General features: G+C 51.4%; 52 protein-coding genes and 1 tRNA gene (2 of these 53 only partly in view). 4 read left to right on the top strand and 49 right to left on the bottom strand.

Translation table 11 applies throughout. The features are described from left to right. A protein-coding gene (locus CCUR_RS02655; protein ID WP_012802944.1) for a YbaN family protein crosses the window boundary here: on the top strand, window positions 1-355 show its 3' portion. 41 nt of this gene lie to the left of the window's left edge; the window shows 355 of its 396 coding nt (coding positions 42-396); its start codon lies beyond the left edge, outside the window; its stop codon occupies window positions 353-355. Window positions 356-642: 287 nt separating this feature from the next. Continuing rightward, window positions 643-1,557, top strand: coding sequence for a cysteine synthase A (gene cysK / locus CCUR_RS02650; protein ID WP_012802943.1), 915 nt, complete (start codon window positions 643-645; stop codon window positions 1,555-1,557). 28 nt (window positions 1,558-1,585) lie between these two features. Here cysK and CCUR_RS02645 read toward each other — a convergent pair whose 3' ends face one another. The 12 genes from CCUR_RS02645 to accB form a co-directional block, all read right to left on the bottom strand. Beyond that, on the bottom strand, window positions 1,586-3,073 hold the full coding sequence (locus CCUR_RS02645; RefSeq protein WP_012802942.1) for a B12-binding domain-containing radical SAM protein: 1,488 nt from the start codon (window positions 3,071-3,073) through the stop codon (window positions 1,586-1,588). A gap of 51 nt (window positions 3,074-3,124) precedes the next feature. After that, window positions 3,125-5,251, bottom strand: coding sequence for an excinuclease ABC subunit UvrB (gene uvrB, locus CCUR_RS02640; protein WP_012802941.1), 2,127 nt, complete (start codon window positions 5,249-5,251; stop codon window positions 3,125-3,127). A gap of 103 nt (window positions 5,252-5,354) precedes the next feature. After that, the gene (gene coaE, locus CCUR_RS02635) at window positions 5,355-5,957 is read right to left on the bottom strand and encodes a dephospho-CoA kinase (protein ID WP_012802940.1); all 603 of its coding nucleotides are present in this window, start codon (window positions 5,955-5,957) and stop codon (window positions 5,355-5,357) included. Between the two features lie 177 nt (window positions 5,958-6,134). Next, a complete protein-coding gene (gene rpsA / locus CCUR_RS02630; RefSeq protein ID WP_012802939.1) occupies window positions 6,135-7,346 on the bottom strand; it encodes a 30S ribosomal protein S1 in 1,212 nt (403 codons plus the stop codon). A 265-nt stretch (window positions 7,347-7,611) separates the two neighbouring features. Next, on the bottom strand, window positions 7,612-8,583 hold the full coding sequence (locus tag CCUR_RS02625) for an A24 family peptidase (RefSeq protein WP_012802938.1): 972 nt from the start codon (window positions 8,581-8,583) through the stop codon (window positions 7,612-7,614). Between the two features lie 584 nt (window positions 8,584-9,167). After that, entirely contained in the window at window positions 9,168-10,451 is a 1,284-nt protein-coding gene (locus CCUR_RS02620; RefSeq protein ID WP_012802937.1) for an ArsB/NhaD family transporter, read from the bottom strand. 149 nt (window positions 10,452-10,600) lie between these two features. Continuing rightward, on the bottom strand, window positions 10,601-12,490 hold the full coding sequence (gene dxs, locus CCUR_RS02615; RefSeq protein ID WP_012802936.1) for a 1-deoxy-D-xylulose-5-phosphate synthase: 1,890 nt from the start codon (window positions 12,488-12,490) through the stop codon (window positions 10,601-10,603). 97 nt (window positions 12,491-12,587) lie between these two features. Then, complete coding sequence (locus CCUR_RS07220; protein ID WP_012802935.1) at window positions 12,588-12,926, bottom strand: exodeoxyribonuclease VII small subunit; 339 nt, start codon at window positions 12,924-12,926, stop codon at window positions 12,588-12,590. Beyond that, a complete protein-coding gene (gene nusB, locus CCUR_RS02605) occupies window positions 12,923-13,411 on the bottom strand; it encodes a transcription antitermination factor NusB (protein WP_012802934.1) in 489 nt (162 codons plus the stop codon). The genes CCUR_RS07220 and nusB overlap by 4 nt, the downstream gene beginning before the upstream one ends. Window positions 13,412-13,420: 9 nt before the next feature. Then, window positions 13,421-13,768 carry an Asp23/Gls24 family envelope stress response protein gene (locus CCUR_RS02600; protein WP_012802933.1) on the bottom strand — a complete coding sequence of 116 codons (348 nt, stop codon included), beginning with the start codon at window positions 13,766-13,768 and terminating at the stop codon, window positions 13,421-13,423. A 3-nt stretch (window positions 13,769-13,771) separates the two neighbouring features. After that, a complete protein-coding gene (accC, locus tag CCUR_RS02595; RefSeq protein ID WP_012802932.1) occupies window positions 13,772-15,124 on the bottom strand; it encodes an acetyl-CoA carboxylase biotin carboxylase subunit in 1,353 nt (450 codons plus the stop codon). Beyond that, window positions 15,124-17,028: an acetyl-CoA carboxylase biotin carboxyl carrier protein gene (gene accB / locus CCUR_RS02590; protein WP_012802931.1), complete on the bottom strand. Its 1,905-nt coding sequence runs from the start codon at window positions 17,026-17,028 to the stop codon at window positions 15,124-15,126. The genes accC and accB overlap by 1 nt, the downstream gene beginning before the upstream one ends. A gap of 244 nt (window positions 17,029-17,272) precedes the next feature. Between accB and sstT the strand changes: the two genes are divergently transcribed. Further along, a complete protein-coding gene (gene sstT, locus CCUR_RS02585) occupies window positions 17,273-18,520 on the top strand; it encodes a serine/threonine transporter SstT (RefSeq protein WP_012802930.1) in 1,248 nt (415 codons plus the stop codon). Window positions 18,521-18,655: 135 nt separating this feature from the next. Here sstT and CCUR_RS02580 read toward each other — a convergent pair whose 3' ends face one another. Next, complete coding sequence (locus CCUR_RS02580) at window positions 18,656-19,654, bottom strand: FAD:protein FMN transferase (RefSeq protein ID WP_012802929.1); 999 nt, start codon at window positions 19,652-19,654, stop codon at window positions 18,656-18,658. A gap of 264 nt (window positions 19,655-19,918) precedes the next feature. On the opposite strand from CCUR_RS02580, the gene CCUR_RS02575 reads away from it, so the two are divergent. After that, window positions 19,919-21,205, top strand: a complete 1,287-nt coding sequence (locus CCUR_RS02575) for an N-acetylmuramoyl-L-alanine amidase family protein (protein WP_041225200.1) — start codon at window positions 19,919-19,921, stop codon at window positions 21,203-21,205. Window positions 21,206-21,519: 314 nt separating this feature from the next. On the opposite strand, the gene efp is transcribed toward CCUR_RS02575, so the two are convergent. From efp to CCUR_RS02405, 36 genes are all read right to left on the bottom strand, one after another. Then, the gene (efp, locus tag CCUR_RS02570) at window positions 21,520-22,080 is read right to left on the bottom strand and encodes an elongation factor P (RefSeq protein ID WP_012802927.1); all 561 of its coding nucleotides are present in this window, start codon (window positions 22,078-22,080) and stop codon (window positions 21,520-21,522) included. Between the two features lie 129 nt (window positions 22,081-22,209). Next, window positions 22,210-23,349 carry a M24 family metallopeptidase gene (locus tag CCUR_RS02565; protein ID WP_012802926.1) on the bottom strand — a complete coding sequence of 380 codons (1,140 nt, stop codon included), beginning with the start codon at window positions 23,347-23,349 and terminating at the stop codon, window positions 22,210-22,212. 331 nt (window positions 23,350-23,680) lie between these two features. Then, on the bottom strand, window positions 23,681-24,787 hold the full coding sequence (aroB, locus tag CCUR_RS02560) for a 3-dehydroquinate synthase (RefSeq protein WP_012802925.1): 1,107 nt from the start codon (window positions 24,785-24,787) through the stop codon (window positions 23,681-23,683). Between the two features lie 13 nt (window positions 24,788-24,800). After that, entirely contained in the window at window positions 24,801-25,973 is a 1,173-nt protein-coding gene (aroC, locus tag CCUR_RS02555; protein ID WP_012802924.1) for a chorismate synthase, read from the bottom strand. Window positions 25,974-26,012: 39 nt separating this feature from the next. Beyond that, window positions 26,013-27,107, bottom strand: coding sequence for a hypothetical protein (locus CCUR_RS02550; protein ID WP_012802923.1), 1,095 nt, complete (start codon window positions 27,105-27,107; stop codon window positions 26,013-26,015). Then, window positions 27,104-27,694, bottom strand: a complete 591-nt coding sequence (locus tag CCUR_RS02545) for a YqeG family HAD IIIA-type phosphatase (protein ID WP_012802922.1) — start codon at window positions 27,692-27,694, stop codon at window positions 27,104-27,106. The genes CCUR_RS02550 and CCUR_RS02545 overlap by 4 nt, the downstream gene beginning before the upstream one ends. Window positions 27,695-27,716: 22 nt before the next feature. Further along, window positions 27,717-28,928: an endolytic transglycosylase MltG gene (gene mltG, locus CCUR_RS02540; protein ID WP_012802921.1), complete on the bottom strand. Its 1,212-nt coding sequence runs from the start codon at window positions 28,926-28,928 to the stop codon at window positions 27,717-27,719. 14 nt (window positions 28,929-28,942) lie between these two features. Then, on the bottom strand, window positions 28,943-29,365 hold the full coding sequence (gene ruvX / locus CCUR_RS02535) for a Holliday junction resolvase RuvX (RefSeq protein WP_012802920.1): 423 nt from the start codon (window positions 29,363-29,365) through the stop codon (window positions 28,943-28,945). Between the two features lie 9 nt (window positions 29,366-29,374). Next, entirely contained in the window at window positions 29,375-32,020 is a 2,646-nt protein-coding gene (gene alaS / locus CCUR_RS02530; RefSeq protein WP_041225198.1) for an alanine--tRNA ligase, read from the bottom strand. A 244-nt stretch (window positions 32,021-32,264) separates the two neighbouring features. Then, window positions 32,265-33,482: an AI-2E family transporter gene (locus tag CCUR_RS02525; RefSeq protein ID WP_012802918.1), complete on the bottom strand. Its 1,218-nt coding sequence runs from the start codon at window positions 33,480-33,482 to the stop codon at window positions 32,265-32,267. 4 nt (window positions 33,483-33,486) lie between these two features. Continuing rightward, window positions 33,487-34,164 carry a DUF948 domain-containing protein gene (locus CCUR_RS02520; protein WP_012802917.1) on the bottom strand — a complete coding sequence of 226 codons (678 nt, stop codon included), beginning with the start codon at window positions 34,162-34,164 and terminating at the stop codon, window positions 33,487-33,489. A 77-nt stretch (window positions 34,165-34,241) separates the two neighbouring features. Beyond that, window positions 34,242-35,549 carry a replication-associated recombination protein A gene (locus tag CCUR_RS02515; protein ID WP_012802916.1) on the bottom strand — a complete coding sequence of 436 codons (1,308 nt, stop codon included), beginning with the start codon at window positions 35,547-35,549 and terminating at the stop codon, window positions 34,242-34,244. Between the two features lie 722 nt (window positions 35,550-36,271). Continuing rightward, on the bottom strand, window positions 36,272-36,538 hold the full coding sequence (locus CCUR_RS02510) for a hypothetical protein (RefSeq protein WP_012802915.1): 267 nt from the start codon (window positions 36,536-36,538) through the stop codon (window positions 36,272-36,274). 5 nt (window positions 36,539-36,543) lie between these two features. Further along, the gene (locus tag CCUR_RS02505) at window positions 36,544-37,440 is read right to left on the bottom strand and encodes a homocysteine S-methyltransferase family protein (RefSeq protein ID WP_012802914.1); all 897 of its coding nucleotides are present in this window, start codon (window positions 37,438-37,440) and stop codon (window positions 36,544-36,546) included. A gap of 367 nt (window positions 37,441-37,807) precedes the next feature. Further along, window positions 37,808-38,635, bottom strand: a complete 828-nt coding sequence (locus CCUR_RS02500) for a UTP--glucose-1-phosphate uridylyltransferase (RefSeq protein ID WP_012802913.1) — start codon at window positions 38,633-38,635, stop codon at window positions 37,808-37,810. Between the two features lie 3 nt (window positions 38,636-38,638). After that, the gene (locus CCUR_RS02495) at window positions 38,639-38,857 is read right to left on the bottom strand and encodes a CcmD family protein (RefSeq protein ID WP_012802912.1); all 219 of its coding nucleotides are present in this window, start codon (window positions 38,855-38,857) and stop codon (window positions 38,639-38,641) included. Window positions 38,858-38,860: 3 nt separating this feature from the next. Next, entirely contained in the window at window positions 38,861-39,667 is an 807-nt protein-coding gene (gene ccsA, locus CCUR_RS02490; protein WP_245526106.1) for a cytochrome c biogenesis protein, read from the bottom strand. Beyond that, window positions 39,664-39,849, bottom strand: a complete 186-nt coding sequence (locus tag CCUR_RS07460) for a hypothetical protein (protein ID WP_143711804.1) — start codon at window positions 39,847-39,849, stop codon at window positions 39,664-39,666. The genes ccsA and CCUR_RS07460 overlap by 4 nt, the downstream gene beginning before the upstream one ends. After that, window positions 39,846-40,559 carry a heme exporter protein CcmB gene (locus tag CCUR_RS02485; RefSeq protein ID WP_012802910.1) on the bottom strand — a complete coding sequence of 238 codons (714 nt, stop codon included), beginning with the start codon at window positions 40,557-40,559 and terminating at the stop codon, window positions 39,846-39,848. The genes CCUR_RS07460 and CCUR_RS02485 overlap by 4 nt, the downstream gene beginning before the upstream one ends. Further along, window positions 40,559-41,281 (bottom strand): ABC transporter ATP-binding protein, encoded by a 723-nt coding sequence (locus tag CCUR_RS02480; protein WP_041225491.1) that lies wholly within the window; start codon window positions 41,279-41,281, stop codon window positions 40,559-40,561. Before CCUR_RS02480 ends, CCUR_RS02485 begins: the two co-directional genes overlap by 1 nt. 61 nt (window positions 41,282-41,342) lie before the next feature. Next, the gene (locus tag CCUR_RS02475) at window positions 41,343-43,475 is read right to left on the bottom strand and encodes a heme lyase CcmF/NrfE family subunit (protein WP_012802908.1); all 2,133 of its coding nucleotides are present in this window, start codon (window positions 43,473-43,475) and stop codon (window positions 41,343-41,345) included. Between the two features lie 31 nt (window positions 43,476-43,506). Further along, window positions 43,507-44,178, bottom strand: a complete 672-nt coding sequence (locus CCUR_RS02470; protein ID WP_012802907.1) for a cytochrome c maturation protein CcmE domain-containing protein — start codon at window positions 44,176-44,178, stop codon at window positions 43,507-43,509. A gap of 237 nt (window positions 44,179-44,415) precedes the next feature. Further along, window positions 44,416-45,138 carry a cytochrome c3 family protein gene (locus tag CCUR_RS02465; protein WP_012802905.1) on the bottom strand — a complete coding sequence of 241 codons (723 nt, stop codon included), beginning with the start codon at window positions 45,136-45,138 and terminating at the stop codon, window positions 44,416-44,418. A gap of 412 nt (window positions 45,139-45,550) precedes the next feature. After that, window positions 45,551-46,390, bottom strand: coding sequence for a TrmH family RNA methyltransferase (locus tag CCUR_RS02460; protein WP_041225490.1), 840 nt, complete (start codon window positions 46,388-46,390; stop codon window positions 45,551-45,553). A gap of 285 nt (window positions 46,391-46,675) precedes the next feature. Next, window positions 46,676-46,751, bottom strand: a tRNA-Ala gene (locus CCUR_RS02455). Window positions 46,752-46,856: 105 nt separating this feature from the next. Beyond that, entirely contained in the window at window positions 46,857-47,192 is a 336-nt protein-coding gene (locus CCUR_RS02450) for a Veg family protein (protein WP_012802903.1), read from the bottom strand. Between the two features lie 392 nt (window positions 47,193-47,584). Beyond that, window positions 47,585-48,475 (bottom strand): 16S rRNA (adenine(1518)-N(6)/adenine(1519)-N(6))-dimethyltransferase RsmA, encoded by an 891-nt coding sequence (gene rsmA / locus CCUR_RS02445; RefSeq protein ID WP_012802902.1) that lies wholly within the window; start codon window positions 48,473-48,475, stop codon window positions 47,585-47,587. Beyond that, on the bottom strand, window positions 48,465-49,055 hold the full coding sequence (locus CCUR_RS02440) for a flavodoxin family protein (protein WP_041225197.1): 591 nt from the start codon (window positions 49,053-49,055) through the stop codon (window positions 48,465-48,467). Before CCUR_RS02440 ends, rsmA begins: the two co-directional genes overlap by 11 nt. Then, window positions 49,034-49,999 carry a TatD family hydrolase gene (locus CCUR_RS02435; protein WP_012802900.1) on the bottom strand — a complete coding sequence of 322 codons (966 nt, stop codon included), beginning with the start codon at window positions 49,997-49,999 and terminating at the stop codon, window positions 49,034-49,036. The genes CCUR_RS02440 and CCUR_RS02435 overlap by 22 nt, the downstream gene beginning before the upstream one ends. Before the next feature lie 13 nt (window positions 50,000-50,012). After that, window positions 50,013-51,593 (bottom strand): methionine--tRNA ligase, encoded by a 1,581-nt coding sequence (metG, locus tag CCUR_RS02430; protein WP_012802899.1) that lies wholly within the window; start codon window positions 51,591-51,593, stop codon window positions 50,013-50,015. Between the two features lie 160 nt (window positions 51,594-51,753). After that, on the bottom strand, window positions 51,754-52,836 hold the full coding sequence (locus CCUR_RS02425; RefSeq protein ID WP_012802898.1) for a coiled-coil domain-containing protein: 1,083 nt from the start codon (window positions 52,834-52,836) through the stop codon (window positions 51,754-51,756). A 184-nt stretch (window positions 52,837-53,020) separates the two neighbouring features. After that, on the bottom strand, window positions 53,021-53,158 hold the full coding sequence (locus tag CCUR_RS07540) for a hypothetical protein (protein ID WP_169302063.1): 138 nt from the start codon (window positions 53,156-53,158) through the stop codon (window positions 53,021-53,023). Window positions 53,159-53,176: 18 nt separating this feature from the next. Next, complete coding sequence (locus CCUR_RS02420) at window positions 53,177-54,301, bottom strand: cation diffusion facilitator family transporter (protein ID WP_012802897.1); 1,125 nt, start codon at window positions 54,299-54,301, stop codon at window positions 53,177-53,179. 206 nt (window positions 54,302-54,507) lie between these two features. Next, window positions 54,508-55,062, bottom strand: coding sequence for a M48 family metallopeptidase (locus tag CCUR_RS02415; protein WP_012802896.1), 555 nt, complete (start codon window positions 55,060-55,062; stop codon window positions 54,508-54,510). Between the two features lie 120 nt (window positions 55,063-55,182). Next, on the bottom strand, window positions 55,183-56,082 hold the full coding sequence (gene rsmI / locus CCUR_RS02410) for a 16S rRNA (cytidine(1402)-2'-O)-methyltransferase (RefSeq protein WP_012802895.1): 900 nt from the start codon (window positions 56,080-56,082) through the stop codon (window positions 55,183-55,185). Between the two features lie 2 nt (window positions 56,083-56,084). Then, window positions 56,085-57,671: the final stretch of a 2-hydroxyacyl-CoA dehydratase gene (locus tag CCUR_RS02405; protein ID WP_012802894.1), read on the bottom strand. It continues 3,399 nt past the right edge of the window; 1,587 of the gene's 4,986 nt are visible here — the last part of the coding sequence; its start codon lies beyond the right edge, outside the window — the gene reads right to left on this strand; its stop codon occupies window positions 56,085-56,087.

The raw sequence follows: 57,671 nt of genomic DNA, 5'->3' as shown, positions 1-57,671 counted from the left end.
CGGACTTGGGCTCGGTGCCGTTGGTGCTGTTATTCCTCTACTGCCCTCGGTTCCCTTTTTACTTGTCGCCGCCTATTGTTTTGCGCGAAGCTCAGAGCGCCTGAACACCTGGTTTACGCATACAAAGCTCTACCAGGACAACCTAGCTGACTACGTAGCCCATCGTGGCATGACCCGAAAAACTAAAATTCGCATCATGTCAGTTGTCACATTGCTAATGGGTATTGGCGCTGTCTTAATGGGACGAAAAGGCATCGTAGTTGGTTGTCTGGTACTGCTATGCGTCTGGATAATCCATATCATCTATTTCACCTTTGGGGTTAAGACAATTCCCGCAAACCAGGAAGCGGAATAGCCTAGACCTGGTTTAACAAAACGAAGATCACTCACTTGTTAGGTGAAGACCAGTCTCATTGAATGGCCCCTGTAAAGCAAACGATCAGCGCAAGAATACGCTTTATGACGTGTCGCACAATAGCAACAGAACAATAAACAACGTAATACATGGTGGATACATGGGTATTCGCGTATCCTCGCATGCTTTTGCTTGACGACGTCTCCCCCTCATTCTATGGTAGGCATTGTTATATTAAGTCTAGTAACTTAGTAGGATTTGTTACTAGGAGAAGAAAGAAGACGGTCATGACAGTAAAGGCAGTGCAGAGCATTGACGAACTTGTGGGGAATACTCCCCTTGTCACCCTCAAGGTAAGTGACAACGCAAATGTCTACGGAAAACTCGAATCACAGAACCCAGGCGGCAGCGTAAAAGACCGCATCGCAAAGGCTATTATTGATGATGCCTTTGAGCGCGGCCTTATTAACAAAGACTCGGTACTTATCGAATCCACTTCAGGTAACACCGGTGTTGGATTGGCTATGGTTGCCGCTGCACGTGGCTTGAAACTTATTGTAACCATGCCTGAAACCATGAGCGTCGAGCGCCGCAATCTTATCAAGGCCTACGGTGCCGAACTGGTTTTGACGCCCGGTGCCGATGGTGTACCCGGTGCCGACGCACGTGCTAAGGAATTACTGGCCAGCACACCAAATAGCTTTGCTCCAAGCCAATTTACTAACCCGGTTAATCCGCAGATTCACTACCGCACTACCGGTCCTGAAATCTGGAAGGATACTGAAGGCACGATCGATATCTTTATTGCTGGTGTTGGCACGGGTGGCACCCTGTCGGGTGCAGGCAAGTATCTGCGCGAGCAGAACCCCAACATCAAAATCTTCGCACTCGAACCAGAAGAATCTCCCATTCTTGCTGGTGGTGCACCGGGCAAGCATAAGATCCAGGGTCTTGCCCCTGGATTCATTGCTGAGACGATGGATATGAATATCTTTGACGAACTGCTGCATGTAACGAGTGAAACAGCGCTCGCCTATCAACGTAAACTTTCGCAAGAACAGGGTATCCTGGTAGGCATTTCATCTGGCGCGGCGGCCGCTGCTGCCGCTGAAGTTGCGGCACGCCCTGAATCGGCTGGAAAGACTATTGTCGCCATCTTACCTGACACCGGAGAGCGTTATCTTTCGATGATCAGCGAATAAATCGCTCTTTACTTAATGCCCGCAAAACCTACAGCGTCGATGAGGTCCCTATGCCAAGACACTGTAGGTTGTGTGGTTTATGATGAGCCACCTGCTCTTGTCTATCCTTTTCGCGCAAATACGATAAATCGCGCCGCAGGTCAGCACGCACAAAAACGTACCATAGCCATTCGCCAAGAAATAGCGTGCGATTAATGCCGCGCTTGCACAACAAGGCCTGAACAAGGCGCTTAAATGAATAAATACGTTTTGTCGCATGAATCATTTCACACTGCAGCTGAACGGCTGTCATATGCTGTGGGTAATGCACCACCTTACCCATGTTGCGACTCCAATTGCTGGTGTCGAACAACTGGTCTTGATGCGTTTTATACACTGGTGTACCGGGAATAAAATACATCGATTGCACGAGGACACCGTCGATGTCGTGGCTGATGACAAAATCGGCCAGTCGATCACCAACACCAACCTCATGATTGTCGGCACCGACAATAAACAATCCGCGCACCCGCAATCCATGTCGTTTGATATTCGCTACAGACTGCTCTATCTGTGAATAGGTGGATGTCTTATGGTAGAGTTCAAACGCCTCATCTTCTAGAAATTCGATACCCATTGCTATCTCAATAAACCCTGCCCGCGCCAAAAGGTCAAGCATTTCATCGTCGAAACCCACTTCATAACGCGCCTGAATAGTGAAGGTGTAATTGATATCGCTTTCGATAAGGGCCTGCAGTACTGAAATTGCCCAGGAGCGATTGGCAAAAAAGTTATCGTCGGTAATCCACAACATACGCGCCAGGCGATGGTGTCCCGTATCGAAGAAATCAATAGCCTGACGAATATCCTCGACAACGGTTTCAGGAGCACGACATCGGACACCAGATCCAAATGCCGCCACAAGCGAACAGTAATCACAATGATAAGGGCAACCACGCGAAGCATGTACCTGCGCCCATATGGTGGAATGACCCGCCATTTCTTTAAAACGATACAGCAATGTACGGTCAGGAATAGTTTCGATGTCATGCGGCAGCACCGCTGGTGTGTCACACGTAGGCCGCCCTGCACGCCAGTAGTACACACCGGGAATACCATCGGTCACGGTATGTGTCTCAAGGGCCGCAACAAGCCGTGGCAGGCTTTCATCGCCTTCGCCAGTAAGAACATAATCAGCATGGGCTAATGCTTCTTCAGCGCAAAGCGTTGCATGAAGCCCACCAATAATGATTACCGCCGAACTATGCTGGCGGATATAGTCAGCTAACTCATAGCCCCTATTCGCGCTGAAGGTAAAAATAGATAGGCATATCACATCGGCGTCAAGCACATCGTCCCAAACGATCCGCGAGATGGATTCGCTGTAACAATAGACATCTTCATAGCGACGGTGCAGGATAGTTGCCAGAATAAGCATGCCATTCGATGGCGTACGGATAGTACGGTCGTACACAAACCAATTGAGCGGTGATGGTCTATAGGGCGGGTTTCCCGGCTCCAAAAAGCGGATCTTCATTCGAATCGCCCCCTTGCCTGCTATGTATTCCATTTTATCGCATTGCCAGCACTAAGCACGTTTGCGGCGACCGAAATCACTCCCCTTTCGCGCTGTCTTCTTCAAGCCAGCCAAGACATCTTCTTCGCTTTGTCCCTCAACTTGAGATTTCAAACGAACAATCTGATCGCGCAGTGAAGCAGCCCGATCGAAGTCAAGGTCAGCCGAAGCCTGGCGCATGTCTTCTTCCATTGCGGCCACCACGCGCATAACTTCGCCCCGCGATAGGCTTGCAAGCTCTTGGTTGATCTGCTCAGCTGAAACATCCCCTGCTTCCTGCTGGACATAATCCATGATGTCATTGATGTCTTTTTTGATTGTCTGGGGAGTAATCCCATGTTTTTCGTTATAGGCCATCTGAAGGGCACGTCGGCGTTGCGTTTCCGTGATAGCCAAGTCCATGGAATCAGTGCGCTTATCGGCATACATAATTACCTGACCATGGGCATTTCGCGCCGCACGACCAATGGTCTGAATGAGCGATCGATAATGGCGCAAGAAACCTTCTTTGTCGGCATCAAGAATGGCCACCAGCGACACCTCGGGTAAGTCAAGCCCTTCACGCAGTAGATTGATACCAACAAGAACATCGAATTTTCCTTGGCGCAGCTCGCGTAAGATATCCACACGTTCAAGCGTACCAATATCGGAATGCATATAGCGCGCCTTGATACTCTGATCAAGTAGATGATCAGTTAGATCTTCTGCCATTTTCTTCGTTAACGTAGTAATCAGCGTGCGTTCATGATTTTGCGCACGTGCACGGGCCTCGTCGATAATATCATCGATCTGACTTGCAGTTGGTCGCACGATAATCTCAGGATCAAGCAGGCCGGTTGGACGAATAATCTGTTCAACTGTTTTCTGGCTTACGCGATTCTCATAGTCACCAGGAGTAGCCGACACATAGATAAACTGACCGACGCGTTGCTCAAATTCGTCAAAACGCAAGGGACGGTTATCCAAACAGCTCGGCAGACGAAAACCGTGCTCAGCCAAGGTAACCTTACGGCTGCGGTCACCTTCGTGCATGCCGCGAACCTGCGGCACTGTTACGTGACTTTCGTCGACGATGCAAATGAAATCGCGCGGAAAGTAATCAAGTAACGTATACGGCGGCTCACCAGGAGAACGACCATCTAGATGACGCGAATAATTTTCGATGCCGCTGCAGAAACCCATTGTTTCCATCATCTCGAGATCGTACGAAACACGCATCTCAAGGCGTTGTGCTTCCAGCAGTTTGCCCTCTTCTTTGAACTGCGCCAGACGCTCACGCAATTCTTCGCGGATCGTCTTAATAGCATGATCCATCTTGGGTTTAGCGGTAACATAATGCGAGGCTGGCCAGATAGGAAGCGCTTCGTAGCTATTGAGCACTTCACCAGTTACGTTATCGATTTCCGTAATTGACTCAATCTCATCACCCCAAAATTCAAGACGAATCGGGTTGTCTGCATACGGAGGAAATACATCGAGTGCATCACCCCGCACCCGAAACGTACCGCGCGTCAATTCGTAATCGTTGCGGTCGTACTGAATGTCAATAAGTCCATGGATCATTTGATCACGGTCAATCGGCTTATCTTTGTCGGCAAACACCGCCATGCCCGCATAATCCATCGGACTGCCAATGCCATAGATGCAGCTGACTGATGCAACAACAATCACATCGCGGCGTGACAGTAAGGCACTTGTCGCAGCATGACGCAGCTTTTCCACCTCTTCATTAATGGAAGCGTCTTTTTCAATAAAGGTATCAGTGGATGGAACGTATGCTTCGGGCTGGTAATAGTCGTAGTACGAAACAAAATAAACAACTGCGTTATCGGGGAAAAACTCGCGCAACTCAGCAGCAACCTGAGCTGCGAGGGTTTTATTTGGTTCAAGCACGAGCGTTGGACGCTGGAGGCTTTCAATGGTCTTAGCCATCGTGAACGTCTTGCCACTGCCCGTCACACCAAGGAGTGTTTGATAGCGCAATCCATCCTGAACACCCTGCGCAAGTGCACGGATGGCAGCCGGCTGATCGCCCGAGGGCTCAAAAGGTGCCACCACTCGAAACGGCTGTCCCGCTAAACGTACGTCGGGAAGCTTTCCTTCCATTGTTGACCCATCAATATTTGAAAGATGCGGCATGTAACCACCTTTGCTTAAAGAAAAGCCGCTGCGATGCAATAGCGGCAACGGCTCTCAGTATAGGGGGGGTAACTATAAAAAATGATGCGGAAGAAAGCTGTGTTTAAGCGGTTATCTTTTTCCAGATAGCATCCACATGTGCCTGCAGGTCGGCCAGCGTTCCTTTATTGCTGATAACAAAATCAGCCCATAATGCTCGCTGCGCATCGCTTACCTGCCGCGCAATGCGGTTGCGTACGTCTTGTTCCGAATATCCCTTGCCAATTGCCCGCTCGATACGCAGACGCTTGGGTGCCGTGACTGATATCACCGCATCATCGGTGCGGAACAAGGGAGCAAACGTGCCATCTGGCCCATCGTAGGCCGATATCTCGACAAAGGCGATCGCGCAGCCATCCGCTTCGAGGTCATCAAGGCGCTTCTGTGCGATACGTAAAAGACGCGGCTGAGTGATAGCATTCAAACGAACCGTTGCCTGTGGTGTCGCAAATGCCTTCTGCGCCAGTGCCGCATGATCAATCTGCCCTTGTGCATCAAGGATGTCCTCGCCAAAGGTTTCAGTCAGCATTGAAATAACGGTTGGATTAAGTAAAACTTCGTGTCCGCAATCATCCAAATCGACACATGCAGCGCCATGTTCTTGCAGCATGCGAGATACCGTGGACTTACCAGAACCGATACCACCGATCAGAACGCACCTCTTCATGCGTGATCATCCTCCTGTTGCAAACCAAGAAAGCGGGACGCTGCTATCGTACCATCCATTGCAGCTATTATTGATACAAAAACAAGGCCGCCTGCATGCTGCGAGCGACCTTGTTTGTAATAGAAGTCTGCGCTTCTGAAGCATTATTTCAAGAAGCGTTATCTATCTCAACGCGATTTAATCTTCTTGCTCTTCTTCTTCGGCTTCCCGCGCGGCACGCTTGGCCTGACGAGCAGCTTTTTCTTCCAGAGCAGCCGGATCGGGCTCGGCAACAGCAATCTCAATACCAAGATCCTCAGCAGCAGCCTTCATAGACAGGCTAATGCGACGGCGCTCGGTATTGATCTCCATGACCTTGACCTTCACTTCATCGCCCGCATGCACAACTTGCGTGGGGGCTTCAATGTGCTTGTTAGCCATCTCAGAGATATGCACGAGGCCTTCAACGTTGGGGCCAAGTTCGACAAAGGCGCCAAATGGAACCGTCTTGGTAACCTTACCATCAATAATGCTTCCAACTGGATAGCTTTCTACCAGCTTAACCCACGGATCTTCAGTCGTCTGCTTGAGACCCAGCGAAATGCGCTCACGCTGCAAGTCGACGTCGAGAACCTGAACCTCTACTTCGTCACCAACTTTGACGACCTCGGAAGGATGGTTGACGTGGCTCCAAGAGAGTTCGGAAATGTGAACCAGACCATCGATGCCACCCAGATCCACGAAGGCACCGAAATCGACGATCGAGGACACAGTACCCTTCAGGCGCATGCCCTTGGTTAGACGTGAAAGAATTTCGGCGCGCTCGTTCTTGCGACCTTCTTCCAGAAGGACACGACGAGAAAGCACCACGTTGTTGCGGTTGCGATCCATTTCGATAACGCGTGCTTCAAGGGGAGTGCCCAGATACATATCAAGATCTTTTACGCGACGCAAGTCAACAAGGGAAGCGGGCAGAAAGCCGCGCAGGCCGATATCGAGAATCAGGCCACCCTTGACAACTTCGATAACCTCACCAGAAACGATTTCGCCAGCCTTGAACTTCTCTTCAACAGAAATCCAAGCACGCTCGTATTCAGCACGCTTCTTGGACAGAATCAGACGGCCGTCTTTATCTTCCTTCTGCAGCACCAGCGCTTCAATAGAATCGCCCAGATTCACAATGTCAGATGGATCGGCATCTTTGCGAATAGACAGCTCGCGAGCGGGAATAACACCCTCGCTTTTGAATCCGATGTCAACCAGCACTTCGTCGCGCTCAATCTTGACAACTGTGCCGTCGACGAGATCGCCCTCATCAAATTCGGTCAACGTACCATCGATCATCGCGTTCATCTGATCGTCGGGAACGTCCTCGTAATCGATCACGGACGGGTTCTTGATTTCGGTCAAAATGGACCCCTTTCAAAACAACGGGGACCCTTCGTCATGAATGCGTGCTGGTTAAACCATGTTCACGGCGCCCAAGGGCGTTTTCAAACATGTCTCGGGGGCCAACAATACCTGCCCATCTAGCCCTCCGCCAGACAGACCAAGCCATTGTAGCACAGACACCAGGTCGCCACGCGATTAATCCTTGAGCATCTTACGCCTCGCCACTGCTGCCCTACACGCTGCTAAAAAGCATCTCAGTCCAACCGATTTTGTGTTTAACCCGCTAAAGCGAGACTACCCAGAACGCCACAGCAATTGAGGGGACAAACGGGAATGTTGCATGGGACAACAAACGAGGATATACAGAGAACGGCTTGCGGTTCTTTGCAGCATGCAAGCGGCTATATAGCTGTCGCAAAATTGCACTGGCTAACGCAAGCAGACAGGCAACGCCGACAAGAGAAAGCGTGCTCCACCATCCACAGCAAAAAGTGATACAGGCAATCAGCTTGATATCTCCCCCGCCAATTGGTGCAGCACTAAGGGTGCTGTTATCAGAAGAGCGCCGAGTAAGTTCGCTCGGAGCCGCCGGCACTACGGGTGTGGTAGCCACTGCGGACGTTCTGGATGATATGGCACAGATAGATTCAACAGGACTACGCCGAGAGTCTATAGGTGCTCTAAGTAGCAATCGAGAGGACAATGTTTTGTCAGTCGAACGGTAGCCACGCGACTTGTAGCAGCAGAGTGCAGCAACAGCAAGTAACGCCACCATACCGAATGCGTTTAAAACGGCATGAAAAACCGCGGATGGGATAGCGCTTTGTGTACCAGCATACAGATGAGCACCTATCAGAAGGATTAGATGTAAGCCAGCGCCCCCATACGACAACGCATCAGGAATTAATCGACAGGTTCCATCTGACCAAGCAGCGGCCATCAAAATACCTGCCACCAGACTCCTATCACACGCATCAATAACTGAGGATGGGTGTGCGGCAGTAACAACGATGCACAGTGCCATGCAGAAAAGACAGAGCAAGAAAGGTTGCCATCGAGGCGGCTTCACCCCGACATGCATCAAGAAATGCCACACAAAGATGCTACTTGCCGCTGAGGAAACAGCCCCTACGACCCCAGCAACAAGCACGGCGATAACAGCTTCCGAGCTGATCTCAACTGAGAGAACAGCCTCAATAATTCCCGAGAAAAGCAGCGACATGATAGGCAGACTTGGTATGACAGATCCACCCACGTCTCACACCTGCTCATTTTGCCCGAGCTTGACAAAAAGAACCCCGTATAACTGGTAGCCAGGTTCACCCACATCCAACACCCACACTCACGAGCTATTACATTCATTTAGATGTTCGCGGTTCATTGGTGCTCCCCTTTAGTAAGTTCACACTCACGCGCGATTGCTTCATGTGAACTGCCAATCGAGATACCACCGGCAGCACCCCATACTGCCGCAACCTTCAAACGCATCCCAGCAGATACGTTTCAGAACAGGCAGTTTAGGCTGATCATACGGTTTAGTACGCGAGAATAAAAGGGCGCAAAAGGACGATGGCTTTTACGTAATCTACCAGGTAATAGAGATGACCTGGAGTGCCAGAAATTGGCATATTCAAAGCCATGTATGTGATTGTTTATGGCTATCTGCCTGCCAGCACAACGCCAACAGGCAGGCATAAGACGATGGAGACCGATCAAGCCATTCAGGGAACCAGAGGGATAACAGCTTCAGCATAGATAAGCGGTGCAATGCCTCTTGCGTCATTGGCAGACCCATGTGGGCGCGTGCAACCTCGTTTTTTATCCCTTTTGCAGTACCGACTACATCATGGGCAAGCCATAGCGGATAAGACAGTAAACCGTCGCCACCGCTACCGTAAGTATCATGACGGGGAAGCCAACCTTCGTGAAGTCCATGAAGGAAATGGGATACCCTTCCTTCGTCGAAATAGACGATAACACCACATTGGCGCTTGCTCCGATAAGCGTACCGTTGCCACCTAAGCACGCGCCAAGCGAAAGAGCCCACCACAGGGGAACGACATCCACACCGGTCATCCCAATGGCAGTGATGACAGGAATCATTGTGGCGACAAACGGAATGTTGTCGAGCACCGCGCTAATAATGGCGCTCGCCCAGAGAATCACGATCATCATGGCAAGCGGATTATCGTTTGTGATGTCCATAATCCATTCAGCCAGCATGGTAATAACACCGGTTTCAGATAGGGCACCAACAACCATAAAGAGGGCACAGAAGAAGCCAATGGTTGTCCACTCCACGTTGAACACAGACAATTCCAAATCGGCGCGACCAATAAGCATCATGATGCAGGCGGCAGACAGCGCAATGACACTGGATTCAAGACCAAGCTGTCCATGAACCATAAAGAAGACCACCACAAGGGCAATCATGACGAGGCTCTTTCGGAAAAGACTTAAGTCACGAATCTTCTCTTTAGGATTGAGTTTCATAATGGCAGCGCGATGCGTCTCGTCAACGCCCATGTTGCGCCCATACATAAAACGGAATGCCAGAATAACAACAGCAAGAATAACAACAACCGCCGGTGCATCATTGGCAACGAAATCGAAAAAAGTCAGGTTTGCTGCCGAGCCGATCATGATGTTAGGCGGATCGCCGATAAGCGTTGCTGTACCACCAATGTTACTCGCCATAATTTCAGTAAGGAAAAACGGTATCGGATTAATTTCAAGCATCCGACAGACAACAAGAGTCATAGGACCGACCAGCAACACGGTGGTCACGTTATCGAGCAGTGCTGAAAGCATGGCAGTTATCAGTATAAACGCCACCATAATACGCCATGGATCACCCTTGGCAATCTGCGCAGCTTTCAGTGCCGTATATTCAAACAGACCCGATTCTTTTATCACCGAGACAAAAAGCATCATGCCCAGTAAAACACCGATAGTGTTGAAATCGATATGGGAGATTCCCGTATCGAAACTAATAACACCCGTCACAACAAGAATGAGCGCGCCGGCAAGAGCTGCCAAACAACGGTGCACCTTTTCGGTGGCGACAAGCGTCATAACGCCGACAAATACGACGATGGCTATGATTTGCGGTTGAGTAAACATAATGCTATCCAGTCCAATCAATACTCAAACGTAAGACGATATCTTACGTGATACGCACAAGAAAAGGAACTTATTGGCAAGGAAATACTTCCCTCGCAAAGAATATACGAACTTATCTCACATACTGCCTCACAGGGCTCATGCAACGATCAGCTTTTATCGCGCAGCGCTTGTTCTATGCGACGTGCCATTCCTGCTGCATCAAGACCCAAACGCTTAAAGAGCGCCGGTATCTTCCCCTGCTCAACAAAACGATCGGGAATGCCTAAAAGAAGCGAGGGACAGGCAAGGTTTCGCTGCGCAAGAACACCGAGAACCCCTTCACCAGCACCCCCGGCAATAACACCCTCTTCTGCCGTCACAATAAGACGAGTGGTAGCAGCTTGAGCAATCGCTTCTTCATCAAGCGGCTTGCACCACCGCATATCAACGACCCGTGCTTCTATACCCGCTTTGGCAAGGAGATCGGCGGCACCAAGCGCTTCATTCACAAGACGCCCAAAGGCAAGAATCGCTACATCGTCGCCTACACGACGGACAAGTGACTGTCCCGGCTTCCACGTCTCGGGACCATTCGGATTGATAGCACCCTCGGCTTCGCCGCGTGGATACCGCAACGCAACAGGACCTGACGTATCGGCTAATGCCGTATGCAGAGCGCTCGCCAGTTCGACTTCATTAGAAGGAGCCATGATCTTCATATGAGGAATCATGCGCAGATAGGCAATATCAAAAACGCCGTTGTGCGTGGGACCGTCATCACCCACCAACCCCGCTCGATCAATAGCAAGAACCGTATGCTGATGTGGCAAGGCATTATCAATAATAACCTGGTCAATTGCACGTTGTAGAAACGTGGAATAGATTGCAACAACCGGTTTTTTACCGCCTGCAGCTAGTCCACTAGCTAAACCAAGCGCATGTTCTTCGGTAATTCCCGTATCGATGAAACGCTCTGGGTACGTCGCTGCAAAATCCGCCAAACCGGTACCCGACTTCATAGCTGCTGTAATAGCAACAATGTCAGGATCGACCTTTGCTTCAGCCATAAGCGCCGAAGCAAAAGCACTCGTATAGGTAGGGGCAGTAGCTGGCTTTTTCTTTGTGAGACCTGTCTTAATGTCGAAGGCGGAAATGCCGTGAAACTTTTCGGGGCTTGCCTCTGCAGGAGCGTACCCTGCTCCCTTGCGCGTAACCACATGCACGAGCACGGGAGCATCAGCTGCCAGCGCTACTGAAAACATCTCACGCAGAAGACCAACATCGTGACCATCAACCGGTGCGGTACAGGTAATGCCGAGCTGTTCAAAGACCATCGCATGAGGAATCACAAACTGCTTCATGGATTCCTTCATATTCCGACCTAAATCGAGTAACCCTTGCGTTAAGGGACCGCGGTCTTCCATCGCTTCTTGAAGCGCATCGCGCGTATGCCGGTACTGACTGCTCGCCCGCAGATTTCCCAAATGACGAACGAGCGCACCGATCGGTCGCGAAATAGACATTCCGTTGTCGTTGAGTACGATAACCATTGGTGTCTGTTCTTGACCAATATGATTGAGCGCTTCAAAAGCCATACCGCCAGAAAGTGCAGCGTCTCCAACGAGTGCAACGATCTTGTTTGATGTACCTGATAAATCGCGTGCCTTCGCAAGCCCCATAGCAATCGATAAGCTATCGGAAGCATGCCCAGAAGGGTGAACGTCATAGGGACTTTCATCCGGATTTGGAAACCCGGTAATACCATCAAGCTGCCGCAAGGTAGAAAAGCGAGAGCGACGACCGGTCAGAAGTTTGTGCGCATAGGCCTGATGACCCACATCGAAAACAATTTTATCGTCGGGGCAATCAAGCAACGAATGAAGAGCCACGATAGTTTCTACCGCACCAAGACTCGATGCAAGGTGCCCGCCATTCTGGGAAGTAACTTTGACCATTTCCGTGCGTAATTCATTGCACAGGGTGGTAAGATCAGACACACTCATACCTTTGAGGTCTTGAGGACTCTCGATACTGTCTAGTATGCGCTTATGATTCACTTATCATGCCTCCTTTCGTTGTCGCTGCACGTTTCATGCTTCTGCGGCATACATTCTTCTGCGGCACGTCACATCCGCAAAATAATCCAAGTACCTGTTATTCAGCAGGTGAACTGAAGTTAGAGGTAGTGCTAACAGGGTTATACGCAATACCAACAGGGTCAACAGGGTTAGGCTTAATGCCAGTAGGATTAGACGCGATGCCAGCCCCGTCACTTTCATGCAATGCGCTATCTTTATCTGGCGATTCTTGCACAATACCTTCTTCAAGTAGCGAAGATGCCTGCATGCCTAGGTCTATGGCTTCTTCAAAGAGATCAAGCGCCTCTTCCAGCGAAATGTCATCGTTGGAGACCGCATCAACAATCTCCGTCAGACGGTCGTTGACACCCTCAAAGGTAAGATCATCGGCTTGATCAGCGCCTGTGCCGTTCATGCTTTCTCTCCTGCCGTATCAGATTCATCAACAGCGTCAGACATGTCCGACAACTCAGGTAGTTCGGCGTCTTCATTATCCTGACGGGCAATACGCCCTAAAATGCCATTGACAAAGCGCGCCGAATCATCAGCACCGCCAAATTCCTTTGCAAGTTCAACCGCCTCGTTAATAGAAACCGAAAGCGGTACATCGTCGCAATGGGTCATCTCAAATACCGCCAGCCGCATAATGGCACGATCAACAAGCGGCATACGACCAACCGACCAGTTTTCGGAAGCGGCTGCGATTTTGTTATCAATTGCAACTCGATGAGCGCAGACACCTTCAACAAGCGAGACTGCATACGCAGGCAGCGCACCCCCATCGGGTACCGCATCGGGTCGAAGCACTATCTCAGAAGCAAGGGTATCAGTAATCTCGCCCTCATAGAGGACCTGCACTGCCATGCGTCGCGCAAGGGTACGCTCATGCCGTTTCGCCACGTTGGTCCCCTACTCGAAGCGAATACCGTCAATATAGACGTCTACCGAGGAAACATGCGCTCCCACCTGGGTAAGAACAGCATTGGCAACCGCAGTGCGCACTGCTTGGGCAACCTCGGGCAGCACCTGGCCAAACACAACCTCGATGCGCACAGAAACAGCAATGCCATCATCCTCGTCGGTTGAAACCTCAATACCGCGGGTGACCGGTTTTGCTTTGCGCGACGAGAACAATCCACCAGCCGCAGACGCCCCACCTACGCGAGCAACGCCTTCTACTTCTTGCACTGCAATTGAGATAATGGTTTCAAGCACCCCGTCTGCAAGTGCCATTCCTTCTACGTTTAGATCGGACATAACCTATTCTCCCATCTCCGTTTCGATGAAATCAGTACAAGCATTGCCTGCCTTAAACGTTTCAATATCAAGCACGCGCTGATGAAACGGAATCGTTGTCTTGATGCCAGGACCCTCAATAACGAATTCCGAAAGAGCGCGCCTGCCTCGTGCAATGGCTTCATCGCGATCGGACCCCCACACGATGAGCTTTGCAATCAACGAATCGTAATAGGGGCTGATGTGGCTACCTTGCTCAAGATAACTCTCGATACGCACACCAGGCCCACCCGGCACCACAAGTCGCTCAATTGTACCAGGACACGGTCGAAATTCCTGGTCAGGATCTTCTGCATTGATACGAAACTCAATCGCGTGGCCATTCGGTACAAAGCGCTCACGAGAAGCTGAAAGCATCTTTTCACCTGCGGCAATGCGAAGCTGCTCCTTAATGATATCAACACCAGTAATCATTTCGGTTACTGGATGCTCCACCTGCACACGCGTGTTCATTTCCATGAAGTAAAACTTGTTATCAGAATCAAGAAGAAACTCGATTGTGCCCGCCGAACGGTAACCCACCGCTTCAACAGCACGACGAGCTGCCTCGCACATAGCGGTGCGGGTGACTTCATCCAGCGCGGGGCTGGGCGCTTCTTCCAGAAGTTTTTGATGACGACGCTGGATAGAACAGTCGCGTTCACAGAGGGCCGCAAAGTTGCCAAAAGCATCGGCCAGCACCTGTATTTCCACATGACGTGGACGCAACACAAGCTTTTCAAGATACACATCATCATTGCCAAAAGCAGCCTGCGCCTCAGTCTTCGCAGCAGTAAACTGTGCCTCAAGATCGGCAGGGTCATGCACTTCACGCATACCTTTGCCGCCACCACCAGCACTTGCTTTAATAAGCACCGGCCAACCCACCGATTCAGCGAACGCACGCGCTTCTTCGACCGACTCGATAGTGCCATCCGATCCGGGAACCGTTGGCACGCCACATGCTTTCATCGTGTCACGTGCCCGACTCTTATCGCCCATACGCTCGATGCACTCAGGAGCTGGCCCGATCCACACCAGATCGTTGTCGGCGCAAGCGCGTGCAAACTCTGCATTCTCGGACAAAAATCCATAGCCAGGATGAATCGCCTGCGCGCCGGTGGTCTTTGCCGCAGCAATAACATTCGACATGACCAGATAACTCTTGCCTGCCGGCGCAGGACCAATACAAACCGCCTCGTCGGCATAGCGCACGGGCAGCGTATCGGCATCGGCGGTGGAATAGACAGCAACCGTTTTGATGCCCATCTCGCGACAGGCGCGCATAACGCGCAGTGCTACTTCCCCGCGATTGGCGATGAGTACCTTATCAAACATTAGGCACTCTCCGGACCGGTTGCTTCCGCCGTGTTATGCGGCTCAAGATAAAACAGGACGGTGCCAAACTCGACCGGTTGAGCATCCTCGATGCAAACCTCTCGAATGGTACCCATTTCATCGGCACCAATTTCGTTCATCAACTTCATAGCCTCGATGATAGCCAGTGTTTGACCAGCGGTTACTTCATCTCCCACCGATACAAATGCGGGTTCACCTGGCGCCGGAGCGGCATAGAAGGTGCCCACCATCGGTGCACATACTGGCTTCCAAGAAGCAGGACGCGTATTTGCAGCATCGGCAACAGGCGCCGCAGGTGCTGCCGCGGGAACAGAGGCACTAGCCGCAACAGGCGCTGCTCCATTTGCCGCCGGTACTGCAGCCGGAGCTACCGACATCATGCCTGGCATACGTACGGCAATACGCGCACCCTCTTCTTCGACAACGATCTCACCAACGCCGCTTTCCTCGGCGACACGAACAAGCTCGCGAATTTGGTTGATATCCACGTAATCGTCCTCCTTGGTTCCGCTCGACTCCCCCTCCATAAGGAAATCGACCTTTTCAGATGTGCGGTGTTTACTTAAATAGGTACGTGCTTCGTTCGGGAATAAGGCGTACATCAGCACGTCTTCTTCGGTCTTCGCCAAATCCCCGATTTCGTCTGCCACGCTTTCGTAGGTGGTGGTCACAAGACTGCTTGGCGCGACATCAGGTGGCAGAATTGCCGAATCGCCAACGACCTTTTTCACGATTTCGGCATCCATAGGTCCCGGTGCCTTGCCATAATAGCCACAGATGTAGTCTTTCATTTCCTTGGAGACTACTCCCCAGCGTTTGCCGGTAATCACATTGAACACTGCTTGCGTACCCACAATTTGACTCATCGGCGTTACGAGAGGTGGATACCCCACTTCGGCGCGCACCTTAGGAATCTCGCGCATAACATCGTCGATACGATCGGCGGCATTTTGAACTTCCAGTTGAGCCATAAGATTGCTCATCATGCCACCGGGAACCTGGTGACTATACACTTTCATGTGGGTCAGGCTCGACACACCGCGTTTATGATGAGTCCGTCGACGAACTTCTTCCCAATATTCAGCAATTTCAAACAGAAGATCGAGGTCATAACCCGTTGAAAAGGCACTTTCTTGCAGAGCCGCTACGATCATTTCCACCGCTGGCTGGCTGTTACCAAACGCCAGCGGAGCACTTGCTGTATCGGCAATAGCAGCTCCTGCTTCGGCTGCCTTAAGGATGTTAGCTGGCGCCATGCCACCAACGTAATGGCAGTGCACATGCACCGGCAAGCCGATTTCATCGTTCAGTGCACGCACCATACGTTCAGTACGATAGGGCGTGAGCATGCCCGCCATATCTTTAATGGCAATGGAATCAGCGCCCAATTCCTTGAGCTGCTGTGCATATTCAAGATAGCTGTCAAGCGTATGAACAGGGCTGATAGTGTAACTTATTGCCCCTTCAAACCAGCCGCCCGCTTCTTTTACCGCCTCAGCTGAATCGGTAACGTTGCGAATATCATTCAATGCGTCGAACACACGGAAGACATCAACACCATTGCGCTGAGCTGCCTTCAAAAAGCGATTGACGATATCGCGCGAATAATGCTTGTATCCCACTAAATTCTGCCCGCGTGTAAGCATCGCAAGTCGCGTGTTGGGTGTTTTAGCTTTAATCTGGCGCAAGCGTTCCCACGGGTTTTCATCGAGGAAGCGCAGGCAGGTATCAAATGTAGCCCCACCCCAGGCCTCAATGGCCCAATAGCCAACTTTGTCCATCGCGGGCAAGATCGGCAACATGTCACCAACGGGCATGCGCGTCGCCCACAGACTTTGCTGGCCATCACGGATGGTGGTATCCATAAGTTGCAATTTTGGCATACTCATCCTTCGTGCCTATCCGAATATCCGAACACCATATTATAGAGAAAGCAGCCGCCAGCCCGCCGTGGGAGCGGCAATCTCATCGACAGGTACACAACTCTGCCGACGCTTGGTCACGCCGCCCAACCCCGCAAGGCGCCCATCGACCGCTGAAGCGCACGGGCTTTACGGAAAACGCTTGCCTTCGACCTGCGGTGAATTGAAAATAGGTCGGTATACACGCAAACTGGCAGGAGGAATTATGGTAAGACGAATTTGGAATCAATGGAATGAATGGAGCCTCATCGGCCGCATTGTTTGCGGATTGATTATCGGCACCATTTTGGCAATTTTAATGCCAGGCTCCGAAGCTATCGTACTCTTGGGGACTCTGTTTGTTTCAGCCTTAAAGGCCGTTGCGCCAATCCTCGTGTTCTTCCTTATTTTGGCGGCACTGGCAAACGCCAGCAAAGTAGGGAACATGAAACGAGTGGTTATCCTCTATGTCATCAGCACGTTTATTGCTGGCATCATTTCCGTATTTGCTTGCTACTTGTTCCCACTGCATCTTACCCTTGTTGAAGCAGCCGAAAAATCGGCCCCTTCAGGCATTGCTGAAGTTATCTCAAACCTGCTCGTAAGCGTTGTAGCTAATCCGGTCGATGCTCTTTCGAAAGCGAACTTCTTGGGTATTCTTACCTGGGCTATCCTTGTTGGTATTGCTCTACGCACCGCAAGCGAAGGCACCAAGCAAGTCTTTGATAGCATTGCAGAAGCTATTCAAAAAGTCGTCCGCTGGGTTATCGCGTTTGCTCCCTTCGGTGTGCTGGGTCTGGTGTACAACGCAGTATCAACAAGTGGACTTGGTATCTTCACGGAATACGGCGCGCTTATCCTCGTGCTTGTTGGCTGCATGCTGGTGATTGCCTTTATCACCAACCCGCTTATGATATGGGTCAATATCAAGAAGAATCCCTATCCACTGGTGCTGCGCTGTCTGCGTGATTCAGCGATTACTGCCTTCTTTACTCGTTCTTCAGCTGCAAATATTCCCATCAACCTTGAACTTTGCCGCAAGCTGGGTCTCAACGAAGACAACTATTCGGTATCTATTCCGCTTGGTGCGACAATCAATATGGCTGGTGCCTGCGTCACCATTACGGTGATGGCTATGGCGGCCGCACAGACTATGGGTGTACAAGTTGACTTTATTACCGCTGTTATCCTGTGCGTGCTTGCTGCTGTATCTGCAGCGGGTGCTTCAGGTGTTGCAGGCGGCAGCCTGTTGCTGATTCCAGTCGCCTGCTCGCTGTTGGGATTGCCTAATGACATTGCCATGCAGGTTGTCGGCATTGGCTTTATCATCGGCGTTATTCAAGACTCCTGCGAGACCGCACTCAATTCTTCATCCGACGCGCTCTTCACCGCTACAGCTGAGTACGCAGAATGGACAAAAAAAGGTATCGATTATACCCCGGGTGCCGATCGTGAGACCGCCCCTGTCGCCTAAGCTCAGTTGAAGTTACCTAAACCCAAAATTCTCTTGAGTAAATGAAAGAGCTAGAGGTAAAGAGGTAGGAATACATAGATACCTAGAGGGACTGCGGTACCAAACGCCTCGACCATATGCTCAACTACCTTTGGTTTACGAGCAAAAAACGGGCTCCCATACAGGATGGGATTCATCACCAAGCGGCGCAGATATCTGCGCCGCTTTCATGTGGCGCAACCCACTCGTTGCAATTGGCGCACCCTTTTCCCTAAAAAACAATGCCTCGATTCCATCGTGAGCCTCTACGAACTCGTAAGCACGGCGCAAACCCATAATGAGCAGTGCCGTCGAGTATCCATCACCATCAAGCGCATCACGGGCAATAACGCTAACAGCTACGAGATCGCTTTGTGCTGGATAGCCAGTACGCGGATCAACAATATGATGAAAGCGCTTCCCTGCTTCTTCAAAGAAACGCTCATACACGTCACTCGTAATGACAGCAGCATCACACACGAGCACAAAAGCAGCGTTACCTGCAACGATACGCGGATCGGCAACAGGCACTTCCCAGGGTTTTCCATCCGGACGAGCTCCAAGTACCGCAATATCACCGCCAAGATCTATTGCCGCCGAACGGATACCGGCTGCACGAAGCGCATCACGCAATTTATCGGCAATGTAACCCTTTGCAATGCCACCAAGCACCACTCGCGCAGCAGCGTCATCAATACAGACCACCTGACCATTCACATGCACTTGGCGAAAATCGGTATGCGAGTGTGCACGGCGAATATCATCAGAAGTCGGCATTTGAGCCCGATGAAAATTCCAAAGATGCGCCAACTCACCCGCCGTAATATCGAACAGCCCTTCGGTTGCCGCGCAATAATCCAGTGCAAGCCGTAAAAGATCGGCAAGCTGAGGATCAACCGACACGGGCATGCCAAGCGCCCCATTCAGACGGCTTAATTCGGAAGTTGACCGTGTATGACTAAAGATCTCTTCAAAACGTTGGCATTCTGCCACACATGAGTCAAGCGCTTCTTCAACGCCCGAAAATGCTGCAACGGTCAGGGAACACGGAACGTCGAACGCAAAAAATAAGCTTTCGCTGTATGTAACCGAAGGCTCCAGCGAAGCAGTATCCATCCTTGACTTCCAACGGGCACATCCGAATACGCGTGTTTCGCTCAACATCAGCCCTGATGGAAGCGGCATGCATGCTCAACTTATTTACGACACCATTTACGTTAACGGCACCCCTGCCGCCGCTGGAACATACCAGGTAAGGCTACCGTAACCGACGGAGCACGAAGCGCAACCTCCAATTCCGTCGACCTTCGCATCTATGAGAACAACAAGAATCTCTCCGAGCGCTTGGCTGATTTACCAGCGGGAACCGAAAGCTGGGATATGGAGCCGTATGAAATTGCAAACACGGGCAATGCGGTTATTCCCACGACGCTTAAGCACATCTGGGGTTCGCACGAATCCGGTGTGTATGGCCAAATTGGCAGCGGCAAGAAAGATTACGCAAGCGAAACGCTGACGATACCGGCTGGCGCCGATGTCACCATCAGCAACATGAAGATCAACTCAAGCGTGAAAGTGATCGTTGAAAAGGGCGCCAAACTGACGCTTGACGATTCGGTCGCTTTTGGTCCCATTGAGGTGAATGGCGGCACGCTATCGACCGGCGCTCGTTCGACCACGACTGACACTATCACCCTCAATGAAGGCAGCACGCTTGAGAATGCAAACCTCAATTCTCATGCCCACTATCTGACCGACGGAAGCTACACCGCTCCTGAGTCAACCACTCCGGTTGTCGTTAATGGCAACGTCACGATTAAGGGTAATGTCACCATTACGGGCGACGAGGGTACGGCTGGAACCGCTGGACAAGCCGGTATGGTTATCAAGAGTGGCACCGTTACCATTTCTGAAGGCTCGACGCTTACTATTTCAGGTGGCGACACCGTTGAGGTTTACCCAAGTGCTGGTGGATCGGGCATCGTGATGTCTGAAGGTTCTCAGATTAAGGGTGCAGGAACACTTATCACAACAGGTGGCAAGTCCTACCAGAATAAAGCCGGACATGGCATTGACGGTGTGGGCATTGTTGATGTCGGCACTCTCAAAGCCACCGGCGGCGCATCTGCCCCTGAAGATTATCCGACTGTTACCGGCCGCCATGGACAAGCGGGCGATGGCGTGGTGCCGACGGTAAAGGTACGGGCAACGAATCTGTCGTCTCAGGGTGGTACCGGCGAGCATCCGGGGTCTGACAAAGTAACTCCGTATGACCCCTCCGAACCCGATCCACAGCCACAAACTGGTTGGCAGCAAGTTGATGGCACCTGGTATTACTACAACACCGATGGATCAATGGTCACCGGATGGCTGCAACTCGATAACACCTGGTATTACCTCCAAAACTGGGGTGGTATGGCCCTCGGCTGGCAGGATGTCGATGACACCTGGTACCACTTTGATGCATCGGGTGCGATGCAAACTGGCTGGCTGCAGCTTGATGGCAGCTGGTACTACCTCAAGGATTGGGGCGGCATGTCCCTTGACTGGGAAGAGATCGATGGTACGTGGTATTACCTCGGTTCATCCGGAGCTATGGTTACCGGCACGCAGATCATCGACGGAACAGTTTATCGCTTTGCTTCTTCCGGCGCGCTCGTAAGCTAATTAACGGATAGGTCGCAAAGACAGGGAATTGTTGAAAGGTAAACCACGTCCAGAAAGGGATTCTGATGTACGTCAGAATCCCTTTTTATCAAGGTAAAGGAAAGAAGCAACGGAAGAGGTAAAGGAGAGTTAAAGAACAAAAGTGTGTCCAATAAAGGAATGTTGATACAGCTCATTACCTCTTTTCCCGAAGGCCCAAGCCAAAGAAAGTAAGCTGCAAAGAAACAATCCATACCCTCGAGGTCCGAGACCCAAGCAGATTAACAAAAAAGAGCCGCACGAAGCGACTCTTTTCAATCGATTGGTATGAGCAATTAAACGCGTTTAATGAAACGGCCATCACGCGTATCGATCTGCAGGACATCACCCACGTTGACATACATAGGAACCTGCACGACCGCACCGGTTTCCAAGGTTGCTGGCTTCGTGCCACCCTGAACGGTATCACCCTTAAAGCCTGGATCAGTTTCAGCAACCGCTAACTCAACAAACATCTTTGGTGTCAAGCTAATTAGTTCATCGCCAGCATACTGCAGTGTCACTTCATCATTTTCTTTCAGCCATTGCGCTGTCGCCCCCACAACATCGGCGGGAATACCCATCTGCTCATAGCTTGTGGGATCCATGAAGTAATAATCAGCGCCATCGGTGTAAAGATACTGCATGCTGCGTTCTTCAAGACGCACGCTATCAAACTTGGTACCGCTATTAAACGTGTACTCAACCACGCGTCCACTGCGAACATCACGCAACTTTGTGCGCACGAATGCACCGCCTTTACCAGGCTTTACATGCTGAAACTCCGCGATTGTCCACAGCTTACCGTTGTACTCAATACAAATGCCGTTCTTAAAATCGGCAGTAGAAATTGCCATGTTTCCTCCTTGCCCTGCGTGCAATCCGATAGATTATCTTTCCTCGCTCAATCACATGAGACAACCAGCTCTATCAAACTAGCAGGCAGCGGCGTCGTTACGTACGCACTCTGAGCCCAAGCTCAACCGCTAAATTATAACCATTTCATGGGTTGATCGAGTGAAAACCTCGAAACCGTCTTCGGTAATGATGCCAAAATCTTCGAGACGCATGCCAAAATCGCCCTCAAGATAGATACCGGGCTCGACAGTTACCACATTGCCCGTTTCAAGGACTGCGGTATTGCGTGGAGAAAGAACTGGCTCTTCATGGATGTCGATACCCACACCATGACCCAGGCCATGACCCATCTTGCCACCATATCCTCCAGCAGCAAGCACAGCTTCTGCAAGCGCGTGCGCTTCTGCCCCTGTCACACCGGGCTTGAGCATTGCTTCTACCTGTTCGTTAGCCTCTCGTAGTGTGCGATACGCCTGTACAAGATGCGCATCGGGCTCGCCCATAAACACCGTACGCGTCATGTCGGAACAGTACCCACATGCCCGCGCGCCAAAATCCATCACGACACACTGCCCCGCCTCAAGCTTATCCTCGCCTGGCGTGGCATGAGGATTTGCCCCGTTGGCACCACTGGCAACAATGGATGAAAACGCAAGATCCTGCGCGCCGTGGCGCCGCATAAAATCTTCCAATTCAAGCTGCACAGCGCGCTCAGTCATGCCCGGCTTTATAAAGGACACGATATGTGTGAACGCTACATCAGTGATAGCTTGTGCCGCGCGCAAGCGCACTACTTCACCAGCATCTTTTACTGCACGCAGGCGTTTGATAACATCATGTGTCTCAACAATCTGCAGATCAGGCAGTTCACCTGCAAAAGCAGTAACCAGCACTCGATATTCCGCCAGGGTGATGCCATCATCAATACCAAAGGCAACATGTTCTTCTGTTGTCGGCTGTATATCAGCGTGACTCAGATAATCCGCTGCCCACCATGCATGAGAAACTCGTCGATCATCCACCGTTACGGGCGAGGATTGTGCCGCCGCACGACAGGCAGACGCATAGCGAGAATCGGTATGTAGGCAGTAATCTGACGCAGACACGAGCAACGCATGCGCTTGCTCGTCGTCGAACACTCCCTCAAAAGCGGTCAGCCAGGTAATATCCGACGTATCGCGCGCAAGGAACGCCGTGAGCTTTTCTGCCTGCATCGTGGCAACAAGTCGATTAAAGCGTTTTTCGCTTACAGTGGCATTCTTGCTCATAGCAACACCCCTATTCATAGCGGTATCTATATTCGCAGTAGTATTTTCACTTACAGCAACATCCGCACTTACAGCAGCGTTCACCTTCGCAGTAGATTGCGCAGCCGCAGATGAATTCACAACAGCACTTTTATCGGTATCGGCCGACTGAACAGAAGGCTTTACGAACATGGGATCTCCTCTTAACAATTATTACGAGCGACTATGCGTCAGCAGTTTATCGGTAACGGAATGATAAGTAGCCTGCTCACAACCACATCAGCTCGGCGATGCATTGGCAAATCACTAGGATAGATACTTCACTGATTTCCTGCGCCTCATAAGCAGTTCATCAGCCCTTTGAACGGGCCCATGCATCAAGATGCTCGCGCAGCACATCTTCTTCAACTGTCTGCAACGTCCACGAGCCAACATCGCGTGGCAGAATAAAATTAATCTTGCCCGCCCGCGATTTCTTGTCGTTTTTCATAACGTCGATGATGTCGTCTACCGCTGCTGAAAAATCAAGCGGCACCAACCCTAACGTATCAAGCAACTTGTCTTGTTCGTGCACAAAATCAAGCGAAGCACCCGCAAGCGCCGCACCAAGTCGGGCAGCAAACCGCATTCCCTCCGCAACGCATGCTCCGTGAGAATAGGTGCCAAGACCCGCCAGTGTTTCGATAGCATGACCAAGTGTATGACCATAGTTCAAACAAGCACGGCGCCCTGAACGTTCAAACTCGTCATCTGCGACAACGTTAGCCTTAAAGACCACACAGCGCATAATGGCCTCTTGCACGATATCTGACTTGCGCTGGGCGATATCAGTGGCATGCTCAACCAACCAGAAGAAAAATTCGTCAGAATCAATAACAGCCGATTTAGCAATTTCGCCAAGGCCGCATGTCCATTCGCGGCCGTCGAGTGTTGAAAGGGTATCAAGATCGGCGCAGACATACCGTGGCTGCAAAAAGGATCCGGCAAGATTCTTTCCTTCGGGTAAGTCAATACCGGTTTTACCTCCCACTGAAGAATCAACCATAGCCAAAAGGGTCGTTGGTACCTGTACAAACGACACACCACGAAGATACGTTGCCGCAGCAAAGCCTGCCAGGTCACCCACGACACCACCGCCGAGTGCAACCACTACACAATCGCGATCAACCTGCTTAGAAGCAAGCGCCCGCCATATCTCGCCGAGACATTCGATACTCTTTGACGGTTCACCGGCTGGCACAACAATATCAAGCGGACGCAAAGCCGCCTCTTTCAAACTGGCACGAATAGGCTGTACATAGAGCGGTGCCACGTTTGAATCACTGATGATAACGGCACGACTTGCCTGGGGCACGAGCGAGCGTATACGCTCACCAAGCGAAGAAGATATCCCCTCTCCGATGCGTACATCGTAGGATGGCGCGTTGGTAAGATTAACGACCACCTTGACGTTCGGCATACATCCCCCTGTCCTACTTTGATGCGGTCTTAATGCGCTGGCAGTATTGATCCAAATGCGCTTTCACATCTGCCATGTTATCGTGACCAAATTTCTGTAAATAGGCATCGGCAAGTACCATTGCCACTTCAGCTTCGGCCACCACCGCTGCAGCTGGCACCGCGCACACATCGCTTCGCTCGCGGCTCGCCTGAGCCACTTCCATGGTATCCATGTTTACTGTCGCTAATGGATTGCGCAGGGTGGGAATCGGTTTCATAGCAGCCGTTACCACTAACGGCAAACCCGTCGTCATACCGCCCTCAAGACCGCCGGCATTATTGCTTGTGCGCCCAAAACCTGAACGCGTCGACTGAATAATGGGGTCATGCACAGCCGACCCAGACAGGGCAGCTGCCTTAAACCCCAGACCAAACTCCACTCCCTTGATTGCTGGAATAGAAAATAGTGCCTGTCCAATGCGCGCCGTCAACCGAGAAGGACCACTTGCAAAGTCACCCAAACCAGGTATAAGCCCTGTGGCGACCACGCGAAATTCACCACCCAAACTTTCTCCTTGAATACGCGCAACATCAATCATGCCCTTCATCTTTTCAGATGCTTCAGGGGAAGGACAGCGCACGTCAGAAAGTTCGATATCAGTCGGTGTATACGAGGCAATATCAGCAAGCGATACCTCGTCTTCCATCGCTGCCGACCCAATGCGACGTACGTAGCTAAACACCTCGACACCAAGCGCGCCAAGAAGCTCTTTGGCGATACCACCTGCTGCAACACGAGCTGCTGTTTCGCGTGCGCTTGCTCGCTCAAGGATATTGCGACAATCGTCGGTATCGTTTTTTAGTGCGCCCACCAAATCGGCATGACCCGGTCGTGGGGTTACCTCACGCACTAAATCGGCCGGTGCACGACCAATCGGTGCCATCCTGTTTGTCCAGTGTTTCCAGTCGCGATTAGCAATAACAAGGGCGATAGGTGTACCAAGCGACACGCCAAAACGAACGCCTGACTCTATCGACACGCGGTCCTGTTCAATCTTCTGCCGCGCGCCACGTCCATAGCCGGACTGACGACGCTTAAGATCGGCGTCGATCTGGTCAGCATCAATACGCAGTCCGGAAGGAACCCCACTAATGATGGCTGTTAAGCAGGGACCATGACTTTCGCCGGCCGTAATGAACTCCATGGAATAGGCCTTTCGCTTCACTGGTTGAGCAACAAAATTCTAGCACGCGCGCTCGGTGCGGCTGCTCATGCTGGTAAACATTTCGTGCCAAGAAAATACCTGCGGGGCGCGCACGATGTGTAATGCATCAACCATAACGCATGCAGCCAGCGCATCGCAGCATGATCGCAGATCAACAACGGTTGCACCCGTTTGTGTAATGCGAGTTATACCAACAGGATCATCAGCAATGGGTGCAAGCACAACCTGATCAGCATGAAATAAATTGAACGGTATCGAAGATGACGCTTGGTAAGCGTTATCATCGCTGTCCTCTCGAACACTGGCAACGACATTGGTATCAGTATCGGAGCCAACGACGTCGGAACGAACGACGCTCTCAGCAGAATATTGGCCTGAAGATGACGAAGATATTCCACCGTAAGCAACAATATCTCGGGCACTAGCAGCACTATCAGTAGTATGTTCGCTTGCGGATGAAATTGGCTGTTCTTCTGGAAGACAGAGAACAATATCGCAACTTCTCAATGCTTTTGTCGAAGTTGCAAAGCTCCCAAATTGAAAATTTGTTGACCGATACGCCTCGTGAAGACTGCGCTCGTCATCGGGGGCTGGACCCAAATCAAAGGCAGTATCGAGTACGGTACCCCACGACGATACCCACCCGCGCGCCGCACGAGCAGCCTGTACTTTATCCGGTGTGATTACCACTATTCGCTTTGCGCCAGCTGTTGCGGCAGCAAGAGCAAATGACCCCGCCGCAGGTTCTGTTGAACAGATTGCTATCTGCGAACCGTTCAGATTAAAGCCCTGTTCGCGCAAGAGACTCACAAACGCCTTACCCCACGATGACATTCCCGCAGCCGCTTGCCCGCGCTTCAACACAACATCACAGGCACCTGTTGCCTGACAGGATGCTGCACGAATTGAAGCCACTTCGTACGCCGCCCGTGCATGAGTGCTCAAAGGAGCAACAATACCAATCGTTTCAGCATCAGCAAGAAGCGCTTGTGCATCACCCTGCGCACGCAAGCGAATGTCCCACGGTACCTTGCGCAAATCAGCCTCAAAAGAAAGTGCCTGCGCTACGAGATGGGCGCACGCACCGTCACCGATCACCGTAATATGTTTCATTGCGCCGTACCCCCTTTGGTACCTGATGGCTGCAAACTATCTGAATGCAGCGAGTAATCAACTGCGAAGGACGACCCTTCACAAGCGGGCGCTCCCTCCGGCAAACGACTACCAATCAGGGAACGTTCCAAACGACGCAATGCAACCGTATGCTTCAAGTCCTCTTCAGCAAGCGGACAAACAAGCCAAGCACGCATGCCCAGCAGATGAGCACCTAACACATCGGTAGATAACTGATCACCCACTACCACTGCATTGTTGCTCCGTGCCCCTACTTTTCCGCGTGCTACCAACAAGCCGAATGGCAGAGGTTTACACGCCTTTGCCACTACCGCTATATCCAACGTACGAGCCACATCAAACGGGCTCGCATGCCAGTTGTTTGACACAATACAGAGGGTGATACCTGCCTGTTTTGCCTGTTCAATCCAGCGCAAGGCATCAGGCGGAATATCATGAGTTGCGCGCGACAAAATGGTGTTATCAAAGTCGAGCAGTACATGCGAAATGCCCACGTCAAGAAGATCGTGAGGTATATCAATGTCAGATATACGCGAGAAATAGCGCTCAGGTGAAAGGAGTTTCATACCCGATGCACCTCATTTCATCCTATGATTCATCAGATGAGGAAGAATCACGCGCTTCCCCACTGGAATCGCTCTCTTCTTGCGTCTGATCGCTATCGCTGCCCTGCGTTTGAGCAATTGCCTGTTGATGTTCTTCGTACGTGCGACTAAAGAAATAGCTCATCGAACCATCGCTATTCTTCACGAAGTAAAAATACAGGTAATCGTTCTGTTCAGGCTGACACGCCGCCGAAAGTGCATCAAGACCAGGTGAACAAATAGGGCCAGCTGGCAGCCCCTTATTCAAATAGGTGTTGTAAGGGCTTGCAATCGACAAATCGTCGTGTGTTGGATCGCCGCCAACAAGATAGGCAATGGTTGCATCACTCTGCAGGGCCATATTTGCCGCAAGGCGATTGTAGAATACCCCGGCAACACGCGAACGATTGGTATCATCGGCCTCGCGTTCCACCATGCTTGCCAACTTCAGCACATCGTAGGAAGAAAGACCCGCCGCAGACGCATATGAATAGTCAAGAGTCGCCGTTTCGGATTGGTATTGTGAAAGCATCTTACGAATAAGCGAATCGGCCGTATCGCTTATAAGCACTTCATAGGTCTTAGGAAACAAAAATCCTTCAAGCGACCCATTGTAGGCCTCAGCCACAAAGGGAAACTGATCGGAAAACGCCGTGGCGTCACTTGCGGCTGCAGTAAATTCAGCAGCACTGATACGTCCATCGGTTGCCGTTTCAACAGCTGCTGCTGTACGGGCGAGCGTATAGCCTTCAGGAATGGTAAGCGTCGATGAATTCGGCCCTGAAACAAGCGTATCGACAATATCAGACACATCAAGGCCGCCCGTCAGTGTGTAGGTACCGGGCTTGAGTGAAGAAGCAACACCCCGTGCCTTGACCGCGTCCGAAAAATCAGAAGCGCGCGCAACCAAGCGGTTCTCCTGCAGGATACGCGCGATATCGGCGGTACTTGCTCCTTCAGGAATCGTGAAGGTAACCGATGTGGACTCGTCAATAAGCTCAACTTCAGGTGCCTTCAGGCAGGAATGAATACCAAAACCAATAAGGGCGACCAATAGAAGCGCCGCAAGAGCCACAACAATCAGTCGTCCGCGCGAATGGCGTGGCTGAATCAGCGACGTGTCATAGGTGCGGAACTGGCGCTCGCCTTTAGCGTGTGCCATACGAGCAGCACGATTGGGACGAGATGAATACGTAACCTGGCGATGCAGGGCCATAGAATCTCCTTCTGTCAGCGCTTCTTGGCGCGTTGTCGGTCAAGCCAAGCTTGCAGAAAAATACTTGCGGCAATCATATCGATCTTTCCGCGCATATCGCGCTCGGTCAGGCCTTCTTCGCGTAGCATACGTTTTGCCTCTTGCGAACTGAGACGTTCGTCAACAAACTCAAGGGGCAGCCCACTTGTATCGGCAATCTGCTGTGCCTGCGCCCGTATACGCTGCGCTTGCCCACCAGAAGAACCAGAAAGTGTTAAGGGCAGACCCGCTAATAACAGGTCGGGCTGCCAGTCGTCGAGCAGCCGTTTGAATGAACGAGCACAACCAATGACCTCACCAGAGGGCAGTACACAGACCGGACTTGCCACTCGACCAGTCGGATCGCTTATTGCGATACCGCAGCGCACCTGACCGATGTCGAGTGAAAGTACCCGCATAGGCACACCTTAAAGCAACATTCGGCGGGCTATATCAAGTGCTTCGTCCAGCCCCGCTGGATCTTTGCCGCCTGCTTGAGCCATCGATGGTTTACCGCCGCCGCCACCCGAAATGGCACCGGCTACTTCTTTGATGATGGCACCAGCATCAAACCCAGCTGCAACTGCTGCATCGGTGCCGGCAGCCATAATAAGCGGCTTCCCTTCGTTATCGCTTGCCAACACGACAGCACAGGTTTCCCCAAGGTGAGCACGAGCAATATCCCAGGTGTTGCGCAGAGAGCCCGCATCCATGCCATCCAAACGATAAATAAGCACTGGATAGCCAGCTCGTGAAGTCGAAATAGCCTTATCAACCAGCGTGCGAATATCGCTAGCAACCGCAATCTTCTTAGCACGCTTGGCTTGCGCCTGTAAGGTTTTTAACTGCTCGGTGGCAATAGCTGCGCGTTCGTTAACATCAAACAGGGGCACGCCAAACACGGCAGCTGTCTGTCGCAGTTCGTCGCGCATGCGGTCGGTATAAGCAAGCGCATCAAAGCTGGTTACTGCTTCAATACGGCGCATGTTCGCACCCGTCGACTGTTCTGAAACAATCTTGACAAATCCAATTTCAGACGTGTTCCGAACATGGGTACCGCCGCACAACTCGCGACTGAATCCATCGATATCGACCACGCGCACAACCTCGCCGTATTTTTCACCAAAGAGCGCCGTCACACCCTGTTCACGCGCTTCATCAAGCGTGGTTTCGTAGGTATGCACCGGATGCGCTTCCATAATTACGCGATTGGCAACGTTTTCGATTTCATCGAGCGTCGCGCGATCAATCGCTTCAAAATGAGTAAAGTCGAAGCGCAGGCGATTTGGAGCAACATAACTGCCAGCCTGCTTCACGTGGTTACCCAGCACTTCGGAAAGGACTTTATGCAGAATATGAGTCGCAGTGTGGTTGCGCCGAATGCGCTCACGTCGCGCCACGTCTATAGATCCAATAACCTCGTCATCGATGGTAAAAGATCCTTGTTCAACCTGAACATAATGAACGATAAGACCCGATTCGGGAGCTTTCACGTCAGTCACACGCGCGCACGAGGCGCCATCGGGTGATGTAATGGTGCCCGTGTCGGCCACCTGTCCACCCATTTCCGCATAAAACGGCGAACGATCAAGCACGACACAGCCCGCTTCTCCAGCGGAAAGGGTGCAAACCGATTCACCATCGCGCAGTAACGCACGTACGTGACCTGCTGATTTGTTTTCGTCATACCCGGTAAAAACAGTAGCCCCCACCTGCTCGAGCAGAGCGGCCATAGAGCCATCGTAGGTAGACCACGCTGCTTCAGCATCGTCCTGGGTAGCGCGCCGTGCGCGTGAACGCTGTTCGTCCATCAGGTGATTGAACTGTTCAACGTCAACCTCGATACCAGATTCAGCACATATCTCCTGTGTGACTTCTAAGGGGAACCCATAGGTATCATGCAAGGTAAACGCAACCTCGCCAGAAAGCAGACCGCCCGAAAGACCGTCGAGCGCTTCTTGTAAATAAGCGCGCCCTTGGCGTAACGTCGAGCCAAAACGTTCTTCTTCGGAAGCAACAACACGCTTAATGAGATCGCGGTTTTCGACCAGTTCAGCATATTCGCTGCCCATAACCTGAATGATCTCATCGACAAACGAACCAAGGAAAGCGCCTTCAATACCCAGCAGATGGCCCTTCATAACCGCGCGACGCAGCAGTCGACGCAATACATAGCCACGCCCTTCATTTGACGGCAGAATGCCATCGGCAATCATAAACGTCATCGAACGGGAATGATCAGCCATCACGCGCAAGGCGCGGTCGTCTGCATCCGACGCACCATAGGATCGCCCTGATAGGCGCTCTCCTACTGCAACAAGACCACGGAGAACATCGGTGTCAAAGTTGCTCGAAACGCTCTGCAGAATAGCTGCCATGCGCTCAAGACCCATGCCCGTATCAATATTCTTCTTTGGCAGCGGCTTCAGTGTGCCGTCTTCTTGTGCGTCATATTGAGTAAATACGCAGTTCCAATACTCAAGGAATCGGTCGCATTCACACCCGGGAGCGCAATCGGGACGACCGCACCCAACCTCTGGTCCTTGATCGTAATACAATTCAGAACACGGACCGCACGGACCAGTCGGGCCAGCACGCCAGAAGTTATCCTCTTCGCCCATCTTCGAGATATGCGACGCCTCAATACCGAGATTCTTCCAGATCTCGATTGTTTCGTCGTCATCCTCGTACACGGTAAAGTAAAGCTTTTCTTTGGGAAGACCCAGTTCGTTAAGGGAAAAATCAAGAGCCCATGCGCACATTTCTTCTTTGAAATAAGCACCGAAACTAAAATTGCCCAGCATTTCAAAAAAGCTTAAGTGACGACCGTCGGTTCCAATAAGATCAATGTCGTTGGTGCGCACGCACTTTTGTGCGGTCGTAGTGCCAATATAAGGTGCCTCAAGATGCTTCTGCTGAAGGAAGTACGGCTTGAACTGCACCATGCCAGCACTGGTGAGCAGCAGGCTCGGATCGTCAGGAATCAGCGACGACGAGGGCATACGCTTGCAGCCTTTGCTTTCAAAATAGCGCAGATATCGTTCGCGAATCTCCGCGGTAGTCATGTAGTGCATAGTTCTTCTGTACTTTCTACGTCGTCTATAGTTTATATACGCAGACCACTAACAGCATGTACTGCGTTTGAGCGCACTGTATTTCGCCTGAAGGTCATTCTATCGTGGCTTACACGGAAAAAAGGTGCAGCAGGTGTGATTTCGCAATTCCTGCAGCCCACGGACGCGTGAAATTCAAAGCAATTCAGTACACAGCAGGAAAAGCGGCATGAGACGCAGGAATAACCGCATGAATCATGAGCAATTAACGCGCATCGGGAGGAGTATCTTCCTGTTTGAAGAGCACTCCATCTGAAGCGGCAATGGCACGCCCGGTACGTCGTTCAAGCACATGAACAATCAGCGCCTTTGCAAAAGCGGCAAGAGGAATGGAAAGCAGCATACCTGTGATACTGCCCATGAAGCCCGACATTTGAGCACCAAGAGCCGAGCCGCACATCATGGCCATAATGACGATCATCGGATGAACGTCGACTGAACTTGACATAATCTTCGGCGACACAAAGGTATACACCACCTGCTGAATCGCAATCGTAAAGACCAGCGACAGCAAGGCTGACCACGGCCCCACCGATAAAGCAGCCAATGCGGCGGCAACACCACCGAGCCATGGGCCAACCACGGGGATAATATTCAAGATGCCGCAGATCAAAGCAAAAGCCATCGCATTAGGAACACCTAAGACAAAGAAGACAATCATGCAGAGCACCATGATGATCAAACATTGCAGCAGAGTTCCCTGTATAAAGCCGCCAACTACCCGTGTAAATGTCTCGTGAATAAAACGCAGTTCCGCAGCATGAGCATCACCACAGATGCGATATGCTTCACGCCCCATGGCTGGCGCATCAAGGAGTACCCAATAAGCCACCACCAATGCAAAGCCAATGCAAATGAATGAATTGGCCGCAGATGCACCCACACTTGCGAGACCAGAAATACCTGATGAAGCGGCTTGTTGCGTCCATGTTATCAATGAATTTTGAATGTCAACTAACCACTGTGCCACCTGGGGACTCTGCATAATATCTGGATAGGTACCCGACAGTTCGGTATACCAACGAGATATTTCACCAGCAAGTTGCGGCGTTGATTCGATGATGGATGAAAACTGAGCGCCAATACCAAAAAATGGTGACGACATCAGCCATACCACAAGCCCAAATACCACGATCATCAGCACGTACGAAAGTGATACCGCAACGGCACGCGGCATATAACGGACAAGGCGATTAACGACATTCCTCAAGCAAAAGACAATCACCGCAGTCCATACGGCAATACCCACCGGAACCGCAAGAATAGTAAGTACTTGCCCGCACAGATAGAGCAGCACAATAGAGCCAATGGCAGCCCATACCATCGCCGCGCGATAAAACCACGGGTTCGTTACGGTGCTTTGCAGAGAAGGTGACTTAGAGACTTGCGATGAAGCAGACGTCTCTGCCCGATGATCACTCATTGGTTTATAGAGCCTGTGTATCTGAATTTGTCGAATCTGAGTTTGCCGAACTGTCAGAAGGCTTTGTTTCGGTTTGCGCGCCTACCTGGGTTTGTTCGACTGTCTCAGCTTGTGGGCTCACCGCAGTTTGCTCGGTTGTTTCGGTTTGTACGTCGACCTTAGTCGCACCTGAATCATCAGACGGCTGTGTAGATGGCTTTACTGCGTTTGCTGCTTCTTGCTCACGTTCAGCGCGAGCATGCTCAGCTGCTAAGCGCGCCGACTGAGAAGACGGCTTATTGCCTGTCAGAGCCCCATGCACCTTTTCGCTTAAAGAGGTAACGATGCGGCTGGGCGTTTTAGTGATGTTATCGATAGCATCAGTTGCGCTTGAGACCGTATCGGTTACGTCTGAAACATCTTCGAGAATCTTATCAACACGCATGAGTTCCAAATTTGCCGCATCAACGGTCAATTGCACGCGCTCAACCAGCGGATCGACCTTTGATATAGCTGGCATAAGATCGTCAGTCATTTTCTCGATGTTACTGAGCGTCGGTGTGAGCTTTTCATTGACTGAATCCACCATCGTACGAGCAGAACGTATTGTTCTAACCAACTCGATAAGCAGTACCACCAAAGCAATACCGACGATAGCAAACACTACTGGTAAGGCAGCCTGGGCAAATGATGATATATCCATAGGGTTCCTCCGCAATCCACGTTAGTGGGACACTCCCACGTTCCCCTGAAAATGCAGCATAACACGAAAACGCAGATCTACTCCCCATCAGGGCGATCTCGACGCGCGGCATCCACACGATATGCTTCCCAGCCACGTTCAGTGGGGTGATAAAAACAGCCGCGTTCGAGACCTTCGGGTAAATACCGCTGATCAACCCAACCGCCCGGATAATTATGGGGATACCGATAGGTGCCGTACTGATCTGACCCCGGACGATGGCGATCACGTAAGTAGCTCGGTGGCTCGCGCACGGGACCGTTTCGTACTTCAGAAAGTGCGGCATCAATACCGGCTTCGCACGCATTCGACTTAGGAGCCAGCGCGAGGTAAACAGCCGCCTGAGCTAAATTGATGCGACATTCGGGATAGCCGATGACCTCGGCAGCTTTAAATGCGGCGGCAGCCACGAGCACAGCTTGCGGATCGGCATTGCCTACATCTTCGGAAGCAGCAATAAGAATGCGTCGCGCAATAAACCGAGGATCTTCTCCCCCATCGATCATGCGCGCAAGCCAATACAGAGCTGCATCAGGATCGCTCCCGCGCATCGATTTGATAAAGGCAGACACGATGTCATAGTGCATGTCTTTATTTTTGTCGTACGGCACGGCTCGATGTGGAACTGCTTTCTTGACCATTGCCGCGGTAATGGCGTGTGTGTCTTCCGCACGGGCCATATCACAGGCTAATTCAAGTGTTGTCAGCGCGCTGCGCGCATCTCCACCCGAAACCTGCATGATGGCATCAAGCGCTTCGTCGTCGAGGGAATACGCACCAGCAAGCCCGCGCTCGTCCACAAGAGCCCGTTGTACCACCGACGCAATTTCTTCGTCGGAAAGACTCGTGAGCTCAACAATACGCGAGCGCGATAACAATGCTGAATTCACTTCGAAAAACGGATTTTCAGTTGTTGCCCCCACCAGCACAACTACGCGATCCTCAACCGCGTGAAGCAGCGCATCCTGCTGGCTTCGATTGAATCGATGGATCTCATCGACAAATAAAATCGTACGCATACCATGGCTCGTGAGGCGTTTTTCCGCAGCCGCTATTTCGCGTCGTAAATCAGATACTGTCCCCCCGATGGCAGACACTTCCACAAATTCAGCTTTTGTACTTTCAGCAATAATATGAGCAATGCTTGTTTTGCCTGTTCCCGCAGGTCCATACAGAATAACGGAAGAAAGACTATCGGCAGCGATGGCCGCATGCAGCCAACTGCCTGGGCCAATCGCCTCTTGCTGACCCAGAAGATCGTCAAGAGAACGCGGACGCATACGCACCGCAAGCGGTGCTGCTTTTCGCTTTGCTTCCTGTTCCATTTCGGTAAAGAGCGTATCCATACCAACCTGTCTCTTAAAAGAAGTACGGCAGACTATAGCTGTACGGCCGAAGGTTTCTATAACCTAAAAGACATCTATAGCCCTGACACCTATAATCTGAACATCTATATCTGGGATACCTATCGTCTCAGATATCTATACCAGAAATACCTACCACCAGCTAAGACATCCTTGATGACGTATTATCTTATACCATTAACGAGTACCACTGCCGAATGCTATTGCAAGTTCTCCGACAGTAAAACGCCGCATACGGGCAACCTATTCCACCCAAGAAAGTCAAGTCTTGCATCAGTGTGAATCGCTCTTCTATACTCAGTGTAGCTCCACTTCCGTTCCCGCTATTTTGCGATGGACCGATGCTATGATCCAGGGAACTCAAGATTGCCTGCGAAATGGGGATTCGTACCCGTCGGTGCGAAAGCCAGGAGGCATGCTGCGAGTACCCACCTTTTGAGGTGGGTTCATCCTTCGGGCGGGGGTGGGGTTCATGCCCCGACGTTCAATGAACGTCGGGGCTTTTCATAGTACAGCACACGCAAGTCGAATGCTCCCCTCAGACGTTGCCAATACCAATAATCTAGTGTCGAGGCTTGTTGCGAAACAGAGTACGCATCCGGTGCTCATAACCCAGTAAACATAGCGGCATACATTTATGCCCGTATCGAATTGAGACAATGAATTGCAGCCAATTGTCTGTCAGCGCAGGAAAAAGTAATAATTTATTCGACCGTACCGTATACCTGCCCCCAGGCATGACCAGTAATTGCCGAATTCAACTGGTCGCACAGCGTTTGACGTATATAGACACCCGAAGGAAGCAGCGAGACTATTTCATCAAGGTCGGCAGGCAGATCATAAGATTCAGCAAGCACAACCACATCGAGCCGACTCGCGTATTCGCGGTGGGCATACAGTTCGTTGACCAGGCGCTGTAAGACACCATAGTCTTCACTTCTATTAATGTTGCTAATCGGTTGACGCATCATACCCCTTATCGAATGGGTTCGGTCCCAGCGAGCGCAGCCGCCAGTGCACCTGCATATGCAGGGGTGGCCGCACCAACAGCGCGTATAAATTGCGCACCAGCAGCACGCAGGCAATCGGCAGCTTGCACCATGGACGATGGATCAGCATATGGGATATCCAACTGACCACGTGCGTGTGAAAACAGCGTTGAAGATGGCTGCTTTTGAACATTCAGCTGTACGAGCAGCGGTCGATCGCACGCGTGTGCTGCACGCTGCGCAAGACGAGCAGCACCCTCACTATCAGCCGAAGTGCAAAATCCCACCACGTCAGCTTCAAGATCGGCCATCACGGCAACGATGTCTTCGAGACCTGTTCCATCGTTCGCAATGCCTTCTTCATTAACATCAACTGAAGCAATAAGAGGCGTGGCAAACACTTGACGTACACCCATCAGGGCGCAGCGCGCATCGGCGGCACCAGTCAGCCCATTAACAAAGAATGCATCGATATCCGCATCGCCAATCGCCCGCGCAGCGCGCAGGTACTCGTCGCGATTAGCGGTAAGCGAAGACTTGCTATTTGGATCAATCGGTAAGCCAGTTGCGCCAATTTCTGCCAGTACATGCTGCGTTGTAAAAGCGGTTGCTAAAGATTTTGCCGCCTGTGCAATATTGATGTCGCGATCGGCCGCTCGTTGATGAGCAAGACGCGCGTGCGTAACGCCAGCAGTCGGCGCTACCAAACAGGGTGCGCCAGCAGCCACTTGTAAGCGCAACGCCGCTGATACGGCTTCTGGTTCGAGCACCGAAAGTAGCGATACCCCAAACGATAGATCAAACCCCTGCGCGATAAGGGTCGATTCAAGCGGAGACGATAGGGTAAGCATATCGTGATGGAAGCGCATTTGAATGTCAGGCATGGTGCTCCTTCGACGCGGGTTAAGCTCGTTTACAGCCATGTGTAGCAATTGCCACGGTACGTAATTTCTTGCGTGTGAATTCCTGCATAAGCAGAATTTTGATGCCGCTGATGCACTCTGGTGAGCGTCACGTTACCATCCTGAAACCGCTTACATAAAACACGCACTCACCAGTCAATAGTTCTGCAAGCACGGCAGGTAGAATGTATTCATCAAACGAAAGGAACCCCTCCTCAGTTTGATTGGTATCCGCCTTTCTCCTCCCTTGCGGCGGATACGGTTACACGGAAAACGTGTACCACCCCTCCCAAGGCCCGGTGGCGCTCCCCTTTTAGCCCCGGGCCATTCTCTTGCCTTTACGCCTCACTTAACGTATATCATGAGCTTTTCGAGATCGCGCAGCAAGACGCACATTGGCATCAAGCCAGGTCTCTGGTGTACCGGTGTCAAATCCGTCATCATCATCAATCACCAGCGCGTACATCTCTTCTTCTGCTAAAACCGCATCGAGCGCATCGGTCAACTGTATTTCCCCACCAGCACCTGGTGCCACACCGGCCAAAAGCTCCATGACGCGCGGACTCAGCAGATACCGACCAAATACCGTAAGGTTAGATGGCGCTTCGTCAACGGCGGGCTTTTCAACCAGGCTGTTTACCTTCCATACCCCCGCAGACACTTCGCTTCCGCTGATAACACCGAAACGACTAACTTCTTCGCGTGCAACGGGAAGCACTGCAATAACGTTGGCGCCCTCGTGTGCTTCGGAAATCTCACGCATGCGCGCAAGCATACTGCCATCTTCAGCAATGACATCGCCCAACAGGACAAAGAATGGCTCCCCACCCGTGACAGCAGCCGCACAATGCACCGCATGCCCAAGGCCCAGTGCTTCATCTTGATACACAAACGTCACTGGCAAACTGCCCGCATGCTGAACCTTTTCAGCCAGCGCAGTTTTACCGCGTGCTGTTAAGGTTGCTTCGAGTTCTGCATCGGGCGCAAAGTGATGCTCAATCGCCTGTTTGGTGCGATTGTTTACGATAATCACTTCATCCGCGCCCGAATCGAGCGCTTCTTCCACAATGTACTGAATAACCGGGCGGTCGACCACGGGCAGCATTTCCTTTGGCACTGCCTTGGTTGCTGGTAGAAAGCGAGTTCCCATCCCCGCCGCAGGAATAACCGCCTTCATAGTTTAATCCTCCTGCTTTTTAAGGATGTCGGCTGTCTTGTTGGTTTCGCGTCGATCGAGCGCTGCAGCAAGCAGTGCCATCTGCGCCTCAGCGCGCGAAAGACGAACGGCAAGAAATACCGTATACGCCAAAAGAGCCAGCCACATAAAAGCATAGGCAGCAATCACATAGGGTGCCGACGGAAGAATCGTCGCATAGATCTGTTCAAGAACGGCATTCATACATTACTCCTCATCCAGGATTTCTTTAGCATGTTCAAGGCGATTTTCCAGCTCGGCGGTGCGCACGCGCAAAAGATACAGCCCGTACGCAATAAACATCATGCCAAAAAGGGCCAGTAATAGCGGCATCAACATATCGGGTGAAAGCCCCGAATCGGTACGGAAAATGGTGGGATGCACGCCAGAGGGCACCAGGCGCGTGATGGCAAAGCAAATAGGCACATCAATGAACATGATGATGCCAAAGACACTTGCAAAGACGGCGCGGCGTTCTGGTTCGTCAACGGCAGCCCGTAAAACGAAATACCCCATCACCAATAAGGTGAGAATGAAATAGGTGGTCAAACGCGGTTCCCACGTCCACCAAACACCCCATTCGAAACGCTCCCACATCTCACCTGAAGCCATAACCATAATCACGAAGATAAGGGCTACCTCGGTTGATACCCGAGCGCGCAAATCCCACGCAGCATCGCGGCTCGCCAAGAAACGGATTCCGCAGTAAGCCGTACCCACTAAAGCCAAAAAGCTTGCAATAGCCACTGGCATATGGAAGTAAAAGATCTTCTGCGAAAAGAGCAATTGATTGGACACGAGAGTGTCGCCAATCATTTCAACCCCATCGACTGTAGCGCCATTGACAGGCGGCGCAGTCGTGAACGCCAAAATAAACCCCGCTGTTGTCAGCAAAGCCCCCACGGCAAGCATGAAAGGCGTGAGGCGTGCGGCCAAGCTATTGTGCATGGTCCTCCTATCGATGGATACCAGTACGTTGTTTTCATCCGCGATCAAGCTATTCAGATCAGTCATCCAGCCAACCTGACAAGCTCGCTGTCAGGAAATAATACCATTCTGCTCGTGTCATAGCGGCAGGTAGCATCCACCATTTCCGCCGATACCACGAAATCACGCTCAATTCCCGCCCATAGTGAAAGACGACAACAAGGAATACCGCGACAGAGAATTGTGTTGCCGCGCCGCAATTGTGTCATGCACTCACCACGAAATCGTAGAGAACCCACGAGAGCAGCAGCATGATGACGTCGTAGCCACCCGCTAATGCTAACGAAAGATTGAATGCCCCTTCGATGTCGCCGCCAGCAAGCACCACGGTACTTGCCGAAACGCAGGCATATAGTAAGGGGTACACCAGGGGGATAAACAGCACCGCAAGCAAGACATCTTTGCCACGAGTCGAAGCCGTTATCGTGGCAAGGAGCGTACCAATACCGGCAATACCCACCGTTCCCAGTGCGAGCGGCGCTGCAATAAGGGGCCATGTTGGAGCCAATGTCGTAGTTGTGAGAAAGAAAAAGGCGAATAGTGGCAAAATGATCAGTTCAACCACCAGAAGAAAGACCAGGTTACCAGTAGCTTTTGCCAAAAAAATAACGCTCCGGTCCAGCGGCACCAGCAAGATGCCTTCAAGACAGCCATTTTCCCGCTCGTGCGCAAATGAGCGGTTGAGACCCAGCAGTGACGTAAACACGATCAGCGCCCAAAGCAGCCCGGCCGACATCTGGAGAATATCGAAACCCGAAGCCGTCTGCGAAAGTGCCGCACCGTATACCACCAACACGAGCAGCGCGTAGATACCCATAGATGTGAGCATCTCTTTTGTACGAAATTCACGTCGTAGGTCTTTACCTAAGAGTGTTCGGTACTGCGCGAAGGTTGAGGGCGTCTTTGTTTCAACTGCCATCAGGCCACCCCCATCCCTACCGTATGCCGATAGAGATCCTCAAAGGCAGCATAGTCAATCTCGTCGCGGCGCGCATAGGCAACGTTGCGTCCACGCGCCATAACAAGTGCATGCGTGCAGGACGCAAACCCTTTGCTTAAGTCATGACTTACCATGACAAAGGTGCGATTTTCTCGCATGCGTTCGATAAGATCGTCAAATATTTCAACCGCATGGGGATCAAGCCCCGAATAGGGCTCGTCAAGAAACACGATATCAGGGTCATGCAAAAACGCACGTGCAATAGCTAAGCGTTGCGTCATGCCCCGCGAAAAGGTTCGGGTCACATCAAGACGGCGATGCGATAGCTCAACCGCTTCAAGCATTTCGTCTACCCGCGCAGACGCATCAACGATGCCATACAGCCGCGCTGAAAGCATAAGATTTTCCTGAGCAGTTAAATCGCCATAAAGCATCGACTGATGGGAAATAAGCCCAATATGAGCACGCGCTTTATCGGGATTTGCTACCACGTCGATGCCAGCCAAGCGCACCGTGCCACGTGTCGGGCGCGATAAGGTGGAAAGAATACGCAACAGTGTCGTTTTACCCGCGCCATTCGGGCCAAAAACCGACACAAAGGCACCGCGCGGCACATCAAGCGTAATGCTATCAACTGCTCGGCGGCGTCCAAATACCTTACTGACCCCTTCAAGGGAAAGTATGGGATTATCTTCCTTCATTGAGGCATTGTTATCCGCTTCTGCAACATCAGCATGAGCTTTAACCATCAATGCCTCCTTCTCAATTACGGCCGCGTCCACCAAATGCTGCAACGCCAGCACCAACAATCAGCAGTGCAAAGCCTGCCCATACCAGCGATATCTGTGGGTTCACGCGCACGTCCATCGAAAATGCGCCATTCCCATTGACTCCTTTGTAAATGACAAACAGGTCTTCATCAGCAAAATGGATAACGCCCGTATTGCTCTTGGTCTGTTGTGTTGACTTTACCAGCTGTACATTGGGCGACACATGACCGACATAGGAATCGTTGCGATACACATCATATTCCACCGTGTAATAAATATCGTTTCCGCTATCACCTTCCACGATGGAATTCCCGGTGTACTTCAGCGTGAAATCCTGAATAGTGAAATCAGGTGCCGTATCGTTCGTGGAATCGTATGGGATGTAGCCCGTCTTTTCGGTCACAAACATTGATGAGCAAATAAGACCAATCAGAATAATAGCCATTGCAAAGTGTGAAATGAACCCACCAACGCGCGAAGCATTGTGCGCGATCATCTTGAAGAAACCGACAACGGGGTTAACCCCACGCGAACGTGACCAATCCGACACGGTGCGAGCACACATAAACAGGGTGTTAAAGAGGAGCAAGCTTGCCACCAGGAAGCCCACAGCTGCCAAGCCCTTATAGTAGAAGGCCGGCCCCGCTGCAAGATAACCTTCAGCGGTCGATCCACCAGCGGCAACGGCCGCATCGTAGGTTGGACACAGGTAGAACCACCAGTAGCACATCAACACAATGAACAGCACCGCAGCACAGATAGCTGGCAGTTTCGCACGGCGTAAAAAGAGCACCCGGTCGGTTTTGGCCCATCCAAGCAAAGGACAAATGGCAACAACCGCGCAATAGATAATGCCGAGCGGTCGAGCAATGGCATCGAAGGTGCCAGTAGACACTGCCGACCCACCAAAAGGTAACCAGCGCGGCAGTGCGCTTGCTACCGTGAGATAGCAAATGAGAACAGCAAGAATCACCATGATGACGTTGTTGAAGTAATACGCCGCCTCACGTGAAGCAAGACTGTCGACATCTTCGTCGGAAACAGACTTTGCACCAAAACGCTTCCATCGAAACGCCAGTCCAATCGCACCGGCAAGGATCGATACCACAATCAGCGTGCCAAACAGGTACAGAGAAACGGGATCGCCCGCAAAAGCATGCACCGACTGAATGAGGCCTGAACGCGAAATAAAGGTACCGAGCACCACAAATGCAAAGGTAATGCAGGCACACATAATGCTCCAGCGCTTGAAAGCGCCGCGCTGGCGATAAACCGTCAGACTATGAATTAAGGCCACGCCAACAAGCCACGGAAGCAAACTTGCGTTTTCAACCGCATCCCAGCCCCAATAGCCGCCCCAACCAAGAACGACATAGGCCCATACCGAACCAAGACCAATACCAATACCTAACAGCAGCCATGACACCATCAAATAGCGCTGGCATTTGCGCACCCACGTATCAGAAGAATCACCAACCACCAGGGTAGCAACCGCATAGGCAAACGGAACCGTTAAGCCCGCATACCCAATAAAGAGCGCCGGCGGATGCACGGCCATAGCCCAGTGCTCCAACAGCGGGTTCATACCCCACAGCGACGCTGCACCAGTTAAGTTGCCATCGGCATCGAAATAGCTAGCAGCCATCGCAACAAACGGGCTGTTGCTTTCGGAAAACAGGAGGATGCCTACAAAACCAGCAAGCACTATTTGCATCACGATAAGGGCAACTGAATCAAGCTTATCCATCCGCTTCATATCGCGTATGGATATCACCGTAGCGAACAGCGAAATAAGCCAACCCCAGAACAGGAGTGATCCCTCGCGGCCCTCCCACAAACCTGAAATACGGAAGAACGTACCCATCAGGCCTGTTTGTTTGCTCGACCCTTTTACAACATATTCAATGCTCGTATCGCCGCTGACAAATGCAACCACCAGCAGCACACAACAAAATGTTAAGGCAACAAATGCCACGACAACCGCAACATGACCGCCCCACAGAATTGTCTCTCCCGTACTGTGAGAACCACGCTGTCGTACTATCATGCCCGCAATAAGACACACAACGGATACCGCTACACCAGCAAACGCCACGAGCAGACCCATCAGACCGAAAATCGCCATGCTTTCTTTCCTTTCTGCTGATTTAAGCAGGTTAGCTCTGCAAAGCGATATCAGTCGCAGAGAATTTTCCATCGGAGCCGACGTTGCCGGTAAGCACTACCTGGGAACCGTCGGCAAGCATTGCATCTGATGCCGCGCCGTCATAGATAACAGAAATTGTCTGAGAAGGATCATCCGTATCAGCAAGCACAAAACGATCACCTTGACCAGCTGCATTCTGGCTACCAGCAACCACACTACCGGTTACACGCACCGTTTTATCAACAATGCCTTGATCGTAACCAACAAGCCGCGAAACAGTTAAGGCAGATGTGCCACTTTCGTATTTGGAAGGACACTTCGTGACCAGCTCAGTGGCACGCAGGACACCGTCGTCGCCCACTTTACCCGTGCAAATAGCAGTAACATCGTTGCCAAACGTTGATGCCGCAGCACCATCGTAGGTCACCGGCAACGTAGAAGCTTCTGCGTTATCCGGATCATAGATAGTAAAGGCAAGCGTATTACCTTCGATGGCATATGAATCTTTCAGGACGTTACCCGTTACCTGAATTCTCTGGTTAGACACTTGGCCGCTGGCCGCTTCATCAACCGATACGGTTTTCGCCGTTGACGATGAAGCAACAAATGCCAGTACTACGACCATCACCATAACGATGATGCCCGTAACTACTACGAGACGTCGTTTCGTTTTTGCGTTCACCGATACCTCTTCTCCTTGCTCGAGTCTGCATCGAGACAAATCCCCATTACTATAGCGGTATGCCTGAAAAAGTACGCCTGCGCTATCGTATTAGGGTAATAAACCCCACCGTGTCTCCTTAAAGCCTCGGTAAAGAATCTCGTCTGACAGAAAACAAAGGGACCGACCGACATAAAGTCGATTGGTCCCCTTGCTTGTTTCGCCTGTGTGCCAGCCCTCACCAGCACTCATGCGAATTTAGGAAGCATTCACGGAGTTCTTCTCCAACTGCTGTCCCTCGGAGTAGTTAACCCATCCATCAGGCATAGCAGCTGCTGCTTCGCTGTGGCACTGCGTGCAATAGAACACTGATGCACGATGCGACTTGTGGCATTCGCTGCACTCAGTTTCGCCGTGCTGCCAACGATGCGGATTGAAGCTCATGCCGGACGTAGCCTGCGTGAGATCTTCGCGTGTCATGTCATGGCAGCCACTCTTCAAGCAGAACTGGTCGCCCGAACTGTCGTCATGACCAGAGTTTGCCTGGAGTGCCTTGGTGCCAACTTCTTCCAGCGGATAGTAGTAATCACCGGTGATGGTCTCAGAGACCTCAGTAAGCTGCTGGGTAATGGTTGGTACATGACAACCGAGGCAATTAACGCCTGCTTCCTTATGGGTAACGGCCAACATCGCATTTGTGTTGGAAACCGCATTCCCCCACTTGTCCGTACCCTGCGTATTCGCGTCCTGTTCGTACGTTTCTACGTAGGCGTTCATGGATTCATGGCAGAAAGCATTGCAGAACGTCGGCTGATTATGCCAATTCCAAAATCCGATGCCAGCGACGGCAACGACAATGACGATAACGCCAACAATGATTGGCCACTTCTTTTTCTTTGCAGCGGGCTCTGCAGCTGCCTGCTGCTCTTCAGTGGTCGTCTGTTCCGTGGTGGTTTCTTGCTCCTTCTTTTCCTCGCTCATCTCTAACCTCCTTCACATATCTCGTAACTTCCCCTTGGCTTGAAGCACGAACCGGATATCTGCAAAATCCCTCTGTTGTCCGCCTTCGGCCACAAGCCACTGTAGCGAAATTCCCCTGGTGAACCATCACCCATTAAGGGGGAAATTCGGCTATATTCATGATAACACGACGTAACGTCACCACATCCTAAAAAGCCGCAATATTGTCGGTCTATATGTACTCATACAGCAGGTATGAACAGGAAGAACTTGTGTCAAGACATTCAAATCTTGTAAGAGAGTTTGAGAGCTTGCACACGTTAAATGTGCGTGCTTGATTATTTGAAGTACTCTCAACTTTTAGCTGTGTGAAGTTATAAGCCCGTGCGAAGATGTGCGCACTCTTAAATACAAGGTTCAGAAGGAAGCAGCCCTATCTGATGCGGGTCTCCCAGAAGGCAACTGCACTCGCCGCCGCTACGTTAAGAGAATCGATGCCCGGCGCCATGGGGATGCGTGCCATCCAATCACAGAGCATGCGCGTTTGCTCCGCAAGACCATCGCCTTCAGTGCCTAAAACAAGCGCAAGCCGCTCGCACGCGGCAAAGCGCGCATCGTTTAGCGGAAGCGCATCATCGTCAAGAGCAAGCGCAACGGTTTTGAACCCAAACCGATGCAAGAGATCTATGCCACTCTCGACCCAATCACCCGTACTGCCACTGTGCGCTTTAGCACCAATACGCGTCCACGGTACCTGAAATACCGTACCCATAGAAACGCGAGCAGCGCGGCGATAGAGAGGATCATGACACGAAGGGGTTAAAAGAACCGCATCAATACTGAGTGCCGCTGCACTTCGAAACGCAGCACCAATGTTCGTGTAGTTAACAATATCTTCGAGAATCGCCACGCGGCGAGCATTCTTTAGGAGCGCTTCGGGCCTAGGAAGTACTAGGCGTTCAAATACTGCGAGAGCACCACGCGTTACTTCGTAGCCAGTAACAGCACGAAACTGCTCGTGCGTCACGATGAACACCGGTATTGCCTTGGCAGTGTGTTCGTGTCCAAGGCGGTCAAGCACCGGTCGTGTTTTTGCCAGCCACTTTTCTTCTAAAAACAAAGAACGTAGATGCACACCCGCATCGAGCGCACGATTAATTACCTTATCTGATTCAGCTATGAAAAGGCCACGCTCGCGGAGAAGCATATCAGACGTACGACGATACGGATCGAGACGGGAGTCGTCTATTGTATCAGGATGAATCAGTTCCAACCCAGCTGATGGGGCATATGCACTTTGCAAGGAGAGGGCACTATCTGGCGTATGAGGATAAATCTGTTCCAATCCTTCTCCTTTTGGTGCCGTATAAGACCTTCCGACGCTAACCTAAATGAGGCAGTTCTGTCGGTAATCAATCTTTAATACGAGTGTCCAATTTGTGTCCAAATTTATATAAAAGTATATCGAGAAATATAAAAATAGTAGACACTAAGTCTCTTAAGGGAACGATAAGAAAGTCGCTGAACTGCAAAAACAGATCAGCGACTTGTAAAATCCTGGTGGAGATGAAGGGGATCGAACCCTCGGCCTCAGCGTTGCGAACGCTGCGCTCTCCCAACTGAGCTACATCCCCATTGCGTGTAAGCATCGAGCAAGCGAGAAAGTATATTGAGGTATCACCCTCTGTTTGTCAACTGAAAAGCGGCTCTCCAAACGATAGATCGGACCCGCAATCTGCTTAGTTTTCCGCAACGCTCAGGATCGGTTCTTTTTGCTCTTCAGGGTCTTGTGCTAGTTCACTAATAAGAGCAGCGAACAAGGATTCCCCATCTTGTGACAGCTCGACCGTACCCGTGAGAATATCAACATACTGGTAGGACTGACGAGCCTTGCGACCGCGCCGATGTTCCACTTCCATAATAAACAACTGAGGATGGATCTGTACGAGCACCCCTTCGGACTCAATAATCTTCGAACGGCCCATATTGGCACGCACAGAAAGCCGCTGTCCAACAAGCCCGTCAAGATGAGTACGAATCGCGTCGATGATCTGAATCTGCTTTTCCAATTCCATGAAATCGGTCTCTTTTCCATCCGATACATCATCTGATGCATCTCTTGATGCACGTATAACGCGCGAAATTCTATCACGCTCGTCAACGTTTGCCCACAAAAGCACCGGTAAAAGAGGTATCTATACGCGCGTTCCATATTATCGTCAAGCAATAAGCAAATCGCTTTTAAATCGGCTTTCGTAAAACCGGTAAAGAGAACAGCGGTAGAAAAGTTCGTTCTCTGACGTCTGAATAGCCTGTTGCCAGCGTTGTAATAAGCCCATTACTAATGGTGTAACGCCCTGTCACGAACCATTACAATGCCTCTGCCCCACCGCGATCTATATGAATCGCCAAAAATAACGCGACACTAATTAGTGTGTCTAGCAGCTAGAAAGGCTGAACGACATTTTTACTGACGAGAAAGAAGACCCATTTTATAGGCCTGTTTTCCGAGGCATTTAAATTCCTCAAGTGAAAGCGACTCCCCCCGCCTGCGCGGATCGATGTTACTTGCCGCAAGCACCTGGTCGATACTGGCCGCATCTACGCGACCGGCAAAATAGGCACGGCAGGAATTGGCGACGGTCTTACGCCGCGTCGCGAAGGCAGCATCGGCCATCATGCGTGCACAGCGGCGTTCATCTGGTGACAGGTTGTCTTGTTCAGCGCGATCGAGACGTATGACAGTACTTTGTACCCGTGGCGGCGGGAAAAAATTTGTTGGCGCAACGGTAAAACGGCTTACCGGATGTGCAAAAAGCGCCAACTTTACCGTAAACGCACCATAATTTTTTGTTCCTGGGTGCGCAGCCATGCGATCAGCCACTTCTGACTGCACCATAACCGTGGCCGACTGAATTGAATTGAAACGTTCAAAAACATCAAGCACTAGCGTAGCAGCCACCGCATACGGAAGATTTGCTACCAATTTGTTTGGCGCAAACGATAGATCATCTGGGCCCACTGACAGGGCATCACATCTGATGAGCTCAAATCGATCGTGTGCAAAATCGCAGGTTTCAGCCAATACAGCCGGAAGATCAACATCCCGTTCAATAGCTGCCACCCGCCGCGCACAATGCAACAGCGCCACGGTAAGTGTGCCAATACCGGGACCAACTTCTAAGATGTCATCTTCGCACGAAAGCTCTGCCACATCACAGATGCGCCTGACTACTCCTTCGTTGATAAGAAAATGCTGCCCCAAGGCCTTCTTAGTTGCCAGACCATGAGCTTCAAGTACGGCACGGGTCGCACGAACGCTCGCCAATGGTGAAAGACGCTCGCCTTCAGCATCCATATGAGAAACCCCCTTGTACCTCATCGGCAATCTTATCGTGGCTACAGCCAATCCAAGCGGGAACACGCCGTAGAATCTCTTCGGCGTCTTGGCCGATACACGCCTCAACTACATCCAGCAAAAAGCCAGCTACCGCAAGCGCCGAGCGGGTGCAAACAACCAGCGGATCAAACCCATGCGGATCGCCCCCCTGCCCCACAACAAGCAAACGCGCTGAACGGCGCACATCAGTTTTTCCAGCATTGTGCATCCTATTCCAGAAAAGCGGCTGCAGGCGATCAAGCAAGGCCTTATAGGGAGCAGATGGACCAGCAAAATATACGGGAGCCACCACGGAGAGACTACTCGCGCGCGACAGTGTTGCAATTACCTCGTCCATGTCGTCACGCATAAAACAGCGACCCAGATCTTTGCAGCGATTGCATCCAACACACCAGGACATGTTGAGAGCCGCCACGTCAATCAGTTTTACTTCGTCGGTCGGGTGCTGCTCTGCCAACAGATGCAGTGCCGTTTGGGCAGCACGACGGCAGATCCCATCGGCTGGCGAGCCGCACATTACGAGGTGTGAGTCTGCCATGATGTTGCTGGACGATCGAGTAAGGAAAGCGTATTTGCATGAAGCGTCGCAAGAAAGTCGCGACGGTCATCTCCTGCGGAAATGCCTCGTTCAGCAGCGAGACGCTCCGCAGTAAACACGATAAATTCAGGGCTATTTTCCGTACCACGCAGCGGTTCAGGTGTCATATAAGGACAGTCAGTTTCAAGCAACAGTCGATCGATTGGCACCATTTTCATGCCCTCGCGCGCTTCATCGAGCTTTTTAAAGGTAAGAGCACCCCCATACGCGATAGAACATCCACGATCGAGCCACGGCTCTAAATCGTGCGGAGAAAGTGAACAACAATGCAGAATGGTGCCAGCCGCCGGAAACCCCTCGTCATCAAGAATAGCCAGTGCTTCTTCGTGTGCTTCACGCACATGCAGAGCTATTGGCAGACCCGATTCATGGGCCAAGCGTATCTGTCGGCGAAAAACCCGCTGTTGCAGATCGCGCGGGGATAGATCGTAATGGTAATCAAGGCCAACCTCACCCACGCAGCATGTGCGCTCATCTTTGAGGTGAGTAATAAGACGCGCTTCGACAAACTCAGTAAAGTCTTTCGCATTATGAGGATGACATCCACAAGCAAGACGGATGCGCGATAGAGAAGCTTCCGTTTCCGGTGCGATCACACTCATCCAGGAACGTGCCGACAATTCCCACGCCGGAAGCTGGGTATAGGTGCGACCCGCATCTTCTACAGGGTCGGTAATATCGCAGATGAAGTCAACCTTCCAAAGCGCTGCACGCGCTAAAGAAAGATCGCGCTGAGAAAGCGATGCTAAATGACAATGTGAATCAGCAAGAGGATGCTCAAGCGGTGGCAGCGGCCCATCAATCGTACGATAGTGCCCATGGCGACGACGCTGATGAATGAGCGCATCGTAAAATACCGGTTGATCTTCCTGCTCTGATGCCATTGGTGACTCCTGATTATTCCAGATTGAGATCGATGGCTTCAAGGTCCAGGCGCGGGAACAGTGGCTCGCCCTTTTCGACGGCATTACCAGCAGGCAAAAGACCCCAGGCACTCTGTGATTCAATATCGGTACTATCACTTGCTGCATCGAGGCTTAAGCGATGAAAGACCTCGTCAGACGTACGCGGCATAAACGGTGACATAAACAGCGCAATAATACGACAGGCTTCAAGCGCATTGTAGATAACCGCTGCAAGCTCATCGGCGCGAGCGGGATCCTTTGCCAGATTCCAAGGTGCGCTGTCTTCAACATAAAGATTTACCCGACTGGCAAGCTGCTGGACAGCAGCTGCCGCGCCCGTAAAATCAACAGCAGCCATGCAGGCATCATAGGTCTCATACAAATTGTTCGCGAGTTCCCGCAAAGGATTTTCAACAGCACTACTTGGTGCTTCAGGCACCTTGCCGTCGAAATACTTGCCGGTCATATTGAAGACACGTGAAACAAGATTTCCCCAGGTGTTAGCCAAATCAGCGTTGTACACCTGTACCATGCGCTCCATTGAAATGTTGCCATCATGGCCAAACTGCACATCACTCATAAAGTAATACCGATACGCGTCAACGCCAAAAATACGAACAAGATCGGCTGGCATAACGCCATTGCCCTTTGACTTCGACATCTTTTCGCCCTTAGTCAGCAAAAAGCCATGTCCAAACACCTTGTGCGTTATAGGCAAACCTGCCGCCATAAGCATAGCGGGCCAGATCACGCAATGAAAACGGGTGATGTCTTTACCCACAAAGTGATACTGCATCGGCCAGCGTGCTTCAAATTCACCTGCCCGTGCTTCGTCGGCATATCCAATGCCGGTAAAGTATGCGAGCAACGCATCAGCCCATACATAGGCCACGTGACCCGTATCAAAAGGAAGCGGAATACCCCAGTCAAACGTCGAACGACTAATAGAAAGGTCCTTCAGGCCACCCTTCACAAACGATACGATTTCATTGCGCCGAGTAAGAGGCTGAATAAAATCGGGGTGTTCATCATAGAACGCAAGCAGGCGATCCTGGAACTCCGAGAGTTTGAAGAACCAGTTTTCTTCCCCTGAAGCCTTCTGAACCGGACGATGACATTCGGGACACACAAACGTGCCATCCTCGTCTTTTTCCAAGTCGGATTCAGCGTAGTACGTTTCTTCATGAACACAATACCAGCCATCGTAGCTATCTTTATACAGCCAACCCTTTTCATAGAGGTCGCCCCAGAAGCGCTGCACTGTGCGCGTTTGCCGCTCTTCTGTCGTACGAACGATGTCGGTGTAGGTAATGTCAAGCAAGTTCCATGCATCCAGAAAGGCTGGCTCCATGGAATCGCACCATGCCTGCGGAGTCATACCCTTCTTGGCAGCGGTATCGGCAACCTTTTGCCCATGTTCGTCCATGCCGCCCACAAAAGCCACGTCGTAGCCATCCATGCGCTTGTAGCGAGAAAGCACGTCGGCCCCTATGGTTGTGTAGGCCGTACCCAAATGGGGAGCAGCATTGACATAGTAAATGGGAGTGGTGATGGAAAAAGTTCCCTTTGACATGGGAATAACTCGCTTTCCGACCGCGATGCGAATGATGCGTCTACGGTCTTTTGTCTGCACTACACCGTCTGCGGCCGAATAACCTACGTGCCGCCAGTGGAAGCGCTGTACGTCCTATTCTGCGCAACTGGCAATTTTAGCAGACAGCGACAATAAGGTATTAGATTGATTGCATCTGTGAGAGAACCGTGTTGTACCAATCGGTTGAGTTCGGCGGACAGTACTTGCGAGCTGCTTCTGGAGTCAACGTACTACCATAGATGCGCGCCAAACCTGAGACATGCGCACGAATAGCTTCATCCCAAGAGCTCCAGCTTGATGAACCCCAACCCCACGCATTGTGTGGCTTGAAGCAATGGGCTCCTAAGCTGCTTTCTTTATAAGCAATAGCGGGTGACCAGCGCGGATCGACACCATAATCCCAGGCAGCTTCAGCAAAGACTTGTCCCTGCCCTGCCAGGGGTGACCCTGAAAGGTAGGAATCAATACGGCCAGACCATTTATTAACAAACGCTTTTTTGTCGCTTGACCAGTCGACGTCGTCACTTTTAACTGTACCGCTGTAATTCGCCGAAGTGTCCTGAGAGGAATTATCAACCGCTGTGTTAGCGGCATCCTGCCCCGCTTCAGTGGCCACCTGTGCAACCGCAGCTTCTTGAGCCTGTTGCTTTGCTTCCGCGGCCTGTGCCGCTGCAAGCGCAATTGCTCGCTGTTCAGCTTCTTCACGTGCTGACTGAGCCGACTTCAGTGTTCGTTCTGCTCGATCAGCTGCCTGTTGAACTTCTTTCTGCTGCGAAGAAAGATCAGATTGCACCGCTTCGAGTTCGCTCTTAAGGGCATCGAGCTTGCGCACTTCAGCGGTATTGTGATCGTGAATGCAGTCAAGGTATTCAATGCGTTGGATGAAATCAGCAATACTTTCGCTGTCTAACACGAGATCAATAAGGCTGCCGCCTTCTTGCTGAAGGATATACAGCGTTTTGAGAGATACGGCAGAACGCTGCTGTTGACCAGGAAGACTCTGGTTAATTTCGTCAAGACGTGCCTGGTTTTCTGCTATCTGGGCATTGAGATCGTCAAGGCGCGCGAGAGCGTCGTCGTAATCCTTTGCCGTTGATTCAACCTGCTGTTGCAGCTCGGATAGCTCGTCAGTGTCGGCATAAGCAGAACTGGCAAGCTGCATACATATCAATGCACTTAGCACGACACCACAAGCGCCAATGCCAACCAAGCGCTTGACCATTCGTCTATTCCCGATCGTATTACTAATCAGCAATCCTTTCAGAGCAAAAAAGTCCGTCCATTATAGCGAAGGAGCTAAAAATACCGCTACCAGCACACACATACCAGTCATGCAAAAGTGTTTTAGTATCAGTCGATTAATGGCGTTGAACAGGTAGAATAGCTATGAAGAGGATATGAACCGATTATGTGGCAAAATGCTTAGGAGCCACGGCACTCAAGCGAATGAGTATCCACAAGCGCGCCTCTATATCGTCCTTATAGGTATGATAATCGTTGACATCCGCATCAAGCAGCAATCGTGCGGCTCGACGTGCTGGCAACTAATCCTTATAGGTAGGCTAATCGCTGATATCCGCGTCGAGAGCAACGCGCACTTTATAATCGGGGAGCGCTCGCTTGGCGGCAGAGTAAATTTCCTGCCATTCGCCCTGACGATCAGGTGCATCAAAATCAATCACTACGTCGAAACTCACCTGCTTGACCGATGGGTCGATAAACAGACCATGAACTTCCTTAATATGCGAATGAGCACTGGTAATTTCTTCAACTATCTGGCGTACCCGTTTTACCTCGGGGTCGGCTACATCAGATGCATTAGCCGAATAAATACCAACCGTATGAAGAAACACCTGGTGCTTCTTGGTTACCTCAGTTTCAATGCGCCGTGTAAGTGAATCGATTTCTTCGGCAGTCATGTGCTCGTCAACCGATACATGGATGCTCCCCCACAGCCGCTCTGGACCGAAATCGGTAAGAATTAAGTCGTACGCACCACGGACGCCCTTGACACTACACACCGTCTGCTTAATGGAGCTCGCTACATCGGCATCGATACGCTCGCCCAGTATTTTTCCAATCGCCTCGCGCAAAATATCGAAGCCCGCTTTGATAATAACCAGCGAAATAAGTGCACCAAGCCACGCCTCAAGCGAAATGCCAAAGAAGATAAAGGCGAGAGCTGCGGCAAGCGTAGATGCGGAAATGGCAGCATCCATAAGGGCATCGGTACCAGAAGCAACCAGTGATGCGGAAGAAGCCGCTTTGCCGCGCAGGGTGAAGTAACGACCGAGCGCAACCTTTGCCACAACAGCGATAGCAATCACCACAAGTGAAATTGTTTCGTAAGAAGGAGTCTCGGGCGCAATAATGCGGCCAAAGGATTCACGAAGCGACGTAATACCCGCAAACAGAACGATGACGCCAATGAGGATGGTGCTAAAGTACTCAACCCGCCCGTACCCAAACGGATGAGCACGATTGGGGGTGCGCCCCGCCAGCTTCGCCCCAATAATAGTAATTGCTGATGACAGGGCGTCGCTTAAGTTATTAACCGCGTCAAGCACGATAGCGATCGAATTCGACACAAGCCCGATAACTGCCTTAACCGCCGCAAGCGCAATGTTGCCAATAATGCCAATAAGACTCGTTCGAATAATGATGTGTTCACGTTGATTGTCAGCCACGATATCTATCCTCTTCGTGTTCTTGTATCCGTTTGTACCGGTTTATACCTGTTTGCATATCTGCTGGAAAATGTCAGTCAGCACGTTCGGCGTTTGCAACATTTTCGGCGAGTGCTTTGAAGTTTCAGTGCTCTTCAGTATAGGACTTGTGAATCCTTGTGAGTCTCGCATAAATTTTTACTAGCTCGTGTGAAGTAAGTGGATGCTTAGGAGCGCAGCTTATCGCGTGCGCTCTTCCACGTAGGCAATGCCCTGTCGAGTATGGCATAAAAAGCTGGTCCATGATTCGCTTCAAGCAAATGGGCAAGTTCATGCACCACTACATATTCCAAACACTCAGGTGGATACAGTGCCAAACGTGTATTAATGCAGATGCGCCCCGTTTCTGGCTGACATGATCCCCACCTGCTGCGCATATTACGATACGCCAGCGACCCTGCATGCACCCCGAGCACTTCTTCCCACTTTTCTACCAGCGGGGGCACCAGTGCTGCAATAAGATCGCGCCACGCAGCGCACTCTTCTTTTGAAGCAAGCTCGGCTATTCGTTGCGGTGAAGTCTGTAGTCGCTGCTGTTGACGCGCAATCCACTCAGCGCGACTGCGTACAAAGGCTTCTACCTGGGCGCGCGACATACATAGTGGTGTGCTGGCTTCCACATGGCCATCAGGAGCAACCACACGAATACGTAAATTCTTGACGCACTTGCGATGTATACGCACTTCAATACCGTCAACAAAGGTTAGGTTGTCCTCAATCATGCCGTGGCACACCAATCTTGCTCACGTGTCCACCGCGATGCAGGGAGAAACAACGACGTAGATAGAGGAATATCACTCGCATCAGCAGATTGTACAAAGGGCATTGCGGTTCTTGCCCGTTTACTCGTGGTCATCGGAGGTAATTTTAGGGAAATTGCCGCTTGAGCGTGCCTGTTGAGCAATCTCATAGGCTGCATTACGTGAAAGACCAAATTCGTGTTGCAACGCGGTGGCAGCATCTTTACAGGAATGTCTCTCGTTCATAACAAGCTCAACGGCCCGGGCGGCGGCACTGCTGGCAGCATCCTTGCATCTATCGGCAGCTTCATCGGCACTTGGCGCATCAATAACAATAACAATCTCACCCTTAATTGGTTCTTTTTTAGCTCGATGCGCAAATAAATCTGCGATCTCGCCTGAATAACCCACCTGCACTTCTTCGTGAATTTTCGTTAACTCACGGCAGACCGCAACACGACGGTGCGGATATACAGATGCAATACGCTTAAGAGCTGCAACCAAGCGATGAGGGCTTTCGTAAAACAAGAGAACCGCATCAAGCGAAGCAACCGACTCAAGCAGGTGTGTTGCCGCTGTCGCTTTACGGGGGAAGAAACCGCCGAAATAAAATCGCGGACAGGAAAAGCCACTCGCGACATACGCAGTTGCGGTCGCGGTGGCCCCCGGAAGCACGCACACTGACACCCCAGCACTCCGGGCAGCAGCCACCAAGCGACTGCCCGGATCGGAAACACCGGGCATGCCAGCATCGCTACAAAACGCCATCGTTTCTCCTGCCACAAGCCGATCAACTATCTGATCGACTTTACGCGACAACATTTGTTCATCCATCCGTTCAAGATGTGCCTTGATATCAAACGCAGCAAGCAGCTTGCCGGTTACCCGCGTGTCCTCTGCAAGCACCGTATTGGCCCCACGAAGCGCATCGAGCGCACGCGGGGTCATATCCCCCAGATTGCCTAGTGGAGTTGGACACAAAAAGAGCGTACCCATAGCCATGTTTATCTCTTTACAAGCTCGCGCTGTCGAACCTCTTCTTCAATGCGGGCAGCCTCGATATCCCAATCTATTCCACAGGCCACACAAGCTGGCTGCGGTTTTTCATAGGATGCAGTCCGTGCCTGACGGGCGTCTTGTTCAGCTTCAGCCAAATTTGCCTTCGCAACCGCAATCATTAACTTAATGCGATTGAGCTGGTTTACTTCAGAAGCGCCTGGGTCGTAATCCACTGCCACAATATTGCTTTCTGGATAGCGGCGGCGCAATTCCTTAATAACGGCCTTGCCCACCACATGATTCGGCAAGCACGCAAACGGCTGAGCGCACACGATATTCGGCGCACCATGGCGAATAAGTTCCACCATTTCAGCTGTTAACAGCCAACCTTCACCCATGCTGTTGCACAGCGACAATATTTCTTCGGCATAATCCGCCAAAGTAAAGATATCCGTTGGCGGCTCGAAACGATTCGATGCCTCCATAGCTTCAAACACCGGGCGACGTACGCTTTCGATGTACTTCAAGATGCCGCGCGCAGCCAGCGCACCTTTGCCCGAACGGCCGAGCGGATCCTTCTGGAAAATACGTCCCGCAATGCCAAAAAGGAAGAACTCGATAAGCCCCGGCACAACCGCTTCGCAGCCTTCTGCTTCGATCTGATCGACCAGCTGATTGTTTGCTGTTGGATGGAACTTCACAAGAATCTCGCCAACCACACCAACACGTGGTTTGCTTCCCTCGCCCACCAGCGGCAGAGTATCAAAATCGTCAACAATGGCGCGCACCGTGCGGGCAAAGCGCTTGCGGTTTTCACCTGATTCAATCTGTTTCGCACAGGTAGCCATCCACTGATTAAAGAGGTTTTCAGCAGCACCGGGCTCCGCTTCGTAAGGACGGCAGCGATAGAGGGCTGTCATTAGCAAGTCGCCATACGACAGGGCATACAGCGCCTGTTGCAACATTGACGGCGTAATCTTAAAGCCTTCATTACTTTCATCAAGGTTGTTTTGCAGCGCGAGCGAAATGACCGGGATATGCCCCAAGCCCGCTGCGCGCAGTGCCTTGCGAATCAAGCTGATGTAGTTTGTTGCGCGACAGCCGCCACCCGTTTGCGTAATCAGTACCGCAAGTTTGTCGGTGTCGTATCGTCCACTTGTCACGGCTTCCATAATCTGGCCCGTTACAAGAATAGACGGATAGCAGATATCGTTATTGACATAGCGCAAGCCCGCATCAACTGCACCATGGTCCACCGAAGGCAGAAGCTCTAGGTTATAACCATTCGCGCGGAATATAGGAAGCAGCAGATCAAAGTGAATTGGTGCCATTTGCGGAGCAAGAATAGTGTAGCCAGCATCTTTCATGGCTTGCGTGAACTCCACGCGTGGGAACTCAGTCGAAGCCGATGAGCGCTGCGATGCAATCGTAGAAGCCTCTTTGCCTGATGCTACGCTATCAGATGTCTGAGAACCAGACTCAGATTGAGCACCAGTTTTCTCGGTTGACGATTCATGTACAGTTTCCGCAGTAGCGCCTGCGGTGGCTGCCGCGCCCGTGACACCCGCAGCCACAAGCTTGCGAGCTGCTTC

This window comes from Cryptobacterium curtum DSM 15641 (assembly GCF_000023845.1).
In the GTDB taxonomy this organism is placed as follows: domain Bacteria; phylum Actinomycetota; class Coriobacteriia; order Coriobacteriales; family Eggerthellaceae; genus Cryptobacterium; species Cryptobacterium curtum.
The sequence above is the reverse complement of the archived record's forward strand: the minus strand, read 5'-3'. Positions and strand labels throughout refer to the sequence as shown.

What these genes read in the sequence shown, in the direction of transcription:
- cysK (WP_012802943.1), top strand. Translation starts at nt 643, where the DNA reads ATGACAGTAAAGGCAGTGCAGAGCATTGACGAACTTGTGGGGAATACT.
- CCUR_RS02645 (WP_012802942.1), bottom strand. Translation starts at nt 3,073, where the DNA reads ATGAAGATCCGCTTTTTGGAGCCGGGAAACCCGCCCTATAGACCATCA.
- uvrB (WP_012802941.1), bottom strand. Translation starts at nt 5,251, where the DNA reads ATGCCGCATCTTTCAAATATTGATGGGTCAACAATGGAAGGAAAGCTT.
- coaE (WP_012802940.1), bottom strand. Translation starts at nt 5,957, where the DNA reads ATGAAGAGGTGCGTTCTGATCGGTGGTATCGGTTCTGGTAAGTCCACG.
- CCUR_RS02620 (WP_012802937.1), bottom strand. Translation starts at nt 10,451, where the DNA reads ATGTTTACTCAACCGCAAATCATAGCCATCGTCGTATTTGTCGGCGTT.
- CCUR_RS07220 (WP_012802935.1), bottom strand. Translation starts at nt 12,926, where the DNA reads ATGAACGGCACAGGCGCTGATCAAGCCGATGATCTTACCTTTGAGGGT.
- CCUR_RS02600 (WP_012802933.1), bottom strand. Translation starts at nt 13,768, where the DNA reads ATGTCCGATCTAAACGTAGAAGGAATGGCACTTGCAGACGGGGTGCTT.
- accC (WP_012802932.1), bottom strand. Translation starts at nt 15,124, where the DNA reads ATGTTTGATAAGGTACTCATCGCCAATCGCGGGGAAGTAGCACTGCGC.
- accB (WP_012802931.1), bottom strand. Translation starts at nt 17,028, where the DNA reads ATGCCAAAATTGCAACTTATGGATACCACCATCCGTGATGGCCAGCAA.
- sstT (WP_012802930.1), top strand. Translation starts at nt 17,273, where the DNA reads ATGGTAAGACGAATTTGGAATCAATGGAATGAATGGAGCCTCATCGGC.
- CCUR_RS02580 (WP_012802929.1), bottom strand. Translation starts at nt 19,654, where the DNA reads ATGGATACTGCTTCGCTGGAGCCTTCGGTTACATACAGCGAAAGCTTA.
- CCUR_RS02575 (WP_041225200.1), top strand. Translation starts at nt 19,919, where the DNA reads ATGGAGCCGTATGAAATTGCAAACACGGGCAATGCGGTTATTCCCACG.
- efp (WP_012802927.1), bottom strand. Translation starts at nt 22,080, where the DNA reads ATGGCAATTTCTACTGCCGATTTTAAGAACGGCATTTGTATTGAGTAC.
- CCUR_RS02565 (WP_012802926.1), bottom strand. Translation starts at nt 23,349, where the DNA reads ATGAGCAAGAATGCCACTGTAAGCGAAAAACGCTTTAATCGACTTGTT.
- aroB (WP_012802925.1), bottom strand. Translation starts at nt 24,787, where the DNA reads ATGCCGAACGTCAAGGTGGTCGTTAATCTTACCAACGCGCCATCCTAC.
- aroC (WP_012802924.1), bottom strand. Translation starts at nt 25,973, where the DNA reads ATGGAGTTCATTACGGCCGGCGAAAGTCATGGTCCCTGCTTAACAGCC.
- CCUR_RS02550 (WP_012802923.1), bottom strand. Translation starts at nt 27,107, where the DNA reads ATGAAACATATTACGGTGATCGGTGACGGTGCGTGCGCCCATCTCGTA.
- CCUR_RS02545 (WP_012802922.1), bottom strand. Translation starts at nt 27,694, where the DNA reads ATGAAACTCCTTTCACCTGAGCGCTATTTCTCGCGTATATCTGACATT.
- mltG (WP_012802921.1), bottom strand. Translation starts at nt 28,928, where the DNA reads ATGGCCCTGCATCGCCAGGTTACGTATTCATCTCGTCCCAATCGTGCT.
- ruvX (WP_012802920.1), bottom strand. Translation starts at nt 29,365, where the DNA reads ATGCGGGTACTTTCACTCGACATCGGTCAGGTGCGCTGCGGTATCGCA.
- alaS (WP_041225198.1), bottom strand. Translation starts at nt 32,020, where the DNA reads ATGCACTACATGACTACCGCGGAGATTCGCGAACGATATCTGCGCTAT.
- CCUR_RS02525 (WP_012802918.1), bottom strand. Translation starts at nt 33,482, where the DNA reads ATGAGTGATCATCGGGCAGAGACGTCTGCTTCATCGCAAGTCTCTAAG.
- CCUR_RS02520 (WP_012802917.1), bottom strand. Translation starts at nt 34,164, where the DNA reads ATGGATATATCATCATTTGCCCAGGCTGCCTTACCAGTAGTGTTTGCT.
- CCUR_RS02515 (WP_012802916.1), bottom strand. Translation starts at nt 35,549, where the DNA reads ATGGATACGCTCTTTACCGAAATGGAACAGGAAGCAAAGCGAAAAGCA.
- CCUR_RS02510 (WP_012802915.1), bottom strand. Translation starts at nt 36,538, where the DNA reads ATGATGCGTCAACCGATTAGCAACATTAATAGAAGTGAAGACTATGGT.
- CCUR_RS02505 (WP_012802914.1), bottom strand. Translation starts at nt 37,440, where the DNA reads ATGCCTGACATTCAAATGCGCTTCCATCACGATATGCTTACCCTATCG.
- CCUR_RS02500 (WP_012802913.1), bottom strand. Translation starts at nt 38,635, where the DNA reads ATGAAGGCGGTTATTCCTGCGGCGGGGATGGGAACTCGCTTTCTACCA.
- CCUR_RS02495 (WP_012802912.1), bottom strand. Translation starts at nt 38,857, where the DNA reads ATGAATGCCGTTCTTGAACAGATCTATGCGACGATTCTTCCGTCGGCA.
- ccsA (WP_245526106.1), bottom strand. Translation starts at nt 39,667, where the DNA reads ATGACTGATCTGAATAGCTTGATCGCGGATGAAAACAACGTACTGGTA.
- CCUR_RS07460 (WP_143711804.1), bottom strand. Translation starts at nt 39,849, where the DNA reads ATGACACAATTGCGGCGCGGCAACACAATTCTCTGTCGCGGTATTCCT.
- CCUR_RS02485 (WP_012802910.1), bottom strand. Translation starts at nt 40,559, where the DNA reads ATGGCAGTTGAAACAAAGACGCCCTCAACCTTCGCGCAGTACCGAACA.
- CCUR_RS02480 (WP_041225491.1), bottom strand. Translation starts at nt 41,281, where the DNA reads ATGAAGGAAGATAATCCCATACTTTCCCTTGAAGGGGTCAGTAAGGTA.
- CCUR_RS02475 (WP_012802908.1), bottom strand. Translation starts at nt 43,475, where the DNA reads ATGGCGATTTTCGGTCTGATGGGTCTGCTCGTGGCGTTTGCTGGTGTA.
- CCUR_RS02465 (WP_012802905.1), bottom strand. Translation starts at nt 45,138, where the DNA reads ATGAGCGAGGAAAAGAAGGAGCAAGAAACCACCACGGAACAGACGACC.
- CCUR_RS02450 (WP_012802903.1), bottom strand. Translation starts at nt 47,192, where the DNA reads ATGGAATTGGAAAAGCAGATTCAGATCATCGACGCGATTCGTACTCAT.
- rsmA (WP_012802902.1), bottom strand. Translation starts at nt 48,475, where the DNA reads ATGGATGCTGAAGGCGAGCGTCTTTCACCATTGGCGAGCGTTCGTGCG.
- CCUR_RS02440 (WP_041225197.1), bottom strand. Translation starts at nt 49,055, where the DNA reads ATGGCAGACTCACACCTCGTAATGTGCGGCTCGCCAGCCGATGGGATC.
- CCUR_RS02435 (WP_012802900.1), bottom strand. Translation starts at nt 49,999, where the DNA reads ATGGCATCAGAGCAGGAAGATCAACCGGTATTTTACGATGCGCTCATT.
- metG (WP_012802899.1), bottom strand. Translation starts at nt 51,593, where the DNA reads ATGTCAAAGGGAACTTTTTCCATCACCACTCCCATTTACTATGTCAAT.
- CCUR_RS02425 (WP_012802898.1), bottom strand. Translation starts at nt 52,836, where the DNA reads ATGGTCAAGCGCTTGGTTGGCATTGGCGCTTGTGGTGTCGTGCTAAGT.
- CCUR_RS02415 (WP_012802896.1), bottom strand. Translation starts at nt 55,062, where the DNA reads ATGATTGAGGACAACCTAACCTTTGTTGACGGTATTGAAGTGCGTATA.
- rsmI (WP_012802895.1), bottom strand. Translation starts at nt 56,082, where the DNA reads ATGGCTATGGGTACGCTCTTTTTGTGTCCAACTCCACTAGGCAATCTG.